Raw genomic sequence first — 56,889 nt, 5'->3', positions numbered from 1 at the left:
CTGCCTTCCCTCATTTTCTGGTCAAAAATATCCCGGGGTGAATTGATCCCGAAGGGATCAAGAGGGGCAGCGCCCCTCCTCATGCGGTTCTGAACGACGACGTCCACGAAATATTTCCGGCAACGCTTTGCAGATGGTCAGGCAAAAAGCCCCTTATAGGTCTCTCGCATCACATTCTTCTGCACCTTGCCCATCGTGTTGCGTGGCAGGGCCTCAACCAGCACAAACCGCTTGGGCTGCTTGAACTTGGCAAGCTTGCCTTCGACCCCCGCCCGCAGTTGATCCGTGTTCAGCGTGGCACCTTCCTGAGGCACCACAACCGCCACAACCGCCTCGCCGAAATCCTCATGCGGCACTGCAATCACCGCACTTTCCAGCACGCCCGGCAAGTCATCAATCACACCTTCCACTTCCTTCGGATACACATTGAACCCACCGGTAATGATCAGATCCTTGCCACGACCAACAATGGTCACATAGCCGTCTTCATCCACAAACCCGAGATCTCCGGTGATAAACCATCCATCCGCGCGCAGCTCTTCCGCCGTTTTTTCCGGCATCTGCCAATAGCCCGCAAACACGTTGTCGCCGCGCACTTCGAGCACTCCAATCTCGCCAGTGGGCAGGGCCTCTCCGCTCACCGGATCGCAGATCTTCAACTCGACCCCGGGCAAAGGTAACCCGACCGTGCCCGCACGGCGCGCACCCTCGTAAGGGTTTGACGTGTTCATATTGGTTTCGGTCATGCCGTAACGTTCCAAAATCGAATGCCCAGTCACTGCGCGCCAGCGATCATGGGTTTCGGCCAGAAGCGGCGCAGAGCCCGACACGAACAGTCGCATGTTCCTCGCCGCCGCCCCCAGGCGCGGATCCTTCAACAGCCGGGTATAGAAGGTCGGCACCCCCATCAGCGCCGTCGCCGTGGGCATCGCCTCAATAATCGCCTCGGCGTCAAAACCGCCCATGAAGATCGCCTGTGCCCCCGCCATCAGGGTGACATTCGTCGCGACAAACAGCCCGTGGGTGTGAAAGATCGGCAGCGCGTGGATCAACACATCCTTGTCCGTGAACTGCCAGTAATCACGCAGCACCTCGGAGTTCGAGGCCAGCGCCCGATGCGTGAGCATCGCCCCCTTTGAGCGCCCAGTCGTGCCCGAAGTATAGAGGATCGCCGCAAGGTCGAGAGCGTCGCGCGGCACCGCCTCAAATTTCGGCTCCTCAGCATCCCGCGCGGAGACAAGGCTCCCCGCTCCGCCCATGCCAAGGGTCAGCACATGGGCCACATCGCAGTCGGCTGCCACCGGGGTCATCTCATTCAATCGCTTGGGATCACAGACAAACACCCGCGGACTGGCGTCACCAAGGAAATAGCGCACTTCTTCGGCCGTATAGGCCGTGTTGAGTGGCAGGAACACAGCGCCCGCCAACACCGTGCCCACGTAAAGCTCCAGCATCGGCACCTCTTTGGGTGTCTGCACAGCAACCCGGTCGCCGGGGACCACCCCCAATCGCACCAACGCTGCCGCCATCCGCTCGGCATTGGCCCAGAACGCCCCGTAGGTGGTCTCAGCACCGCTGGCAAAATCGGTCAGGAACAGGGCATCATGGCGACCATCGGAAGCTTGGGAAATGGCGTGGGCGAGGTGGTTGGCGTCATACATGAAAGGCTCCGAAATCTGGCAATTTATCGCGGTTTGCACGAGGGTTAGCGGCTGGGCGTCACCGGGTCAATCGGACCATTTGGCCCGCCCAGCGCCTCTTCAATCCATTTCGCAATCGATAAGAGCTTCGCTTCTCCGCGCGGCGGGCCAATCAGCTGCAAGCCAACAGGCAGCCCATCGTTGGAAAACCCCACCGGGATCGACATGGCAGGCAGGCCGGCGGTGGTGGCAAGAAACGCAAAGCGCAGCCAGTCCATATATCCGCTCAGGCTCTGTCCGCCGACCTCCCGCACCCATTCTTCCGATTGCGCATGAGGCATATTGCCCACCACCGGGCAGGCAAGCACATCGTAGTGATCGAGAAACACCCGCATATTGTCATAAATCAGCGAGCGCCCCAATTGCGCCTCGGCGTAATCCTCGGCGCCCAGCGACAGCCCATAGGCAAGGTTGTCGCGCAGGGTGGGTTTGAAGTGACGTGTGAGGGATTTGGGCGCTTTGGCGAAATTCGCCGCCCACATGAAACCGCGTAGCTGGTGATAGGTGCGTTCCAGATTGGGCAGCGCGGGGCAGGCCTCTTCCACTTCGGCCCCGATCCGGTCCAGCGCAGCCATGGCGCGCGCCAGATGGTCCGCCATATCCGCATCCACAGGCGCAAAGCCCCCCAGATCCGGCGCCCAGCCAATCCGGGGGGCAAGCGGTGTCTGGATAGCGTCCTGATACGGGGCGTCGGGCGGAGGAAAGGACAAAGGCGCGTGCGGGTCGAACCCACACATGGCGTCCATGAACAGGGCACAATCCGTGACGGATCGGGCCATGGGACCCTCGACACCTTCCCCCACAAAACCCGTAAGGGACGATTTGGCCACCAGGCCGGGCGTGGTGCGCAATCCAACCACCCCGCAATAGGCGGCTGGGGTGCGCAGGCTGCCGCCGTGATCGGATCCATGGCTCAGCCAGAGCGCCCCTGTCGCCAATGACACCGCCGCCCCGCCGGATGACCCGCCCGCGTTGCGCCGCGTGTCATAAGGGTTGAGCGTTGCGCCGAACACCTCATTGAACGTGTTCCCACCCGCACCGAATTCCGGCGTGTTGGTCTTGCCCATCACCAGCGCGCCACGCCTCTCCAGCCGTGTGACAAGCGGGTCACTTTCGGCTGGAACATTCTCGGCCAACCCCTTGGTGCCGAAAGTGGACCTGACACCTGCGACCGGGGTAAGGTCTTTAATGCCAATTGGCAGACCCGCAAGATCCCCCGGGTGGTCGCTGGGCCTGAGCGACATGGCCTGCGCGCGGGCGCGCGTTGAGCAGCGCACCGGCACCGCATTCACGGCGGGCTCCACCTGATCCATCCGGGCCTCGGCGGCCGAGATCAGTTCGTCCGGGGAAAGCTTGCGCGCCTTCAGCAAGGTCACCACCTGATGCGCTTCCATCGCACACAGATCTGATCCGGTATATGCCATTCTGCCCTCCTGTTTTGCGCAGTGTAACGCCCCGATTTCAGCTTTCAATTGGTTCGATCAGCGCGGGGCCGGAGGCGCGATTGGAGTTCACCTCCTGCCCAACCGGGTGCATTTTCAAAAGCCCCGGTTCGGGGGGCACCATAAGCCGGGCCGCGCCATGACCTTCTTCGCCCAGCCATTTCCCCCAATGGTCACGCTCAATCACCACAGGGCATCGGTGGTGGATCTGGGACAGGGGGAGCGGAGCCGGGGTGGTGACAACAGCAAATGTGGGGCGCTGGTCCTGCCCCCAATCTTGCCAGATTCCGGCACACACCAAGGGGGTTCCATCTGCCCTTTTGACATAATAGGGGTGGCGGGCCCTGCCCTCGCGAAACCATTCGTAAAACCCGTCCATCGGGATCAGGCAGCGCCGGGCGCGACAGGCGGCACGAAACGCGGGTTTCTCCGCAATCGTTTCCGCGCGGGCATTGATCAGGAGCGGCCCATCACGCTCAGACTTATACCAAGATGGCAGAAACCCCCAACGCATCGCGGACAGGCGCCGCGCGCCCCCCATCAATGAAATCACCGACACCTGGCTGGTTGGGCAGACGTTGAAGTTTTCATGTGCAGGCAAGTCATTTGACGGGATCGCCTTGAACAGTCTGGCCATCGCATCCGGGGGCAAAGTTGTGGCAATACGCCCGCACATGGCCTGCTAGCGCACCGATTTGCGGGCGATGTCAATTCTCGCCTCCATCATGGACATCTCTTTCATGATATCGCGGCGGCGGGTCCGGTCGCCCGTTTCAGCCAGTTCATCGCGCAATTTCTGCAACAGGCGCGACAATGACACAAACTCCGGCACTGCGCCGTTTTCCCGGATCAATCGGTTGATCAGCGCAGCCTCAGGGTCCCCCTCCAGATCAAGCGGCTTGCCTGCCCCTTCGAGGTTGTCAAAGTCGCCAGCCTCTTCTGCGGCGCGGATTTTTTGATTGATGAGGTCGATGAGCGGGTGATCCATGACGGGAGTTTAACGCGCATTTTGATGATCGCAAAGACGCGGGCCCGTGCAGGGCGTAGAAAAGCTGGCATCTGATGGGCGAGAATACCAGAATACTAGTTTTCTAGTTTTCTAGTTTTCTAGTTTCTCAAAAAACATCGCCAACCAGGTCGTCCCCTCAATAAGAAAGGGCAGGATTTCTCCTGCCCTTCCTAACGTCATCGAAACAGGGTTTTCCGATGTTTATTTTTGGGTGATACGCCCATCCAGCATCGGTGTCACAGGTGCCATCCGAGCCATGTATTCAGCAGTCACATCAGCAAGGTCCGGACCAAAATCATAGGCATTCTGCGCATCGCGGAACATCTTGTATCCATCCCCCCCATTGCGCACGTAATTGTTGGAAACGACCCCATATAGCTTTGCAAGATCAATAGGTTGACCACCGACCATGACGTCTGACACCCGTTCTCCCGCCGGTTTTGACACATCAAAGGCAAAGCTCATCCCCGCCACTTGCGGGAAGCGCCCGGCGCCCTCCTCATGCTGGCTCACACCATTTTCAAGTGCGGCCACGATGGTTGCCCCATCCACCTGGAAGGTCGAGAGCGTATTTTGGAACGGAAGCACGGTCAGCACTTCCCCCATGGTCACATCCCCCGCATCAATCGAGGCACGAATACCGCCGCCGTTCTGGATCGCAATCTCGATGCCCTGATCCTTCACCCGGTCCAGCATGGCGTCAGCAATGATATTGCCCATGGCGCATTCCTTCGCCCGGCAGGCCCCCCGTTCGCCATCAATTGCCTCGGCAGAGCTGGCCACCACCTTGTTGCGGATCTCGTCCAACGGCTTGGCTGCTTCGGCAATCCGCGCCTTGGTCGCAGCGTCTTCGCTCACGGCGCCATCCATGATCAGTGGCTCACCCTTGGCCTCGATGATCTTGCCGGCATCGTCAAAGGTGACGTTCAATTCCCCCAAGAATTTGCCATAGGCATAGGCCGACACAATCGCCGTGTCGCCCACCATGGTCGGATAGGGCCCTTCTGCCTTGTCCGAGCTGTTCGACAGGTAGGTGTTGGTGTGTCCGCCAACGATCACATCCACGCCGGTGGTTTCCGCAGCCACCTTCTTGTCCACGCCATAGCCCGAGTGGCTGAGCACAATGATCTTGTTCACGCCCATCGCCGTCAGCTTGTCCACTTCGCCCTGCACCGCCTGAACCGGATCGGTGAAGATCACATTTGGCCCCGGTGAGGCCAGCTCATCCGTGTCCTGCGGGGTCAGGCCGATCAGGCCGATCTTTTCCCCTCCCCGCTCAATCACAACGGATTTCTGCAACTTGTCATGCAGGAGGGGTTCCCCCGAGACATCCGCATTTGACATCAGGACCGGGAAAGTCACCGCATCCATGAACCCACGCAGCACTTCCGGGCCGTCGTCAAACTCGTGGTTGCCCACGGTCATCCCGTCATAGCCCATCTTGTTCATCATCTCGGCGGCCAGTTTCCCCTTGTAATAGGTGTAAAACAGCGTGCCCTGGAACTGGTCACCACCGTCAACAAGAATGGAATTGTTGGACCGCGCCCGCGCCTCGGCCAGCGCCGAAACAAGACGGGCAGAGCCACCAAAACACTTGCCTTCGGCATTGCTCTCTTCCGAGCAGCCGCTGTCATATTTCGAAATCGGTTCAAACCGTGCGTGAAAATCATTGGTGTGCAGAACGGTCAAGGAATAGTCCGCAGCAGCGGCACCCGCGCCCAGCGCCAAAGCGGCAACGGTGGTCAGAAAATGTTTCATATCAGGTTCCCCCTGGAATTTTGATCTGCCGAAAGACTGGCCCGAGTCGGACACCTTGTCAAAGCCGAGGCATGGCTTCCGCGACGGCAAGCAGATCCCTTTCAGGCCCAAACCAGGCCGATGCGGGCAGAAAAATTTTGTTAACAATTTAGAAAATCCCCTTATCATCGGTAGGACATTCCCTTCTGGCTCACGCTGACTGCCCCACCTGACCGCCCCACCTGACCGCAAAGGATCCGACATATGAACCGCTACCCCCGCGACATGCGCGGACACGGACAGTTTCCACCCAACCCGCAATGGCCAAACGGGGCACGGATCGCGGTGCAATTCGTGCTGAATTACGAAGAGGGTGGCGAAAACTGCCTGCTGCATGGTGATGCGGCGTCCGAGGCCTTCCTGTCCGACATTCCCGGTGCCGCCGCCTGGTCAGGGCAACGTCACTGGAACATGGAATCGATCTACGAATATGGCGCACGTGCTGGTTTCTGGCGGCTGCACCGCCTGTTCACCGAAGCGGGAATACCACTGACCATCTATGGTGTGGCCACCGCACTTGCGCGCAGCCCGGAACAGGTGGCCGCGATGAAAGCCGCCGGATGGGAAATCGCCTCACACGGGTTGAAATGGGTCGAGCACAAGGACATGCCCGAGGCGGAAGAGCGGGCACAAATCGCCGAAGCCATTCGCCTGCATAGCGAAGTGGTCGGGGAACCGCCGCAAGGCTGGTATACCGGGCGCTGTTCGGCCAACACCGTGCGGCTGGTCGCCGAGGACGGCAGGATTGACTATATTTCAGACAGTTACGACGATGACCTGCCCTATTGGCGCAGCTTCGCAGAACGGGACCAATTGATCATCCCCTATACGCTGGAAGCCAATGACATGAGATTTGCCACCGCCCCCGGCTGGGTCACAGGGCGGGATTTTGAAGACTACCTGACCGACAGTTTCGATACGCTTTACGCCGAAGGCACCGCCGGGCGCCCCTCGATGATGTCTGTTGGCCTGCATTGCCGCCTTGTGGGCCGGCCCGGGAAAATTTCCGGGCTGAAGCGGTTTATCGACCACATTCAGTCACATACCGGGGTCTGGTGTCCGCGCCGGATCGAGATCGCCGAGCATTGGGCCAAAACCCATCCTCCCTCTCGTTTCGAACGCCCCAGCCAGATGAGCCGGGACCGGTTTGTCGAGTGTTTCGGGGGCATTTTTGAGCATTCCCCTTGGGTGGCAGAGCGTGCTCATGGGTTGGAACTTGGCCCGGCCCATGACAGCGCAACCGGTCTGCACAACGCCCTGTGCCGCAGCTTCCGCACCGCATCAGACCAGGACCGTCTGGGTGTTCTGAACGCACATCCCGATCTGGCGGGCAAACTCGCCGCTGCCGGGCGCCTTACGGCTGAGAGCACATCCGAACAAGCCTCCGCCGGACTGGATCTTCTGACCGATGCGGAGCGGGAAACCTTTACCCGGCTGAACCGGGACTATGTCGAAAAACATGGCTTCCCCTTTATCATTGCGGTGCGTGACCACAACAAATCCTCAATCCTTGCCGCATTCCGGCGCCGCCTTGAACAGGCAAGCCACGCAGAGTTTCAGGAAGCTTGCAGACAGGTGGAGCGCATTGCAGAATTTCGCCTGAAGGACCTCTTGGCATGAGCCCGCGCGAGGTCATTGCCCAGCCCTTGACGGCAGATCTGTTTTCCCCGTTTGGCGATGTGATCGAACGCGGAACAGCCCCGCTGCCGATCAATGCCGGAATGTGTGACCGGCATCATGATCTGGCCCGGCTGGATTTCGGAACCGGGCGCGCCGGGATCAGCCTGTTTGATGGTCAGGCCCGCAGGTTTCCCTATCGTCTGGATCTGGTCGAGCGGCACCCGGAAGGATCGCAGGCGTTCATCCCCCTCAATGGCGTGCCCCTTCTGATCACCGTCTGCCCGGATAAAGGCGGCCGCCCAGGCACGCCACGCGCCTTCGTGATGGCGCCGGAACAGGCAATCAATCTGCATCGCGGCACCTGGCACGGGGTTCTGGCCCCGATCGACGCGCAGGGGCTTTATGCGGTGGTGGATCATATTGGCCCGGCCCTGAACCTCGAAGAACATCTGTTCAAGATCCCCTGGATCATCTTGCCCCCGGCCCAAAGCGTTGCAAAAAAGGGCTCGGGGCGCTAGCAGGGGCGCAATTTCAAGGGAAAACACGACGGTTTGGCGGGGGTCACATGAAAATCAGCATCGAAGACAGGATCGAACAGCGTGTTCTCGAAGCGATTGCCGAACGCCGCCTGCCCCCGGGGGCCAAGCTGGGCGAGCAGTTGCTCAGTGATATTTTCACCTGCAACCGGGCCAATGTGCGCCGGGCGCTGGCCTCACTTGCGGCACAGAATGTGGTTGATCTGATCCCCAATCGCGGGGCCTTTGTCATTTCGCCCTCCCCCCGGGATGCCAAAGACGTCTTTCAGGCCCGCCGCGCAATCGAGCGAACCATCGTGACAGCCGCATGCGATCATGCAACAGACACGGATCTGTCCGCATTGGCGGAAATTATCGCCAACGAGGACGCCGCGCGGGACGCGGGTGATGAGACACAAATTCTGCGCCTGTCGTCAGAGTTTCACCTGCGCATCGCCGACGTTGCGGGAAACAGTGTTCTGACCCGCTTCCTTACCGACCTGACCATGCGCTCTGCCCTGATTATCGGGCTTTACGGCCATAACGGCCCGTCCCATTGCGACCGGGACGAACACCGCCGCATTCTGGCCGCACTGGCCGCTCGGGACAAAGCGCAACTGATCGCGGAAATGGAACGCCACCTGTCTCATCTTGAGGCCGATCTGGATTTCTCGCGCCTGTCGGAAAAGCAAGTGCCCCTGGAAGAGATCCTGCAACCCTGACCTGCCCCAGAACCACCTCAGACCTGCCGCAACCCCATATGGCGGTTGACATCTTTGTAAAGGAGATAGCGGAAGGGTCCCGGCCCCCCCGCGTAACAGGCTTGCGGGCAAAAGGCGCGCAACCACATGAAATCGCCAGCTTCGACCTCAACCCAATCCTGATTGAGCCGGTAAACAGCTTTCCCTTCAAGCACATATAGCCCATGCTCCATGACATGGGTTTCGGCAAAGGGGATCACGCCACCGGGCTGAAACGTGACAATATTCACATGCATGTCATGGCGCAGATCTTCGGGATCGACAAAACGCGTGGTGGCCCAGGCACCATCTGTATCGGGCATCGGTATCGGCGTGTGATCCTGTTCATTCGTCACAAAGGCTTCGGGCGGGGAAATCCCGTCAACACGCTGATAACTCTTGCGAATCCAATGAAAGCGCAGCGGGCTCGATCCACAGGCACGCACGCTCCAGACCGCATCCGGTGGAAGATAGGCATAACCACCTTCCGTGAGTTCATAGCTGTCGCCTGAAAGGGTGAGCCGCATGGTGCCTTCCACCACAAACAGCACCGCCTCTACATTTGCTTCGGTCTCGGGATGGTCTGACCCTCCTCCGGGAACCACCTCGGCAATATACTGCGAAAAGGTCTCGGCAAAGCCCGACATCGGGCGCGCCAGAACCCAAAACCGCGCCCCGTCCCAATGCGGCAGTTTCGAGGTCACGATATCCGAAAACGTTCCGCGCGGGATCACCGCATAGGCCTCGGTAAACATGGCGCGGTCTGTCAATAACTGGGTCTGCGGCGGCAACCCGCCTTTCGGAGAGTAATAGCTGGGTTTGGACATGGGCTTGGACCTCAAGAAACAGGGGCGATGCGCCCATTGTTAACAAAAAACCGGCCACCCGAAAGCCCATTCCTGCGCAAATGCCCCCTCAGACCAACACGGCTCGCTTGACGGGCGCGCTGCCACTTGGCATGTGGAGCGCATGTTGATCTACAAAATCCTTCGGGCCGAGGAATGGACCTCTTTTCAAACTGCCGGCCAGACCAGTGGTGCCCCTGTCGATCTTGCCGACGGGTTCATCCACTTTTCCACCGCCGCACAGGCACGGGAAACCGCCGCCAAGCATTTCAAAGGCGAAGACGGGCTGGTTCTGGTGGCGTTTGACGCAGAGGCCATGGGGGACGCTCTGAAATGGGAGCCGTCGCGGGGCGGCGATCTGTTTCCGCATCTCTACCGCGACCTCGCCCTGTCCGAAATCCAATGGCAAACCTCCCTCCCACTTGGCCCGAACGGCCATGAATTCCCGGAGAAAATGAAATGAACCTTGTCGAGAAACTGGCCCTCAAGGCGTTGCATCAGACCGACCCGGAACGCGCGCATTCGCTGTCACTGTTGGCCCTGCGCGCAGGTGTTGTGCCCCTTGCGGGCGATGTGACCAGCGACCGTCTCAAGACCAGTTTCTGTGGGATGGACCTCTTGAACCCGGTTGGCCTTGCCGCCGGATATGACAAGAACGCACAGGCGGTGTCACAGCTGACACAAGCGGGATTTGGCTTTGTCGAAGTCGGCGCCATCACCCCCCGCGCCCAGCCCGGCAACCCGAAACCACGGCTGTTTCGCCTGACCGAAGATCGGGCTGTTATCAATCGCTTCGGTTTCAACAATGAAGGTATGGACGCCGCAGCCACGCGCCTCGCCCGCCGGGATCGCCGCAGCCCAGTGCCCGTGGGGTTGAACCTTGGCGCCAATAAAGACAGCGAAGATCGCGCTGCTGATTTCGCCAAAGTGCTGGAATGCTGCGGGCCGCATCTCGATTTCGCAACCGTGAATGTCTCCTCTCCCAACACGGAAAAACTGCGTGACCTGCAAGGGGCCGACGCCCTGCGCGGGTTGCTCAGCGGTGTGCAGGAGGTGCGGGGTGGTCTCGACAAATACATCCCCGTCTTCCTGAAAATCGCCCCCGATCTGAGCGATGCGGAACTGGCCGAAATTGTCGAGGTGGCACTAGAGGTCAAGATCGACGCGGTGATCGCCACCAATACCACGCTTTCTCGTGATGGTCTGAAAAGTGCCCATAAGGGTGAAATGGGCGGCCTGTCCGGCGCGCCTTTGTTCGAAAAGTCCACTAGGGTGCTGGCCCGGCTTTCGAAACTGAGCGATGGGAAACTGCCGCTAATCGGCGTGGGCGGCATCTCCTCTGCCGAACAGGCCTATGCCAAGATCCGTGCAGGTGCCTCTGTGGTGCAGCTTTATTCCGCGCTCGCCTATCAGGGCCTCAGCCTGGTGGAAGAGGTGGCCCGCGGGCTCGATACCCTGCTGGCACGGGATGGTTTCACCAAGGTCAGCGAAGCGGTTGGCACCGGGCGGGAGGACTGGCTATGAGCGTTACAATCTGGCACAATCCCCGCTGCTCGAAATCACGCCAGACCCTGGCGCTGGTAGAAGAGCGCACCGCGGTGAACATTCGCAAATATCTCGACGATGCCCCCAGCGCAGACGAAATCCGAGCGGCCTGCGCAGCCCTTGGCCTGCGCCCGTTTGACCTGATGCGCAAGGGCGAGGGGATTTTCAAAGAACTGGACCTGTCTGCCGACACGTCAGACGACGACCTGATCGCCGCCATGGCCGCTCATCCGATCCTGATCGAACGTCCAATTGTGTTTGCAAATCAAGCCGCCCGCATCGGCCGCCCCCCGGAAAGCGTTCTCGATATCCTCTGAGCTGCCATTTTCTGGTCAGAAATATCCGCGCCGGAGGCATAAGACAGGCCGAGCGCAGCGAGGCCCCCGCCCGCCGCAGGCGGTGACCGTCAGGTCACATCCCACCCGCGCCCAAAAGCGGTTCGGAATAGACTTGAAACACATGTTCATTCCGAAACGCCCAGGGCAAATCTCTCTTACGGCGTTTCCAGCTTTCCCCACCTCAGGCTAAAGCCGAAACACTTTAAACCACCGGCCTGACCGATCGCTCCAACACCGGATAGCGCCACAGAAGCGTCGCCCCACGTGCAACAAAGCTGATCAGCAAGGCCAGCCAAAGCCCGTGATTGCCCAGCAAGGGAAACAAGATCGCAAGCGACAGTGCATAAATCACCACGGACAGCGCCATCATGTTGCGCATTTCCCTGCTGCGTGTGGCCCCAATGAAGATCCCGTCCAACATGAAGCTCGGCCAGCCAAGAAGCGGGGCAAACACCATGTAGATCAGATAGGTGCCAGCGGTGGCTTGCACATCGGGAGCCGTGGTCATGGTGGCGATGCCCCAGGGGCCTGCCAGCCAGAATATCATTGCCAGCACCAGCGAAACGCCCGCGGCCCACCAGCTGGTCATCACAGAGGCCCGACGTAGAAAATGCACCTGCCTGCGTCCCACCGCCTGCCCGACAAAGCTCTCTGCCGCCAGCGCAAACCCGTCCAGCGCATAAGCCGTGACATAGACAAACTGGATCAACACCTGGTTGGCGGCCAGTTCCACATCGGAAAGCTTTGCTCCAAAGAACATGAAGCTGATGAAAATGGCCTGCAGCAGAAGCGACCGGATCAGAATGTCGGAATTGACTGCGGCCATATGTTTCAGAACCACGGGATCAAGGATCCGGCGCGGGTCAGCCCATCCAGGGCGGGCAAACACCTCGCGACACAGAAACAGGCCAAGTGCAAAGCCGAGGAATTCAGCCATCAGCGTGGCCAGCGCCACCCCCTCGATCCCCCAGTCCATCCCCAGCACAAACCACAGATCCAGCAAGATATTGACCGTATTTGTCACAAGCTGCAGGGCAAGCACCGCGCGGGTGCGCTCCAGCGCAATCAACCAGCCTGTCATGGCGTAGATCCCAATCGCGACAGGCGCTCCGAAGATCCGTATCTGTAGATAGGATCGCGCCAGCCCCTCAACCTCGTCCGAGGCGGGCGCAATCTGGAAGGCAGCCCAGATCAGAGGCACTTGCAACACAATCAGGGCCGCCCCCGCAACAAGCGCCACCAGCAGGCCACGTGTCAGCATCGCCGCGACTTCCGCCATATTTCCTGCCCCATGGGCCTGGGCCGTCAGCCCGGTTGTCCCCATACGCAGAAAGCCAAAGACCCAAAACAGCGCAGACAGGATCGCGGCCCCAATGCCAACCGCACCGATTGGTGCGGCCTGCCCCAGCTGGCCAATCACACCCGTGTCCACCAGCCCCAGAAGCGGCACGGTCACATTGGACAGGGTGATCGGCAGGGCAAACTTCAGAACCCGGCGATGGGTCAGGGTTGCGGGTTTCAGGGCCACAGGATCATGTGCGGGCATGTCAGTTCGGAGAGGGCATCAGGAAATGTCCGGTGGCCTGGGCAAACAGCTTTTGTCGATTGTCCTGCCACGCCTCGACATGAACCGAGGCATAGCGCCGACCGGAGCGCACCACCCGCGCCCTTGCATAGGCATCACGCGGCAGGCCAGATCGCAGATAGTCGATTGAAAAGTCGATGGTCTTCGGAAGGTAGGCAAGGACATTCCCGGGCTGTTCTCCCGGATCCAGAAGCCCCGCCTCCATATCCGCCCAGATACTGACCCAGGTGAGTTCAATCACCGCCGCCGTTTCCAGAAAGGCCGCGGTCACACCACCATGGATGGCAGGCAGCATCGGGTTGCCGATCAGCTTTTCCGCGAAGGGCAGGATTGCGGTGAGTTCATCCCCGTGCCGTTCCACCTCAATCCCGAGGAACTTGATATAAGGCACACCGTTCACCAGCGCGGACAGGGTGCTGTCACGGCGGTGTTTGACAATTTCTACCGGTTCGGGGCGGGGGCGCTTGGAGGTGCTCATGAAACGGCCTCGGTCGATTTGCGTTTCGGATCGCCATCTGCGGTGAACGCCCCGGTGGCGGTTGCCACCGGACGCTCGGTATCTTCATCCAGTGCCACGGCCCGCACAAACGCAACGGATCGGGTAACGTGGTAGCAGGTGGCGCGTGCGGTGATTTTCTGACCCGGTGTCGCCGGTCGCATGTAATCAATGCGCAGATCAATGGTGGCGGTGATGTCAGGGGCGCGCGGATGGCTCATCACTGCGGCTCCACAACAGGTGTCCAGCACCGCAGATACGGCCCCCCCATGGATCACGCCACTGCGCGGATCTCCGACAAAGGCCTCATTGTAAGGCATCGAAATCACCGCCTCCCCATCGCCGATATCCTCCAGCACCATGCCCAGCGCCCGGCAATGGGGAATCGCTTCGGTGAATTGCCGCGCAATTTCCGCCTTCTTCTCCGGGGTCAGACCTTTGATCATGGGGCATTTCCCTTTCTTTGCTGTCCCCTGTTTATTGGCGCTTGCCTTTTGTGGAGCAAGCCCTTAGTTTTGCATTTGCGAATTATTCTCAATTGCAGGAGCGCCACATGGCCGCCACAACCACCCTAACCGCCCCATTTGGGGAATTGCGTCCAAAGCGCCTGTTTGTTCTGGCAGTGCTGCTTGTGCTGGCCATCGTGCCGGGGGAATTGGGCGAATTGACCCGTTCGCTGATGACGGATGCCTATGTGCAGGTCTCGGTTTTTGTGGCCACCACGTTGTTGCTGTTTTATGGCGCGGAACGTCTGTTCCGCTTCAACATCGGCGATGCGTTGTCCAATGCCCGGGCGGCTCAGGTGCCACTGGCGGCATTGCTCGGGGCAACTCCGGGATGCGGCGGCGCTGTTGTTGTGGTTGCGGCTTATTCCTCAGGTCACGTAGGGTTTGGCGCAGTTGTCGCCACGCTGACGGCCACGATGGGGGATGCGGCATTTCTGCTGCTGGCGACGCGACCGGATGCGGCCCTTGTTGTCCTGCCCCTGTCCTTTGTGGTCGGGATCCTGTCCGGCTGGATTGTGGATCGGTTCAACAAGATCGAATTTCGCAGCCCCGGTGCCGGCAGCTGTGAACTGGCACCGCGCATCGGCAAGATCCGCCCGCAGGACATGGCCTATCTCGTGATTGCGGCCCCCGGTCTGATTGTCGGTGTTGCCCAGCTGATGCAGGTTGAGGTCACCCACCCTCTGGGAATTCCGGTTCTGTGGATCGCCATGGCGGGCACCTTCCTGGGGCTGTTTATCTGGGCCACCTCCTCATTGCAGGCCATGACCAACGCCAAGGACAACCCGATCACACGGATGGCCGAAGAGACCAGTTTCATCTCGGTCTGGGTGATCGGGGCCTATCTCGCCTATGACTATCTTGCGCTTTATACGGGGGTGGATGTGGCCGTGATGTTCGAAACTGTCGCGCCTCTCCTGCCGCTGATGGCGATTGTGATCGGGTTTGTGCCCGGCTGCGGCCCCCAGGTTCTGGTGACGACGCTTTACCTGAATGGTGCCGTTCCGTTTGCGGCCCTGATGGGCAACGCGATTTCCAATGACGGAGACGCCCTGTTCCCGGCCATTGCGCTAAATCCCAAGGCGGCAGTGATTGCCACGGTCTACTCGGCCGTGCCTGCCCTGATCTTGGCTTATGCGTTCTATTTCCTCGCTCCGGGCTTCATGAACTGACCCTTCTGCGAGGCAGATCTTCCGGGGGATCCCATAACGGGGTCCCCTTTTTTGCAGATTTTGCTCAATATTTTGCGCATAGCGTAGTTCTACAGAATTGCGCTGCAGCGCAGAAAGCGTTACCAATGAGGACGAACCGCAACAGCAAGGATGTCCCATGTCTGACGAACGCCTCACCTTCAAAGAAATGTGTGCCAAGTTTGACGTGACTCCGCGGACGCTCAGATATTACGAATATATCGAGCTTCTGGCACCGGAAAAGGAAGGGCGGTCGCGGTTTTATACGCCACGCGAAGTGGCCCGCATGACCCTCATCCTGCGCGGGCGCCGGTTCGGTTTCTCTCTGGAAGAGCTGCGCCAATGGCTGTTGATCTATGATGAGAAAGGCACCGATGCGCAGAATCAGGCCTGGGTGGAGTTGGCGGATCGCCAGCTCAAGGCCCTGCGGGAGCAATATGCGCAATTGGCCGAGACCATTGATGATCTTCAGGATCTGCGGGACGATGTGGCAAAGCTGGTAACATAACCCTCACGCCGGGTCGTCTTCCTCCCTCAACACCTGCTCCAACCGATCTGCGCTGGCCTGGGCGGATTGAAATTTCCGCAGCAAGACAAGCCACATGATCATGATTGTGGCCAGAGAGACGAGGGCAACAATCCCTGCCGCCATCGGCAACCAGGGCCAAAGCCCCCAGATTGCGGGCACGGCAAATGCCACCGGCATCCCGATACCCCAGCGGATCGCCCACATGGCCAGTCGTTTCCTGAGAAACCCCTGCATCTGAGCCTGCATCACCTCAAGGGATGCCCGCTCTGCGTCCAGATGGTCCACACCATCTATATTGTCACCACTCACGACCACCCCTTCCGATCAGTGTTTTCCCTTGATCCGAAAAGACCATGTGCCCCTTGCGGCACGAGGTCAATGTTCCTTTTCTCCCGTAAAACGCGCGCGGCAGCGCGGAAATCACACGTCTAGGGGCGTAAATCTGGGAAATGACGTTCCGTAACGGAAAGAAAAGTTGACGCCACGCCATTGAAATGTTTGACGTCACGTTACATTTACGTCAACGTAAACTTATGCAGTAAACAGAACCGGTCAGATCAACTCAGATCAACACGGCGGGATCCCCGCCCCCCAACCGACCGGTGTCAAAAAGAGGATCGAATGTTCGACATGACCGACGACCTTATGACCATTCGTCAGATGTGTGACGCTTTTGATGTCACCGCTCGCACCCTGCGCTTTTATGAAGCGAAAGAGCTGCTTGCACCGGTACGCGAAGGCCAGAAACGCCTGTTCACAAAACGCGACCGTGCCCGGCTCAAGCTGATCCTGCGCGGCAAACGTTTTGGGTTTGCACTGGAGGAAATCCGCCAGCTGCTCGACCTGTATGACATGGGGGACCAGCAGCAGACCCAGCTGACCCGCACCTATGAGGTGGCCCAGAAACACCTGGCCGACCTAAGGCAGCAGCGCACCGAGCTGGACGAGGCCATTGCCGATCTGACGGAACAACTGAAATGGGCCGAAAACGCCATCGCCAGATTCAAAGCGGGCGAAGGGCAATAAGCGCCAGTTATCAACCACGAGGATTACCACATGCCGAGCTATACCGCCCCCACCAAGGACATGGGCTTTGTGCTGCACGAAGTGCTGAAAACCCATGAGGCTGCCACCCCCGGATATGCAGATCTGGAACCTGGCTTTACCTCTGCCGTTCTGGAAGAGGCGGGCAAACTGGCAGGAGAGGTGCTCGCGCCGCTCAATGTGGTTGGCGATCACGAGGGCTGCCGCCTGGAAAATGGCGTGGTTTACACACCTGCCGGGTTCAAGGATGCTTTTGAGCAGATGAAAGACGGTGGCTGGACCGGGCTTGACATGCCTGAGGAGTTCGGTGGCCAGAACATGCCAGTGGTGCTGGGCACCGCTGTGGGGGAGCTGTTTTCCGGCGCCAACCAGGCCTTTACCATGTATCAGGGCCTGACCCATGGGGCCGCCTCCGCCATCCTGGCCCATGGCACGGATGAACAGAAAGCCACCTATCTGCCCAAAATGGTCAGCTGCGAATGGACCGGCACCATGAACCTGACAGAGCCGCATTGCGGCACCGATCTGGGTCTGATGCGCACCAAGGCGGAACCGCAGGAGGATGGCAGCTACAAGATTTCCGGCCAGAAGATTTTCATCTCGGCAGGCGACCATGACATGTCGGAAAACGTGATCCACCTGGTGCTGGCGAAAATCCCCGGTGGACCAGAGGGCATCAAGGGCGTGTCGCTGTTCATCGTGCCGAAATTCATGGTGGCCGAAGACGGGTCTGCGGGCGCGCGCAATGGCGTGTCAGTGGGCAATCTTGAGAAAAAGATGGGCATCCACGGCAATGCCACCTGCGTGATGAATTATGACGAGGCGACCGGCTATCTGCTGGGAGACATGCACAAAGGCATGCGCGCCATGTTCACCATGATGAACGAAGCCCGCCTTGGCGTGGCGATGCAGGGTCTGGCGCAAGCCGAAGCCGCCTATCAGAACGCAGTGATTTATGCCAAGGATCGCCTGCAGGGGCGCGACGTCACCGGGGTCAAGAACCCGGATGGCCCGGCGGACCCGCTGATCGTTCATCCCGACATTCGCCGCGCGCTTATGGACCAGAAATCCTTCATCGAAGGGGCGCGTGCCTTTCTGCTTTGGGGGGCGACACTGATTGATCAGGCCCACCGCGCCGAGGACAAGGGTGCCGATGATCTGATCTCGCTGATGACCCCGGTCCTGAAAGGGTTCCTGACCGATCAGGGCTATGACATGACCGTCCTCGCCCAGCAGATCTATGGGGGCCACGGCTATATCGAAGAACATGGCATGAGCCAGTTCACACGCGACGCCCGCATCACCCAGATCTATGAAGGGGCAAACGGTGTTCAGGCGCTGGATCTCGTCGGCCGCAAACTGGCTGCCGGTGGTGGCAAGCCGATCATGGGTTTCTTCGACATGATCAAATCCTACTGCAAGGAACAAGGTGACGACGAAGCGATGGCGGAATTCATCGCGCCGCTCAAAGAAGCGTCCAAGCACCTGCAATCCTCGGCCATGTATTTCATGCAGTCGGGCATGAAGAACCCAAATGACGCGCTCGCGGGAAGCTATGATTTCATGCATCTTTTCGGCCATGTCTGCCTGGGCTTCATGTGGGCACGGTCTGCCCGCGCGGCCCTGGATGCGCTGGCTGGTGGCACCTCTGACGCCACGTTCTACGAGACCAAGCTGACCACGGCGCGCTACTATATGTCCCGACGCCTGCCCGCCACCGCGATGCATCTGGCACGGATCGAAAGCGGATCGGCCACGGTCATGGGGCTGGATGCGGACCAATTCTAACCAATTGAAAAGAGAACAGGAATGCCTAAACGCTTCAAACTCACCCGCCGCTTTCCCTGCGCCATGACCGAAGACGGCTATCGCCGCCTGAAACGATTTGCGCAGGAGGCGGGGCTGGATGAGGGCGAAGCGCTGTCCTTCCTGTTCGAACATTTCGACAGCGTGACGCACCAAGAAAACCTCACCGCGCGCCTGCGCCTGTTCAACGCGGAACTGGAGGCGCGCAAGCGATGAGTCTGGACAGTTGGCTTCTGTTGGAGGCCTCCGGCGGGAGTATTTGGAACAAGAAGAAGGGGCGCGCGTCTCAAAACGATAACGGCCTCGCCACCCCGGCCCTTTCGGGCGTTGATGGCGAGGCCGCCTTCTCCTTGGGCGGTCATCGGCTCTCCAGCCTGTACCGCGCCCCTAAGCTGGCCGTTCTTGGTTAAGAAAACGTGACTGGAAGAGCAATCAGGCTTTCTTCTTGGTCAAAATACTCAATCGGACCTGCCGGGGTTTTACCCCCAAGGGTCGAATTCGCAACTGGGAGGACGCGATGACCATCAAACTTTACTGCTTCGGCGAAAGTGGCAACGCCTACAAGGCCGCGCTTACGTTGGAATTGTCCGGCCTGGATTGGGAGCCGGTATACGTAGACTTCTTTGGCGGCGAGACCCGCACACCGGAATTTCGTGAGATCAACCCGATGGGGGAAGCCCCTGTGATGGTGGACGGTGATGTGACCCTGTCGCAATCGGGCGCCATTCAGGATTATGTCTCGTCGAAATCCGGCAAACTTGGGGGGCGCAGCGCGGCAGAGCGGCGCGAAATCCTGCGCTGGCAGTTTTGGGACAATCACAAAATGTCATCGGTGGCCGGCATGACCCGGTTTTTGATGAACTTTATCCCAGAAGACAAGCGCCCGGCCGAGGTGATTGCTTTCAATCAGGGCCGCCTCAAATCCGCATACAAGACTTTGGAAAGCGAGCTTTCCACCCGGGACTGGCTGGTGGGCGACGCCATCACCCTCGCAGACATCTCCTGCTGCGGTTACCTGTTCTACCCTGAACCCTTTGGCTTTGACCGCACCGAATGGCCCGCCATCGACGCTTGGCTGACCCGGATTGCCGAAACCCCCGGCTGGAAACACCCTTACGACCTTATGCCCGGCAGCCCGGCTGACCGCGCCTGACATTCTGGACCTAGACTCCTGAAAGGAAATAGAAAATGACCGATGCCTATATCTATGATGCCGTGCGCAGCCCGCGCGGCAAGGGCAAGAAAGACGGCACGCTGCATGAAGTGACAGCCGTACGTCTTTCTGCCGAGACCCTCAACGAACTGAAACGCCGCAACAACCTTGAGGGCCATGCCGTCGAGGATGTGATCTGGGGCAACGTGACCCAGGTGGGTGAGCAAGGCGCCTGCCTGGCCCGCTCCTCGGTGCTGTATTCCGATCTGGACGAGCGCATCCCCGGCGTGTCGATCAACCGCTTCTGCGCCTCGGGTCTGGAAGCTGTGAACATGGCGGCCAACCAGGTGCGTGGCGGGGCGGGTGACGCCTATATCGCCGGCGGCGTCGAGAGCATGTCACGGGTTCCGATGGGGTCCGACGGGGGCGCAATTGCGGCGGATCCGTTCCTTGCAGCCAAGACCTATTTTGTGCCGCAGGGGATTTCTGCGGACATTATCGCCACCGAATACGGGTTCTCACGCGACGAGTGTGACGCCTATGCGGTGGAAAGCCAGAAACGCGCCGCCGCTGCCCGGGCGGCGGGCCGGTTCGACAAATCCGTCTACACGCTGCGCGACCAGAACGGTCTGGAAATCATGTCGCAGGACGAGATGATCCGCGAGACCAACATGCAGACCCTGGGTGGTCTGAACCCCTCGTTTGCCATGATGGGCGAACAGATGCCCGGCTTTGACGCGGTCGCGCTTTTGAAATACCCGCATTTGGAAAAAATCAACCACGTGCACCACGCCGGCAACTCGTCCGGTATCGCCGATGGGTCTGCCGCTGTTCTGATCGGCAACAAGGAATTCGGCGAACGTCACGGGATCAAACCGCGCGCGCGCATCAAGGCCACCTCCAAGGTGGGCACCGACCCAACCATCATGCTGACCGGCCCGGTTCCGGCCACCGAACGCGTGCTGGCGGCCGCTGGCATGGGCATTGGTGACATTGATCTGTTTGAGGTGAACGAAGCTTTCGCCTCGGTCGTGCTGCGCTTCCTGCAGGCCTTCAACGCCGATCATGACAAGGTGAATGTGAACGGTGGGGCAATTGCCATGGGCCACCCGCTGGGGGCCACCGGGGCAATGATCCTTGGGGCGCTTCTGGATGAGATGGAGCGGGCGGACAAGGAAACTGGCCTTGCCACGCTGTGCATCGGATCTGGCATGGGTGCCGCAACCATCCTCGAACGCGTTTAAGAAGGGACGTTAAAAATGGCTGATTTCAACTACTCTGTTGACGCCGATGGCGTCGCCACCATTTCTTGGGATGTGCCGGGCAAGTCGATGAACGTGCTGTCATATGCCGCTCTGGAAGAGCTGAACGGGCATATCGACACCGTTCTGGCAGATGACGCTGTGAAAGGCGCGATCATCACCTCGGGCAAAAAGGACTTTGCCGGGGGCATGGACCTGAATGTCATTGCCCAGATGAAAGAAGACGCGGGCGACGACCCCGCGAAAGGCCTGTTTGACGGCATCATGCAGATGCATGGCGTGCTGCGCAAAATCGAACGCGCAGGCATGGATCCGAAAACCAACAAGGGCGGCAAACCGATTGTCGCGGCCCTGCCCGGCATCGCGCTTGGCATTGGCTTGGAAATCCCGCTGGCCTGTCACCGGATCATTGCCGCCGACAATCCCAAGGCCAAGATCGGCCTGCCGGAAATCCTTGTGGGGATCTTCCCTGGCGCAGGCGGCACCACCCGCCTTGTGCGCAAGATGGGTGCAATGGCGGCAGCGCCGTTCCTGCTTGAGGGCAGAACCGTGGCCCCGGCCAAGGCAAAATCCGCAGGCCTGATCGACGAGGTTGTCGCCCCGGAGGAGCTGCAGGCCCGCGCAAAGGAATGGGTTCTGAACGCCAAGGACGCAGACATCGTGAAACCGTGGGATGCCAAGGGGTATAAAATGCCCGGTGGCGCGCCTTATCACCCGGCCGGGTTCCAAACCTATATCGGCGCGGCGGCGATGATCCATGGCAAGACCGCAGGGGTTTATCCGGCGGCCAAAGCGCTGTTGTCGGCTGCTTACGAAGGGGCGATGGTTCCCTTTGATGACGCATTGCGGGTCGAGTGCCGCTGGTTTGTGAATGTTTTGATGAACCCGTCCTCCTCGGCCATGATCCGGTCCTTGTTCATCAACAAACAGGCGCTTGAAAAAGGGGCTGTGCGTCCGAAAGACGTTGAGGATCAGTCGGTCAAGAAGGTCGGCGTTCTGGGCGCAGGCATGATGGGGGCGGGCATTGCGCTGGTCTCTGCCATGGCGGGCATGGAAGTGGTGCTGATCGACCAGACCCAAGAGGCTGCTGATCGCGGCAAATCCTATTCCGAGACCTATCTGGACAAGGGCATCGCCCGCAAGAAAGCCACGCCGGAGAAAAAAGAGGCCGTGCTGGGCGCCATCACCGCGACCACCGATCTGGACGCTCTCAAAGGGGCGGACCTGATCATTGAAGCGGTGTTCGAAGATGTGGGTGTGAAGGCAGAGATGACCCGGAAGGTCGAGGCTGTTGTCGGCCCCGACTGCATCTATGCCACCAACACCTCGACCCTGCCGATTTCCGAGCTGGCAAAGGCATCGCAACGCCCGGATCAGTTCATCGGCATCCACTTCTTCTCACCGGTTGAGAAGATGATGCTGGTCGAGATCATCAAGGGCCGCGAAACCGGTGATCGGGCCACGGCCAAGGCGCTGGATTACGTGCGCCAGATCCGCAAGACACCGATTGTGGTCAATGACGCGCGCTTCTTCTATGCCAACCGCTGCATCATTCCCTATATCAACGAAGGCATCCGCATGGTGGGCGAAGGGGTCTCCCCTGCCCTTGTGGAAGGGACCGCGCGCCTGCTGGGCTTCCCGGTTGGTCCGTTGCAGCTGGTGGACGAGACCTCGGTCGAACTGGGTGTGAAGATTGCCAAAGCGACCAAGGCCGCGATGGGGGATGCCTATCCTGACAGCGCCGTGGATGACATCATCTTCTGGATGGCCGATGAAGGGCGTCTGGGCCGCAAGGCAAATGCGGGTTTTTATGACTATGACGACAAAGGCAAACGCGCCGGGTTGTGGACCGGGCTGGGTGAAAAATTCCCGCTCGCCGAGACACAGCCGGAGATCACCGAGGTCAAGCATCGCCTGATGATGGCACAGGTGCTGGAGGCGGTGCGAGCGCTGGAAGAAGGTGTGCTTGAGGACATCCGCGAAGGCGACGTGGGCGCGATCCTCGGCTGGGGCTTTGCGCCCTGGTCCGGCGGGCCCTTCAGCTGGCTCGACATGCTGGGTGCGCCCTATGCGGCCGAAGTCTGTGACCAGTTGACCGAAAAACACGGCGCGCGCTTCACCACCCCTGCGCTGCTGCGCGAGATGGCTGAGGAAGGCGAAACCTTCTATGAACGGTTCGACAAGACCGCAGCCGCCGCATAATTGCCGAAAGCGTTTCAACCATTCCCTATCTCTGGTTGATCTCGAACGCTTCAGACACACACAGGAGAGCCCGGACATATCCGGGCTCTTTTCTTTTGGCCCCCATTCTGGTGGTCCCGTCTCTTTTGGCGCTGCCCGCTTTGATGTCAGAGAAAACCAGAAAACTAGTTTTCTAGTTTTCTAGTTTTCACCAACCGCGGGACAGGTGCTTCTGAATACTGACAATGTGTTTTTATTCGAACACATACCCGAACCGCTCAATATCATCGCGACAACATTGCGCCACGATCTGGCGCAGTTCATCCGTGTAAAACTGGCGATACGCCTTGTGCCGGTCAGACCGGTTTTCATGCGGGAGCGGGCGCAAAGTGAACCCCAGATGGGCCTCAAGCGCGGGCAGATCCTCATCAAGATGTTCCAACCGGACAAACAGATCCGCATATTCGCACCCGTCCCGGTTTGTCACATAGCTGGCATAGGGGGCTGCCCGAAAACTGGCCTGCGTTGCAGGCGCGCGCAGGAAATCGGCAAACCCGGATGACCTGGCCAAACTCACTGCCGGATGATCAAAGGACTGAGCTTGCAACCAATGATAATAGCTTACAATCCGATCCCAGGGATTACGCACCAGCGTAAACACAAAATAGTCGCGCATCTGGTCTGGAGTGACCAGCCCGGCGATGTCGCACAAGGTTGAATGTTTCCACAACCGCCCGGCCGCCTGCACATCCTTCAGCCGCCTGCGTCGGCGCAACGCCTTGGGCGTATCGCCCAGCATCACGTCGTCTTTCATCGCGCGCGCCTCAAGCGCAAGGGCAAGGGATGTCCCCCCCGTTTTCGGAGCGTGCACAAAGATATAGCGGCGGCCATGCGAAATGATCATGGCGTCACCCTATCGCCTTTTCACCGGTTGCGCGAGCGCACAGAAATGACAATTCCCGACAGGATGATCAGCCCCATGCCGATTGCAGGCATCAGCCCCGTCGGTTCGGAAAACAGCACGTAACTCCACCCTGCGGCAAAAATCAGGAGGGAGTATTCGTAGATGGCCACCTGCCCTGCTTCCCCCAGTTGGTAGCCACGGAAAATCAAGCCAACAGCGATGATCGACCCCACGGCCTGGGTGATGGTCAACAGCACGGACACGCCCCCAATGGGGCCGATACCGCGCAGAATGAACCCCTCTGCCCCCGCAGGCACATCATGCGGCCAGAGCGTCATGCCAACCGTCCCCAGCAGGCCGAACACCCCCAGGGAAAGGAAGAAATAGAGCAGCATCGAAAAGGTGCTTTCACCCGCACAGAACTGGCGCGTGGCCAGCGCCCCCAGAGCATAGAAAAACCCCGCAACCATTGGCAGGATGGCCAAAGGTTCCAGCCCGGCCTCAAACGGACGCAACACCATCAGAACCCCTGCAAAACCAAGCACCGCGGCACTCAGCCGTGTGACTCCAATGGGGTGCCCCAAGAACAGGGCAGAGATGATCATTACCCAGATCGGGGCCGTGAACAGCCCTGCTGCCACCTGACCAAGCGGCAAAAAGGCCAGGCAACCAAAGTAAAATAGCATCGACAGGCCGGTCAGCCCACCACGCAGTGCAACCGCCCAGTGCCGCCGGGGGATGATACGAACCACGCCAGCTTTCGCCAGCCCCAAAATCAACAGACAGGCCAGCACCGAGCGTATAAAGTGAAACTGCCACAACCCTGTATCCCGCGCGATCACGGCAACAGAACTGTCGAGGATACCCAGCATGAACATCGCCAGCATGATCACCCCCGCCGCAGCCAAGGGACGCTCTTCTCCCGTGCTGACGACTGGGATATTCGGCGGTGATGCATCTGCGGACATGTTCATATCCTCTTTCATCTCGGCATTTCAGGCATTGACCATGCGGCATCTGTTCTGGTCTCCTCGAAAAACGACATTCTGGCAAAAAAGACCAGAACAGATTTTCGACATGGAACCACAGGGAGTAAGCGATGGGATGGATGTCAGATGAAACGGGGCTTGAGAAGAATGCTGCAAATTTCGTGCCGCTCACACCGCTGTCTCACTTGCGCCGGGCGGCAACGGTGTTTGCCGATCGTGAGGCGCTGGTCTATGGCAAGCTCCGGCTGACCTATCGCAACTATCACGAGCGGGTCACCCGTCTGGCCGGCGCCCTTGCGGCACGCGGCATTCGCCCCGGGGATGTCGTGGCAACACTCCTGCCCAACACGCTGCCCCATGTGGAAGCAAGCTTTGCCATCCCCGCCTGCGGGGCGGTGCTCAATACAATCAACATACGGTTGGATGTGGACACGGTGGCCTATATCTTTGGTCACGGAGAGGCGAAGATCGTTCTTGTCGACACCCAATTCCTGCCCCTGGCAGAAAAGGCGGTGGCCCAGATGAACGGGGCAGGACCGGAGATCATCGAAGTTGCGGATGCGCCGGCCGGTCACCCCGCCACCGGCCGCTATCCCGAATATGAAGAGGTGATAGCCTCGGGCGATCCGGATTTTTCCTGGATCATGCCACAGGATGAATGGGAAAGCCTCGCGCTCAACTATACTTCCGGCACCACTGGCCGCCCGAAAGGCGTGGTCTATCACCATCGCGGCGCCTATCTGATGACCATGGGCACACCGATCAGCTGGAATATGGGGCTTTATCCCCGCTACCTGACCATCGTGCCGCTGTTTCACTGCAACAACTGGAACCACAGCTGGATGATGCCGGCCCTGGGGGGCACAATCATCTGCTGCCGGGACATCACCGCAGCGGCGATCTATGACGCGATTGCAGATGAGGGCGTGACCCATTTTGGCGGCGCTCCGATTGTGCTGAACATGATCGTGAATGCCCCACAAGATACGCGCCGCTCCTTTGACCATGTGGTCGAGGTATTCACCGCAGGCGCCCCCCCGGCAGCCGCCACCCTGGCCGCGATTGAACCGCTTGGGTTCAACATCACACAGGTCTACGGACTGACCGAAACCTACGGGCATGTGACCGAATGCCTTTGGAACGGGCCGAAATGGGACCCGCTGCCGCAATCCGAGCGCGCAGCAATCAAGGCCCGCACCGGGGTCCTGTTTCCTCAGATGGAAGAGATTACCGTGATGGATGACGCCATGGTTCAGGTCCCGATGGATGGCGAGGCAACCGGAGAAATCATGATCCGTGGCAACTCGGTGATGAAAGGCTATCTGAAAAATCCCGGCGCCACCGCCGAAGCTTTTGCCGGTGGGTATTTCCACTCGGGCGACATCGCCCACCAGACCCCGGACGGCTATATCCAGATCACCGACCGCGCCAAGGACATCATCATTTCCGGTGGCGAAAATGTCAGCTCGGTTGAGGTCGAGGGCGTCCTGATGCACCATCCCGCGGTGATGCTCTGTGCGGTGGTGGCCAAACCGGACGAGACATGGGGCGAAGTGCCCTGCGCCTTTGTCGAGTTGAAAGAAGGGGCGGATATCAGCGCAGAGGAGCTGATACGCTTTGCGCGCGAACATCTGGCCGGGTTCAAGACCCCCAAACAGGTTGAGTTCTGCGAGCTGCCCAAAACATCCACCGGCAAGATCCAGAAATTCCAGCTCCGCCGCATGGTGAAGGAACAACAGGGGCAGGCATAACCTGCCCCCCCAACCCGGCCAGCCACTGGCCGGGTCCCACGGCGCCTCTTGGCCCCATATTTGCCATTCCCCCAATCGACAAACCGCAAAAGCCTAGCTATTGTTTTTCCAACAAGAAAGCATTGAGCCGCATTTAAGAGCAGCCTCGCCCAACCATGACAGCCCTCAAGAAATACGACCGGCTCGAAGCGCCGGGTGTCTGGAGTGCATCCCCCGATGCGCAGCGCGTGAATGTGATTGTGTCATTGGGCGAAGCGACCCTGACCATCACCAACATGTCCGACACCGCCCTGACCCATTGGTCCCTTGCGGCCGTTCGACGGATCAATCCCGGCGAACGCCCGGCGCGGTTTTCGCCATCGGATGAAGTGTTCGAAGAGCTGGAAGTCGATGACGACACGATGATCGACGGGATCGAACGGGTGCGCAAAGTGGTGGAACGGCGCCGCGACCGGCCTGGCAGGCTGCGCGGATGGATCACCGCCGGTGGGCTTGCTTTGCTGATCATCGGGGGCGTGATCTGGCTTCCCGGCGCATTACAAAGCTATACAACCGCCGTCGTGCCCGCCCCTACCCGCACAGCCATTGGCCAGCGCATCCTGACCAGAATTGGCCGCGTTGCAGGCCAGCAATGCGATGGCGTCCTGGCACGCTCCGCGCTTGAGGCGCTTGGCCGCCGGGTGCTGGGGGCCGACGCCCCCCGGTTGATTGTGCTGTCCAGCGGCGTGCAGGCTGCAACCCATCTGCCCGGCAATATCACCCTTCTGAACCGCGCCCTGATCGAGGATTTTGAAGAAGCTGATGTCGTGGCAGGCTTCATTCTGGCCGAAGACCAGCGCCGCCGCATGACCGACCCGGTTTTTGGTTTTCTGGACCATGCCGGGGCCGGAACAACGATACGCCTTCTGACCACTGGCGAAGTGACAAATGAAGCGATTGACGCCTATGCCGAATGGCTGCTGACCTCGGAACCCGCGCCCCTGACAGCCGCCGACCTTCTGCCCCGATTTGAAGAAGCCGGCATCCGCTCCACCCCTTACGCATACGCGCTGGACCTGACCGGCGAAAAAACCATCTCACTGATCGAATCCGACCCCGTGCCGCTGGCTGCGGCTTTGCCGCTTTTGTCAGACGGGGATTGGGTGCGACTACAAGGGATCTGCGGCGAATGAAGCGTTCGGGATAGGTTTGAAACACCTGCTTATTCCGAAACGCTTGAGACCCGCCCCAAAAGGAAAAGCCCCGCAAATTTGCGGAGCCTTTCACCTGCCAATTCCTATCCGTATCAGCGCAGAAACGCGTCTTTGAAACCTGCGTTTCGCAGTTTTGCAAGGGCCGTGCTCAGCTTTGCCTGTTGCTTGAACGGGCCCGCCAGAACGGTTTTTACGCCGCTTCCTGAGGTGCTGGACGATACTTTCAGCCCCATACGCTGCAATTTCAGGATCACTTTGCGCGCATTGGCCGCATCGCTGTAGCGCCCGACCTGCACAAATTTCTGCGGCAGCCGCCCCGCGCTGACAGAGCGCGTCTTGCTGATGGGGGTGGTTTTCGCCCGTGCTCTGGTCTTGCCATATGTCCTGTCAACCGGCGATGTATCTGCAACCTGCTTTTCGGCCAGCTGCACCCCTTTCAGGCGGCGTGGCACCGTGTCGGTCCAGATTTCCGCTGTCTGCAAGTCCCCCGCGATCGAGCGCACCCCCCGCAGGCGGTTCAGACGCCCATCGCTCCAGGCAGCAGTATAACCTTCAGGCACCGCAACCGGCATATTCGACGCCACATAGGTCTGCGGTGCAATCACCGTGCTGGGCGGAAGCGCGGATTTGTCCAGATCACGCCTGCGCACCACCTGATAGGGCTTGGGGGCATGGCCATTTCCCTGCGGCACCAGCACACGGGTTGTCGGAACAGACGCGACCGTCGCCCCTCCGGCTGTCCCACCGGAATGCCCGGCCAGAGCAGCCTGTGCTGCACGCAGGTTTGATCCATGCGGCAGGGTTGTGATCCGGGTAAGGTTGCCCGAGTTGTCCTCAACCAGATAGGTGACCGGCGCCACCTGCAACGCCCCGCAGCGCACCGGCAGCTTTGCACCGTTCAGGCGCACGAAAGACACTTTGCTGACATTTGCGGGGCAATTGACCCGCACGGCCTGAGCCGCCTGCCCATTGTCGGACACGATCCAGCCGTCATCCCCCTTGCCATGGGTAAAGCGATCAGTCCACGCGGGGGGCGCGGGGCTGCGCTGCGGCAGGGACGGATTGGTCTCGGACGGGCCAAAACCGATGCGCGGCGGAAGCTTGGGACCCGGAATTGTTGGTCGCTGCACGCGCACCTGAGGGCGGGCAACCGGAACCGGCTTCACCTGCGGCACAGAAGCAGACGGACGGGTGGTTGCCACCTGAGATGGGCGCTTTTCAGGAACGGTCACGGGTTGCGGCGCAGGCACGGGGGCTGGCTTGGTTGCGACAACCGATCCGCCATTTCCCCCAAGGCTGGGCGCGGCACCACACACCACCTGTCGGTTACGCGTCACACGCGGCACCCATGTCACATTTCCGCCAAACCCGGCGCGGATATACACACATCCACGGCTGTCGACATAGGTGTTTCCCTTGTAGCTCGCGGGCGGCGTTTCCGCCGGCTGCGCGCCTTTTTTCAAGCTCAGAGCGTCAGCGCCTGTCGCTGACATCCCTGCAATAACGGCCATTATAGCCACGGTTCTTTTTAACATGCTCTTGTGGCCCCACACAAAATATTGTGGACAAGCATGACGGATGACCGATTCGAAGTAAAGGGATAATCCACAGGGCCAGCTCAGCGCTGTGGACAATTCATCGAAAAACTTTGTTGAATCTGAGGGGATTACCCGAAACTGCCTAAAAATCAGTCAGCTGCGCGGCGGGGAAAGCCCGCGCACGCAGCCCCTTCACGGCGCTTACTTGGTGCCGAACATGCGGTCCCCCGCATCCCCCAACCCCGGCATGATATAGCCCTTTTCGTTCAGACGCTCATCGAGCGAGGCGGTGATGATCGGCACATCGGGATGCGCTTCTTTCATCCGTGCAACCCCTTCCGGAGAGGCCAGCAGGCAGAGGAACCGAATATTCTTGGCGCCCGCCTTTTTCAACATGTCAATCGCCGCGACCGAGCTGTTGCCGGTGGCCAGCATCGGGTCCACGGCAATCACCAGGCGTTCATCCATCTTCTCGGGCACCTTGAAATAATACTCGACCGGCTCCAACGTCTCTTCGTCGCGATACAACCCGACAAATCCAACCCGCGCCGAGGGGATCAGCTCCAGCACGCCATCCAGAAGGCCGTTTCCGGCGCGCAGGATCGACACCAGGGCAAGTTTGCGCCCGGCCAGTGTCGGTGCGTCCATCTGCTGCATCGGGGTCTGGATCGACTTCGTGGTCATCGGCAGTTCGCGGGTGATTTCATAGGCCAGAAGCTGGCTGATCTCGCGCAGTAGCTGGCGAAACACACTGGTGGGCGTGCCCTCTTCGCGCATCAAAGTCAGCTTATGTTGCACCAGCGGGTGATCAACGACGGTCAGGTGGTCATACATCTTTCGGCTCCAGCAGCTTGGCTATGCGCGCCTTGGTGTCCGCGTCACAGAACGCCCCGTCCAAAGCCACATGATTAAGATCGGCGAAATCCGCCTCGTCCCAGCCGAAGACCCGGTTCAGATCCTCATATTCCCGTGTCATCGTGGTGCGGAAAAAGGGCGGATCATCGGTGGACACGGTGACCTTTACCCCCCTCTCGCGCAGCTTGGCAATGGGGTGATTTTCCAACTGGTCAAAAACGCCGAGAAAGACATTTGATCCGGGACAGACCTCAAGTGTGGTGCCCTCCTCGGACAGCCGCTCAACAAGGTTCAGATCTTCGATTGCCCGCACGCCGTGGCCAATCCGGGTAACCTTCAGCGCATCCAGCGCCTCGCGTATCTCCTCCGGGCCGCGCCATTCCCCCGCATGGGTGGTCAGGTTCAACCCGGCTTCACGCGCCATGTCATAGGCGTATTTGAAATCGGACTGATGGCCGGCATTTTCATCGCCCCCCATGCCAAAGCCGACAATCCAGTCACCGGCGGTTTCCTGTGCGCAGCGCGCGGTTTCGCGCGCCACCTCACCGCCGAAATGACGAATGCAGGTAACAATGCCGCGCAGGGTGATGCCAAAGTTGCGCTCAGCCTCATCCGCCGCATCCCTGATCGCTGCCAGATAGTCTTTCCACGCAGCCACATCCCGTCCGCCACAGAAGTCTGGCGAGATGAAGCTTTCCGCATACACCACCCCATGACGCGCGCTTTCCTCAAGGATCGCCAAAGTCAGACGGCGGAAATCTTCGGGGCTTTGCAACACCGATGTGGCCGCCTCATACACCTCAAGGAAATGCAGAAAGTCGCGGTAGTCATACCCGCCATCCGGGGTGAAGATCCCGGAAATATCGACCTTCTTTTCTTTCGCCAGGCCACGGATGAACGCAGGTGGTGCGGCCCCTTCGTGGTGCATGTGAAGTTCGACTTTAGGAAGCAATTGGTAGCTCATAGAAAACTCTTTCCGGCGCCACGCTCCGCCAGCCCGAGATGGGCCGCAATCGACGCGCCAATATCAGAAAACGCACAGATACCGACCTCTTTCAGGCCGCGCCCCGCCCCCACGACAGGCACCCGTTCCCGAGTGTGATCCGTGCCCACCCAGGTCGGGTCATTGCCATGGTCTGCGGTAAAGATGATCAGGTCCCCGTCACGCATTTTTCCAAGGATACGGGGGATCTGGGCGTCAAACCACTCCAGCGCCGCCGCATAGCCGGACACGTCACGCCGGTGCCCATATTGCGAGTCGAACTCGACAAAATTGGCAAAGACCAGATCGCCGTCCCCCGCGGTGTCAAAACTGTCGAGCAGATGCTCCATCAGCGCCAGATCCCGACCCTTTTTCAGCGTATCAATGCCACGATGGGTAAAGATGTCACCGATCTTGCCAATCGCATGGGTCTTGCCGCCCGCGGCCCCAACCCAGTCACACAAGGTCGGGCTGGGCGGTGTAATGGCGAAATCGCGCCGGTTTGCCGTGCGCTCGAACACACCAGCCTGATCGCCCAAAAACGGCCGCGCAATCACCCGGCCCACATTCAACTTATGCACCATCGGCGCAAGATCCGCGCACAGCTTGACCAGACGGTCGAGACCGAACAGCTCCTCATGAGCAGCAATCTGCAAGACGCTGTCGACCGAGGTATAGACAATCGGCCAGCCGGTGCGCAGATGCTCTTCCCCCAGCTCATCCAACACCGCCGTGCCCGAGGCATGTTTGTTGCCCAGAACCTCGTCAACCCCGGCCAGACGACAGATCTCGTCGGTGATCTCTTGCGGGAAACAGGGTTGGGTGTCAGGGAAATACCCCCAGTCCCACGGCACCGGAACACCCGCAATTTCCCAATGTCCCGAGGGCGTATCCTTGCCCGGTGAGATTTCTTCAGCAGCCCCCCAAAGCCCGGCGGGAACAGCATCAAACCCCGGCATCTCCTCTCCTGATGCGAGCTTTACGGCAGCGGAAAGGCCCAACCCATCAAGGTGCGGCATTTTCAGCGGGCCACTGCGCCCCTCTTCCGCGCGCCCCTGCGCACAGGCCTGCGCGATATGGGCAAGCGTGTTGGATCCGGTATCCGGCACCGTTTTGTTATTAAAGAACTTGTCTGCATCCGGGGCGCCACCGCATCCCACAGAATCCAGCACAACAAGAAAAGCTCGGGTCATGTGTTTTCCATATGCTCGTTGGAGAAGGCACCGGGCAGCAGGTCCGCCATCGACATGGCCATGCTGTTCCCCTCGGTCGTGGTCATGGTGATCTGCACATCCCCTCGGGCGAACTCGGCCAGTTTCTGACGGCAGCCGCCGCAAGGTGTGACCGGCAAAGGCGCGTCTGCAATCACCAGAACTTCGGCAATCTCCCGCTCGCCCGCGGCGCACATGGCGGCAATGGCTCCGGCCTCCGCACAGGTTCCTTCGGGATAGGCCACGTTTTCCACATTGCATCCCGCGTAGATATTGCCGGATGTAGTGCGCAGCGCGGCGCCGACCTTGAAGTTGGAATAAGGTGCATAGGCGTTTTCGCGCACCTTGGTCGCAGCCTTGAGCAAGGACATCTGCCCCTCCTTTTTGATCAATTGAACAAATCTGTCCCAGCCGCTGGCCGGATGCAAGCGCAAAGCGCGTTTGCGCAAACATCACATGCGTCTTTTCGCCTGTCTCCGCCTGCCCGCGCCACCCTGATCGGTCAAACCGACATGCAGGACGCAAATTGCGACTTGATCGCTGCGCCATCCCCCCTATGATGCACGGGAAATCAAGGATGGTTTAAAGTTAAACAACCCTACTGCCACGACGGAGATCCTCATGACTGACAGCAAGTATTCCCGCAAGCGCGCGCTGGATTATCATGAGTTCCCGAAGCCGGGGAAACTCGAAATTCAGGCCACCAAGCCCATGGCCAACGGGCGTGACCTTTCTCTGGCCTATTCACCCGGTGTGGCTGAGGCCAGCATTGAAATCGCAAAAGATCCTTCCACAGCAAGCCGTTACACGGCACGCGGCAACCTTGTTGCGGTGGTCTCCAATGGCTCGGCCGTTCTGGGGCTTGGCAATATCGGTGCCCTGGCCTCAAAACCCGTCATGGAAGGTAAGGCGGTGTTGTTCAAGAAGTTCGCCAATATCGACTGCTTTGATCTTGAACTGGATGAGAGCGACCCTGAGAAGCTGGCAGAGATCATTTGCGCCATGGAACCCAGCTTCGGCGCAATCAACCTGGAAGACATCAAGGCGCCCGATTGTTTTATCGTTGAACAAATCTGCCGTGAGCGGATGAACATCCCGGTTTTCCACGACGACCAACACGGCACCGCAATTGTTGTCGGTGCGGCGGCCACCAATGCGCTCAAGGTCGTGGGCAAGGATTTTTCACAAATCAAGGTCGTTTCAACCGGCGGCGGAGCCGCGGGCATCGCCTGCCTGAACATGTTGCTGAAGCTTGGTGTGAAACGCGAAAATGTCTGGCTTTGTGATATTGAGGGGCTGGTCTACGAAGGGCGCGAGAAAGAGATGACCCCGCAAAAGGCCGCCTATGCGCAGGGCAATACCCCCGCCTCGCTGGGCGATGTGATTGCCGGGGCCGACCTGTTCCTTGGCCTGTCCGGGCCGGGCGTTCTGAAACCTGACATGGTTGGTAAAATGGCGGACAAACCGGTGATTTTCGCGCTCGCCAACCCGACCCCGGAAATCATGCCGGACGAGGTGCGCGAGGTCGCACCGGACGCGATCATTGCAACCGGACGCAGCGATTTTCCCAACCAGGTCAACAACGTACTGTGTTTCCCCTTCATCTTCCGTGGAGCGCTTGATGTCGGCGCAACTGAGATCAATGACGCGATGCAACTGGGCTGCATTGAAGGGATTGCGGCCCTTGCCCGCGCCACCACCTCTGCCGAAGCTGCGGCGGCCTATAAGGGTGAACAGCTCAGCTTTGGCGCCGATTACCTGATCCCGAAACCCTTTGATCCCCGCTTGATGGGGGTTGTCGCCAGCGCGGTCGCCAAAGCGGCGATGGAAAGCGGTGTGGCGACGCGGCCCGTCGAAGACCTGGAGGCATACAAGGCTAAGCTTGATGAGAGTGTGTTCCGCTCGGCCTTGATCATGCGTCCGGTCTTCGAGGCCGCAAGCAAAGCCAATCGCCGGATTGTCTTTGCCGAGGGCGAGGACGAACGCGTGCTGCGCGCGGCCCAGGCGATGATCGAGGAAACCACCGATCTGCCCGTGCTGATTGGCCGCCCCGACGTGATTGCACGACGCGCCGAGCGCGCGGGCCTGTCGATCAAACCGGGTCGGGATTTTGACATCGTGAACCCGGAGCGTGACGAGCGTTATCGCGACTACTGGGGCAGCTATCACCAGATCATGGCCCGTCAGGGCGTCACCCCCGACCTCGCCAAGGCGATCCTGCGCACCAACACCACCGCGATTGGCGCAATCATGGTGCAACGCGAAGAAGCGGACAGCCTGATCTGCGGCACGTTTGGCCAGTATCTGTGGCATCTCAATTACATCCAGCAGATCCTCGGCACGCCGGATCTGCACCCCGTGGGCGCGCTCAGCCTGATGATCCTTCAGGATGGGCCACTGTTCATTGCCGACACCCATGTGCACCCTACCCCCACCGGTGCGCAGATTGCGGAAACAGTGATTGGTGCAGCCCGCCATGTGCGCCGCTTTGGGGTCGAGCCGAAGATCTCGGTCTGCTCCTATTCCCAATTTGGCAACCATGGCAGCGACAGCGGCGTGCGCGCGCGTGAAGCCCTGGCAATTCTGGACAGCGCCCCGCGCGACTTTGCCTATGAAGGGGAAATGCATGTGGATGCCGCCTTGGATGACGAGGTGCGCCGCCATATTTTCCCGGGTGCCCGCTTTGACGGCCCCGCAAATGTGCTGGTCTTTACCAATGCAGATGCGGCCAGCGCGGTGCGCAACACGCTGAAGGTGAAAGGCGGCGGGCTGGAGGTCGGCCCGGTCCTGATGGGCATGGGCAACCGGGCCCATATCGTAACACCGTCAATCACCGCGCGCGGCCTGCTGAACATGTCAGCGATTGCAGGCACACCTGTGGCCCATTACGGCTGACACCTGACCGGCAACGTCGCGTCACAGGCGGCTGAATATAACGAAAGGGGGTTTCGGCCCCCTTTTCTTTTGTGCTTTCTGGCGTTCGCTCCTCTTGCGAATCTGCACCGCAAAACTTTGCAGCCAAAACTTTGCAATTTTGCAAACTTTCTGGATTTTTCAGAACCGCCGCATATTTTCGAGGGGTTTGCAAAATTTGCAGGCGGATTTTCACCAAACTGCAAACCCTGCGTGAAATTTGGCCGCAGCAAGGTTCAAGCCTCTTGCCCAACAGCCCACAGGTTGCCTAACTCTTGCGCAAGCATTTAGGAGGATGTGCAACATGGCATATAAAGACGTCTACGCCGCCTGGCAGGCCAACCCGGAAGCGTTCTGGATGGAGGCCGCGGAAGCAATTGACTGGGACAAAGCCCCGTCAAAGGCGCTTTTCGACGAGAAGGCTCCGCTTTACGAATGGTTCTCGGACGGGATGGTCAACACCTGCTGGAACGCGGTTGACCGGCATGTCGCAGGCGGTCGCGCCGATCAGGTGGCGATCATCTATGACAGCCCGATCACCGGACGCAAATCGACCCTGACCTATGCCGAGTTGAAAGAGCGCGTGTCCAAGGTCGCGGGTGGTCTGGCCGCCAAGGGTGTGACCAAAGGCGACCGGGTCATCATCTATATGCCGATGGTGGCAGAGGCGCTGATCGCCATGCTGGCCGTCACCCGTATTGGTGCGGTGCATTCGGTGGTGTTCGGCGGCTTTGCCTCGAACGAGCTGGCCGTGCGTATTGACGACGCCAAACCGAAAGCCATCATCGCCGCATCCTGCGGGTTGGAGCCGAACCGGGTTGTGGCCTATAAACCGCTTCTGGATGGTGCCATTGAGCTGTCCGAGCACAAGCCTGACTTCACCGTTATTCTGCAGCGCGAGGAACACCCTGCTGAGCTGATCGACGGACGGGATTTCGATTGGGCCGAGATGGAAGCCAATGCCGCCCCGGCCGATTGTGTGCCGGTCGAAGGCAACCACCCCGCCTATATCCTTTACACCTCTGGCACCACCGGCCAGCCGAAGGGCGTGATCCGTCACACGGGCGGCCATCTGGTGGCGCTGAACTGGACCATGAAGAACCTCTATAATGTCGATCCCGGCGACGTGTTCTGGGCCGCGTCTGACGTGGGTTGGGTTGTTGGTCACTCCTACATCACCTATGGCCCGCTGGTGCATGGCAACACCACAATCGTGTTTGAAGGCAAGCCGGTCGGCACCCCCGATGCGGGCACCTTCTGGCGGGTGATTTCCGAGCATAACGTGAAAAGCTTCTTCACCGCGCCGACCGCTTTCCGTGCGGTGAAACGTGAAGACCCGAAGGGCGAATACGTCAAGAAATACGACCTCAGCTGCCTGAAACAGGTCTACCTGGCGGGTGAACGTGCCGACCCCGACACCATTGTCTGGGCACAGGAGCAGCTGAACGTGCCGGTGATTGACCACTGGTGGCAGACCGAAACCGGCTATGCCATCGCAGCCAACCCGCTGGGCATTGAAGAACTGCCAATCAAACTTGGCTCGCCTTCAGTGCCGATGCCGGGCTTTGACGTGCAGATCCTTGATGAAGGCGGCCACCCGATGGCCGCGGGCGAGTTGGGCGCAATTGCGATCAAACTGCCCCTGCCCCCCGGAACACTGCCAACCCTGTGGAATGCAGAAGAGCGGTTCAAGAAATCCTACCTGACCACCTTCCCCGGCTATTACGAAACCGGAGATGCGGGATACAAGGACGAAGACGGCTATGTCTACATCATGGCGCGCACCGATGACGTGATCAACGTGGCAGGCCACCGCCTTTCCACCGGCGCGATGGAAGAGGTTCTGGCCAGCCACCCGGACGTGGCAGAATGTGCCGTGATTGGCGTGACCGATCAGCTCAAGGGGCAACTGCCGCTGGGCATGGTCTGCCTGAACGCCGGTTCCGACCGCGACAATGCCGACGTCACCGCCGAATGCGTAAAGCTGGTGCGGGAGAAAATCGGTCCGGTGGCCGCGTTCAAACTCTGTATCGTCGTGGACCGTCTGCCAAAAACCCGGTCAGGCAAGATCCTGCGCGCCACGATGGTGTCGATTGCTGATGGCAAGGATTTCAAGATGCCGGCGACCATTGACGATCCGGCGATTCTGGACGAGATCCGTGATGCGCTGGCGGACATCGGTTATACGAAAGTATAGAAATTCGTTACAATTCTAAATAAAAACACCCCCAATCGCAATTTGGGGGTGTTTTTTCGTTCAACAATCAGAAGTATATAATTCTAATCAACTTTTACGTGAAGCTGAATTCCAGCCCACTCAGGTCAATTGTAGTGTCGTGACGAACAAAGAAGAGCTTAGCAGTCTGTCCGGGACCAACCCCCCGATGACCGATCCCCCCGCGTTGGCGGATGCCCTTGTCATACTGGGCGAGGCGATGACTCAATGGCTTCCTGCCGACCATTTTTCCCACCTCAATTGCACCCCTAGATATGCACAAACGATCCAGGAAGCCGAGATACAGTTGGCGGTCTCGGTTCCCGATATTGTCTTCATGCCGCTTCATCTTGGGGACAAGCCAACCGAAGCCCTGTTGAAGTCCTGTCACAGCCTCTCACCCGCGCCCCCTGTTGTGGTTGTGGCCAGCAACGATCAGATCAACGATGCCGCAGAAGCCATGCGCCTTGGGGCGTTTGACTGCCTGTTCCATCCTTTTGGAGCCAAGCGGCTGGAGCAGGCCCTCCACAGTGCCCTTGGCCCTCGGATCAGCATCACCCAACCCGACAAGCAACACCAAGCCGCAGATAATAAAGGGAAAACCCAAGATCCCTCACTTCTACCAGCCGCCTTGGAAACAGCGCGACAGCTACCGGCCCGCAGCAGCTTGGAGCCCCCAGCAGCCCCTTCCGCTGCGCCTGCCCGCCCGAAAGCAAGACCTCAGCTGAACGGCACCCATTTGTTGGGTGACCACCCCTCGATCCGCACCGTCCTTCAAATGCTGGAAGATGTGGCCCATTCTACGGCCCCGGTGTTTTTGCAAGGGGAAACCGGCACGGAAAAAGAGCACTACGCCCGCAGCATTCACGATCTGTCCGGTCGCGCGCCTGATCTGTTTGTTGCGATCAACTGCGCCACGCTGCACCCGGAGACGATGGCATCCGAAATGTTTGGGCATCTGGCCGGAGCGTTTCCGGCGGCCCGGAAAGACAAAATCGGCGCCGCCCTCGCAGCCGATGGCGGGACGCTGTTCCTCGATGAGGTTGCCAATCTGGACCTACGCACCCAGAGCCAGCTGGTGCGGTTTTTGCGATCGGGCACGGTGCAGCGGCTGGGTTCAGAACAGCCGGAACATGTGGATGTGCGGGTTATCAGCACCACTTCCCATGACCCGAACACATTGATCAAAAAAGGAAAACTCCTATCTGATCTGTTTTACCACCTTTACGTGGCCCCCATACATCTCCCGCCGTTGCGCGAACGCGAAAGCGACATTGCGCTTTTGGCGAAACATTTCCTGCATGATTATTCGAGGTCTGAAAACCGGGGGTTCACCCAGCTCTCTCCGGATGCCATCGCTGTGTTGCAGCGTCATAGCTGGCCGGGCAATATCCATGAGTTGAAAAACGCGATCTGGAATGCGGTTCTGCACCATGACGGGCAGGTGTTGACCTCGGTGATGCTGCCTGCACATTTGCGCTCTGACCCCAACCACCCGGCGGCCGCCAGCCCCCCATCTGATCGCGCGGGGTCACTGGTCGGGCTGAGCCTGGCAGACATTGAGCAGATCGTGATCGAAGACACGATCCGCGCCTATGGCGGCTCAATTCCGCGTGCGGCTCGGGTGCTGGGGGTTTCCCCCTCCACCATTTACCGCAAGCGCGAAGCCTGGGCTGCGAAACCGGCGAAGAAGAAGTAAGCGCCTGTAAACGCTAGATTTTCCTGAACTTCACCGATCCGATTGCAATCCCTGTCAACACAATCATGGCTGCAAGCACAGTATGTGCTGCTATGTGTTCCCCCAAAAAGAGTGCCCCCATCCCCAAAGCCAGAACAGGAACAGAAAGCTGTGCCAAGGCGCCGGGGGCGGCCCCGAGTTTCGGCAACACCGCATACCAGAGCGCATAGCCCAATCCAGAGGTGATCGCACCGGATATCAGGGCAAGACCAAGGGGCATCCCCACAGGGATCACCACCGGGGACGCCCCCCAGTAAAACAGTGCAACCATCGGAAACGAATACAGAAAATTCCATGCGGTTGCCTCGAGCGGATCTTGCACATTGCGTCCGATCAGCGAATAGATCCCCCAGCCGACGGCTGCCAGCGACATCAGGGCAAAGCCCGAACCTGACAGCTCCACCGTCTCACGGGGCCACAGCAGGAACGCCAGCCCAGCAAGTGCGGCGAGCGCGCCGATCCAGCGCCGGAGCGGGAGGTTTTCTCCGGCCCGCAGCGCCCCGGCAAACATGGTGATCTGCACCCCGGCAAACAGGATCAGAGCGCCGACGCCCGCATCCATTGACATGTAAGCATAAGAAAACCCTAATAAATACGCAACAAGACCCAAGACAGCCAAAGGCTGTGGGCGGCGTATTTCAACCGGGGCACGCAGGCGTAGCAACACCATCAGCATCACCGCCCCGGCGGCCACGCGGATCAGGGCAAAGCTGGCCGGATCCATCCCCTCGCCCAAAAGTGCTGCGCGGTTCAGCAGGGAATTGGCGGCAAAAGCCAGCATGGTGAGGGTTGTGAGAGCAAAAAGGCGCATGATGGCTCCGGTTGTTTCCCCCGTCATGACGGCAGAGGCGCCGATGGCCAAGGTTGAATTCCACCGCTCACGGCAAAGTGTGCGCAGGGTCAGGGTTGGTGGCGGGGGCCCGGGAAAGTTTAAACTTGTGAACGCCTGACGTAGGCGAAGTTTAAACTTTCCAAGGGGCAAAATCCGAAAGTTTAAACTTTTTGCCCGTATTGTTTCTGGGTTCTTGTCTGTGGTTCGGCCAGTGGTTTGGTCAATGGTTTGTCCGGGCCCAGTCGATTTACAGATCCCTACTGTGCGGACGCGTCGCAGGATCAGACGAACTGTTCGCGGATCAATCGCTCTTCCAACCCGTGACCGGGGTCAAACAGAATACGATGCCGGATGTGGTCGGCGGATCGGATTTCCACGGACAGCACATTTTCCACCTGACGCGAATCCGCATCGGCCATGACCGGCCGTTTTTCCGGCTGCAGCACATCAAACCGCACGGTGGCCTGTTTCGGCAACAGCGCGCCGCGCCAGCGGCGGGGACGGAACGCGGCCATTGCGGTCAGCGCAAGCACATCCGAGCCAATCGGCAGGATCGGACCATGGGCGGAATAATTATAGGCGGTGGACCCTGCCGGGGTGCTGAGCAGCGCCCCGTCGCAGACCAGCTCATCCAACCGCACCCGGCCATCCACCGAGATCTGCAGCTTCGCCGCCTGCGGACCTGCACGCAGCAGGCTGACCTCGTTGATCGCCAATGCCTCATGGGTGTTACCCTGCACATCCACCGCGGTCATTGCCAGCGGGTTGATCACCGCTTCCTCGGCCGCAATCAACCGGTCAACCAGCGCATCGGCACTATACTCATTCATCAAAAAGCCGACGGTGCCGCAATTCATGCCGTAAACCGGCGCGGCCAGATCGCGTGTGTCATGCAGGGTCTGCAACATGAACCCATCGCCGCCAAGGGCCACGATGATGTCAGCCTGTTCCGGGGGCACATTGCGATAGCGCGCCACCAATTCGTCAAACGCGGCCTGGGCCACGGGCGCCTCGCTGGCGAGGAAAGCGATTCTCTGGCTCATCGGGGTTTCCCTTCCTGTCCCTCGTTTCCGAAAGAACCACAAGTTTCGTGAAAGTGCCAGTCATGGCGCGTCTTTCGGGTACAAGGTCGCATTCTGCCCCTTGTGCCCCGATTTGTTTCCGATAGGAAATACGCAACACAAGTTAATCACCCAAGTCTTGCATCGGAGGATGAACGCGCATGACTGATACCCGTGACACCGGCTTTTTCACTGAGGCCCTCGCTACCCGTGACCCGGAACTCTGGGGCGCCATTACCAATGAGCTCGGGCGCCAGCGCGACGAGATCGAACTGATCGCATCGGAAAACATCGTCTCCGCCGCTGTGATGGAGGCGCAGGGCTCGGTTCTGACCAACAAATATGCCGAGGGTTATCCGGGGCGCCGCTACTATGGTGGCTGCCAATATGTGGACGTGGCCGAGAACCTGGCGATTGACCGCGCCAAGGAACTGTTTGGCTGTGAGTTTGCCAATGTTCAGCCGAACTCTGGCTCGCAGGCCAACCAGGGTGTATTTCAGGCACTGATCAAGCCAGGCGACACCATTTTGGGTATGGACCTGTCGGCCGGTGGTCACCTGACCCATGGCGCACGTCCGAACCAATCGGGCAAGTGGTTCAACGCGGTGCATTACGGTGTGAAGCGCGAAGACAGCCTGATCGACTATGACCAGATCCAGGAACTGGCAACCGAGCACAAACCCGCGCTGATCATCGCCGGTGGTTCGGCCATCCCGCGTCAGATTGATTTTGCCCGCTTCCGCGAGATTGCAGATTCGGTTGGCGCCTACCTGATGGTCGACATGGCCCATATCGCTGGCCTGATTGCGGCGGGCGAGCACCCCTCGCCCTTCCCGCACGCCCATGTGGCCACCACCACCACCCACAAGACCCTGCGCGGTCCGCGCGGTGGCATGATCGTGACCAATGACGCAGAGATCGCCAAGAAAGTGAACTCGGCCATTTTCCCGGGCATTCAGGGTGGTCCGCTGATGCATGTGATCGCCGGTAAGGCCGCAGCCTTTGGCGAGGCGCTGAAGCCGGAGTTCAAAGCCTATCAGAAACAGGTGCGCGCGAACGCCGTGGCGCTGGCCGATCAGCTTGTCAAAGGCGGCCTCGACATCGTATCGGGCGGCACCGACACCCACCTGATGCTGGTCGATCTGCGCCCGAAAGGCGTGACCGGCAACATCGTGGACGCAGCCCTGGGGCGCGCCCATATCACCACCAACAAGAACGGCATCCCGTTTGACCCGGAAAAGCCGATGGTCACCTCGGGCATCCGTCTGGGCACGCCTGCTGGCACCACCCGCGGCTTTGGCGAAGCAGAATTCCGCGAGATCGCGGATCTGATCATCGAAGTGGTCGACGGTCTGGCCGCCAATGGCGCGGATGGCAATGAGGCTGTGGAAGAGGCCGTGCGCGGCAAAGTCGCCGCCCTCTGCGCCCGCTTCCCGCTCTACCCGAACCTGTAAGCCCTTTTCTTCGAAGAAAAGGGATCGGAGTTTTGCAAAACTTCGCCCGCGCAAAACCGAAAAGCCCCGCCAAATGGTGGGGCTTTTTTGTTGAGAAAACAAACGCGTTGGCGTTGAATGGTGAGAAAACCTATGAATTCAGCATAGTCATTAAATACGAGATTTCAGATGCACTTTCTCCCTCCGGAAGCCCCGATTACGCTCTACGAAACAGGATTTGAAGAAGACCTGCTGGGACGGGAAAAGACCGGCAAAACTCTTTCTGAAGTGCTGGACCGTATCGAAGACCCCCTTGTCGTTGCCTTGGATGGGCGTTGGGGCACTGGGAAATCTTACTTCCTGCAACGCTGGGTTGGAGCACATGAGCACCAAAACGAAGGCAAGGCCCTGACCGTCTATTTCGACGCCTTCGCAAACGACTATCAAAGCGATCCGCTGGTCTCGCTCATCAGCACATTGGCAAATAGGCTGCCCGGCGCTCAGAAGTCAAAGTTGCAACAGCTGCAGAAAGTCGCCAAGACATTCATCCGTCCGGCAACCCGCCTTGGACTTAATCTCGCATCGCTCGGCGCAATGGAAGTCCTAAATGACCTTGGGGATGCAGCCGTCGACGCCGTAAAAGGTGAGGCTGATAAAACACTTAGCGCATTTTGGGAACGCGAACAGGGGCGACAGGCTGCAATGGAAGAGTTCCATGCCGCGATTGAAGCACTGACCAAATCTGAAGGAACCGATGAAGCAACTCCGCTTGTCATCGTCATTGACGAACTTGATCGCTGTCGCCCCGATTATGCGCTGGATGTGCTGGAGGTGATCAAACACTTCTTTGCGGTGCCGCATGTTCATTTTGTTCTGGGGGTGAATTTGAAGGCGCTGGAGAACAGTGTAAAGGCGCGCTACGGGGCAGAAATTGATGCCACGGCGTATTTGCAAAAGTTCCTCAGCTTTACGCTGGAGTTGCCGGATCATGTGGAAAACGGCCACACACGAACACCGAATATTTTGGCCTATGCGCGCCAAATTGGTGAAGAGATGGGAATTCCCAACACTATCTTGCCGGAAATCAATGAGCAGCTGAAAGTTCTCTCACGCACCAATCACATCTCTATCAGAGAGGTTGGGAAAATCATGTCTACCGCAGCGCTTTTACCTGAGAGCGCAACAGCAGAATGTCGCCTTCAAGGGCGAAGAAAGCTCATGGTGACACTAATGATTATCAAGATAATCCAGCCGAAGCTTTTCTCAAAATTCTTGAATGCATCAGTTTCGAGGGATGAACTCGCCAAAGTGTTCAGTGCTACCAAGAGATACACGAGCCTAGAACTAGATAATGGCGAATACAATCAGGAGTATGAGCACGAAGTTCTCATTCTTTTTGAAACTTGGAACTTTATCTGTGATCCAACCCGTGTAGAAGACAAAAACCTCTCCGGCCACATTGCTAGCTCATTTTATGATTTTGGTAGAGTGTGGGATGCGAATGACATTCTACGTAAAGTAAATGAAAACTGGCTTTCCACCTTCAATTTAGGCTGACACCATGACCACCCGCCAAACAGAACACGCCCTCGGCCAATGGATGCGCGCCCGCCTGCCCTACGGCGTGGCGGAGTTTGTGATGTTTGTTCTGAAACAGGGCTGGGCGGCGCTGTTTGGGGGCTTGATGCTGATCGGGATCATGCTCTCCAAGGCGATCTGGCAGCCGGACTGGCCGCTCGCGCGCTATGACGCTTTGGTCATCTACGCCGTGGCGTTGCAGGCAGGCTTCCTCTGGCTGAAACTGGAAAGCTGGGCCGAGGCGCGGGTGATCCTGCTCTTCCACCTCACCGGCACGATCATGGAGATTTTCAAGATCCAAATGGGCAGCTGGGCCTACCCGGAACCCGGCCTGCTCAAACTCATGGGCGTGCCGCTCTTTTCCGGTTTCATGTATGCCAGCGTCGGCAGTTTCATGGCGCGGGTCATTCGCATTTTTGACATGCGGTTCACGCCTTTTCCGCCGCTCTGGGCGCATTTTGCGCTGGCGGGGGCGATTTACCTGAACTTCTTCACCCATCACTGGATCTGGGACATGCGCTGGGTCCTGATGGGCCTGACCGTGGTCTTGTTCTGGCGCACCCGGATCTGGTTTCGGATCGGCAGGTTTTACTGGATGCCGCTGCCGCTCGCCGCGTTTTTCTCCAGCTTTTTCCTGTGGATCGCGGAGAATGTCGGCACGCGATCCGGCACTTGGGTTTATGCCGGCACCAAGGCCATCGACTGGGCGTCGCTTGCGAAAATGGGCAGCTGGTATCTGCTGTTATACGTAAGCTTTGCCACCGTCACCCTGGTCTATCGTCGCGCCCTGGGCGGTCCCGTGCCCGAAACGCTTCAAAAACCCCGAAACAGGTAAAGCAGCCCCAACACCGCCCCCACCAGAAGCAACAGGCTGAAGGCCAGCCCCGACGCCCAACTGATAAATATCCCAAAGCGCCGCTCCCACGGGTCCACCCCGCGCAGATAGTGGTCAATCTCGTGGACCGCGCGGGTCAGGTCATCCGGTGCAAGCTGGCGGGCCAGCCGGGGATGCTCCGACAGGGTCTGGGCCTCCATCAACCGTGCCGCCGCCGCCCGCACATGGCGTGGCAACAGACGCCCGGCGCGGCGCACCTTGGTGGGGAAATCCGCCCCGGAGACATCCAGCCGCTCCTCCATCAGCCGCGCCAACCGCGCGGTTTCACTTTGCAGGTCCATGCGCTCCCCCTTCCGGGCCATATAACTTGCCCACTGGTCTAAACCGTTTCGACCTTAACCGGAAACCGGGAAAAGTCGAAATGCTGCAAGAGGTATCAATGCCGTGGACCTATCGGAACAGGCACGTGTTACTGGTTCACCCCGAAACGCTTGGGGCCGCCTCTTTTACCTTCCCCCACCCCGCCCAGCGCGGTATGACAGGCCCATGTTAGAGTTCCAGACATTCGGGGTGGATGACACCCTCCCGCCCATCCTGATCGCGCATGGCCTGTTCGGGTCCGGTCGCAATTGGGGTGTGATCGCCAAGCGGCTGTCCAATGCGCGTCGCGTGATTGCCGTGGATATGCGCAACCATGGCAACAGCCCCTGGTCGGACAGTCACAGCTACGCAGATCTGGCCGGGGATCTGGCCGAGGTGATCACCGCCATCGGTGGCACAGCGGATCTGATCGGGCATTCGATGGGGGGCAAGGCGGCAATGGTGCTGGCCCTGTCCCACCCCACGCTGCTGCGCCGCCTCCTTGTCGCGGATATCGCCCCGGTGGGCTACGGGCACAGCCAGACACCGCTGATCGACGCAATGCGCCGGATTGACCTGTCGCAGATCGAAAAACGATCTGACGCGGACCGGCTGCTGGCCACCGATGTCGAGGACGCCTCCATCCGCGCCTTCCTCCTGCAATCTCTGGACGTGGCGGCAAAACGCTGGCGGCTCAATCTGGATGCGCTGGAACGGAATATGGCGGGAATTGTCGGGTTCCCCGACGTGACCGGCCAGTTTGCCAGCCCAACCCTGTTCCTGTCCGGGGCCAATTCCGACTATGTGCTGCGCGACCACCGCCCGCAGATCAAATCGCTGTTTCCCAACGCCCACCAGGCCAAGATCCCCGATGCGGGCCACTGGCTGCACGCGGAAAAACCACGCGCATTCGAAGCCGCCGTGCGCGCCTTCCTGATCGACAACTGATCCGAACGCCCCTTTCTTCTTGGCAAAAATGCTCCGGAGCGCGAGGCAGAGCCTCGCACCCGCCCATGCCACACGCGCTGTGTCGCAAATAAAAACGCTCCCCGAACCGGAGAGCGCCTCAAATCTCACATGGGATCGAACAGACCCTTGATGGGGCAGATCAATGCGTCCACGGTCCGCGACGGTTGGTGGCGAAGTTCTCACCATAGCCGCCCTGACGCAGATTGGCGGCCCGCTTATGCGGCTCATGCACCACGGCCTCGATGCCTTTCGACTTGGCAAACTCCAGCGCGGCCTCTTTGGTGTCAAATTTCAGCTTCACCTGGCTTTGGGTGTCCGCCGAGCCGGTCCAGCCCATCAGCGGATCAATTTCACGCGGCGCATCCGGCGCATATTCCAGAACCCAGACCTTGGTTTTGCCAAGACCGGAGGACATGGCGTTGCGAGCAGGTTGATAAATACGGGCGCGCATGGCGGATCTCCTGAAGCTGTGCGCTTTCTTATCCCCAAATGGGGGCGGTATTTCAAGCTGAAATACAACAAGAGCCACCGCAGGGATCATGTCACCACGGATCCTGCATGTGGCCCGGTTTTTCTCAATCTGCGTTCGGGGGGGAGAGAGAGAGGCTGCCGACAACAACGAGGGAGCGAGGGGTGGGGTGGGTATTCGTTGTCGCCGGCAGACCATTCTGCTGCTTGCACAATCAGACTAACCCGAGTTTTATCGCCACTGCAAGAGTTAAAAACACTTTTAGTTGTGTTTCTTGGAAATTATTTCGCCTTTAGCGTTAGTGATTTGTTTAGATTTATCAGGAGATTAACAATGGGTTAATGCGACTGGCAGAAAACCGCCAGCCGCAGGCTTCGCAATCTCAGAAAACTACCTGAAGTTGATCAATGCCAACTCAGAAAGTCAACCATGTGTTAACTCTGCCCGCCGCGCGGCGTCACCGGCAACTCACCATTTTAGGGGAGTCACAAACCGTGGGGGTATCCGCCGGGCCTTTTCCTGCGCCCCCTGCCCGACCACCCGCAATTGCACCAATCCACGCCTGCCCCCTTGAACAGGAACAAAAAGGGGTCATGTTTGGGATCGGAGGATTCGCCGATGACAGAAACAGCCCACAGCCCGCTGACCAATCCGACCCAGGCCCCAACCGCCCGGCCAAAGCTGGAAGGCGGCAAACGGTTTGTGATGCAGTCCCCCTTTCAGCCCGCAGGCGACCAGCCCGCGGCAATTGCTGAGCTGAAAAGCGGCATTGAGGCGGGCGAACGGGATCAGGTGCTGCTGGGGGCCACCGGCACCGGCAAGACCTTCACCATGGCCAAGATCATCGAGGAAACCCAGCGCCCGGCCATCATCCTTGCCCCGAACAAGACCCTCGCCGCCCAGCTTTACGGCGAGATGAAGGGGTTTTTTCCCGATAATGCGGTCGAATATTTCGTCAGCTACTATGATTATTACCAGCCCGAAGCCTATGTGCCACGCTCGGATACGTTCATTGAAAAGGAAAGCCAGATCAACGAACAGATCGACCGGATGCGCCATTCGGCCACGCGGGCCCTGTTGGAGCGTGACGACGTGATCATCGTCGCCTCGGTCAGTTGCATCTACGGCATCGGCTCGCCTGAAACCTACACCGCGATGACGCAGGATATCGTGGTGGGGCAGGACTATGACCAGCGCGCAGTCATGCGCGATCTGGTGGCACAGCAATACAAGCGCAATGACAACGCCTTTCATCGCGGATCTTTCCGGGTGCGCGGCGACAGCCTTGAGATCTGGCCCTCACATCTGGAAGACCGCGGCTGGCGCCTGTCCTTTTTCGGTGAGGAACTGGAAAGCATCACCGAGTTTGACACGCTCACCGGGGCAAAGACCGACACGCTGGAAAAGGTGCGCGTCTATGCCAATTCGCATTACGTGACCCCCACGCCGACGCTGAAACAGGCGGTGCAGAACATCAGGCAGGAGCTGGCTTTGCGGCTGGCGGAGTTCGAGGCGGAGGGGAAGCTTCTGGAAGCGCAACGGTTGGAACAGCGCACCAAATTCGACATTGAAATGCTGGAAGCCTCGGGGTTTTGTTCCGGGATCGAGAATTATTCGCGCTACCTGACCGGTCGCGCACCGGGAGAGCCGCCCCCCACGCTGTTCGAATATATCCCCGACAACGCAATTGTCTTTGCCGATGAAAGCCATGTGTCGGTGCCGCAGATCGGTGGCATGTTCCGGGGCGATTATCGACGCAAGTTCACGCTGGCCGAACATGGCTTCCGCCTGCCCTCCTGCATGGACAACCGCCCGCTGAAATTCGAGGAATGGGACGCAATGCGCCCGCAATCGGTGTTTGTGTCGGCCACGCCTTCGAACTGGGAACTGGAACAGACCGGCGGCGTGTTTGCTGAACAGATCATCCGCCCGACCGGGCTTCTGGACCCACAGGTTGAAATCCGCCCGGTCGAGATGCAGGTCGATGACCTTCTGGACGAGGTGCGCCGGGTTTCGGCCGATGGCTATCGCACGCTGGTGACAACCCTGACCAAGCGCATGGCCGAGGACCTGACCGAATATCTGCACGAACAGGGGGTGCGCGTGCGCTATATGCACTCGGATATCGACACGCTGGAGCGCATTGAAATCCTGCGGGACCTGCGGCTGGGCGCCTTTGACGTTCTGGTCGGGATCAACCTGTTGCGCGAAGGGCTGGACATTCCGGAATGTGGGCTGGTGGCCATTCTGGATGCGGATAAAGAGGGGTTCCTGCGCTCGGAAACCTCGCTCATTCAGACCATCGGTCGCGCCGCGAGGAACGCCGAGGGACGGGTGATCATGTATGCCGACAAGATCACCGGCTCGATGGATCGCGCGCTGAAGGAAACCGAGCGGCGGCGCGAAAAGCAGATGGCTTACAATGCGTTGCACGGGATCACACCGGAAACGGTGAAGAAAAACGTCGATGATGTTCTGGCCGGGCTTTACCAGGGCGACACCGACATGTCCCGCGTCACCGCCACCGTGGACAAACCGCTGATGGGCGACAATCTGTCCGCCCATCTGGAGGCGTTGAAGGCCGACATGCGCAAGGCCGCCGAAAACCTGGAATTCGAAGAAGCCGCCCGGCTGCGCGACGAAATCCACAGGCTGGAAGCGGTGGAGCTGGCCGTGGCCGACGACCCGCTGGCGCGGCAATCCGCGATCGAGGCCGCGTCGGAACAGAAAGGGCGTTCAACGGCGGGCAAGCCCGGTCAACGCGCCGGACGGGGGAGAAAAGCACGATGAAACTTCTGCGTTACGGGCCGAGCGGGGCGGAAAAGCCGGGGCTGTGCGACAAGGACGGGCAAATCCGCGACCTGTCGGGGCATGTGAAAGATATCACCGGAGCGGCCCTGTCCGACACCGGGCTCGCGATCCTTGCGGATATCGACCCGGCCACGCTGCCGATTGTGACCGACACGCGGATCGGCGCACCGGTGGCCCATGTGGGCAAGATCATCTGCATCGGCCTCAACTATGCCGACCACGCGGCGGAAGCGGGGATGGAGGTGCCACCGGAACCGGTGGTCTTCTCCAAGGCGACCTCAGCAATCTGTGGCCCCAACGATCAGGTGGAACTGCCGCGCGGGTCAAGCAAGGTGGATTGGGAGGTCGAACTGGGCGTGGTGATCGGCACCCGCGCGAAATATGTCGCCGAGGATCAGGCCCTGTCCCATGTGGCCGGTTTCTGCGTGGTCAATGACATTTCGGAACGCGGGTTTCAGATGGAGCGGGCGGGCCAGTGGATCAAGGGCAAATCCCATGACACATTCGCCCCGATCGGCCCTTGGCTTGTCACCCGGGACGAGGTGGCGGACCCGCAGGCATTGTCGATGTTTCTGGACCTGAACGGGGTTAGGATGCAGACAGGCAGCACCGCAACCATGGTCTATGGCGTGGCCCATCTGGTGTCTTACCTGTCGCAATTCATGACGCTGGAACCCGGTGACATCATCGCCACCGGCACCCCGCCCGGTGTGGGGATGGGACAGAGGCCACCCACCTATCTGCGCGAAGGTGATAAGATGGTTCTGGGGGTTGAGGGGCTGGGCGCGCAGCACCTCTCGGTCGGGTGCGCTTAAAGCGTTTCGGTTTTGCCCTATGTCAGGTTAAAACCGAAACGCTTTAGGGTCAGGACCCACTCATATTTCACCAGCCACCTGCGCCTTCAACCAGCTGCGAAAGCGGATCAGCGGCAGGTGGGTGGACTGCGCCTCGGGCCAGACCAGCGCGTAATCGCCCAGCGACACGGGGGCTGCTTCCAGCGCGGGGACCAGCCGCCCCAGACGGATCTCTTCCATCGCCAGAAAGCTGGGCAACAGCGCAAGCCCCAGCCCGTGCACGGCAGCCTGTGTCATGGTGGAACTTTGGTCAAACAACATCCCCTCAAGCCCCGTGGCCGCAACCCCATGGCGGGCAAACCAGACCTCCCAGCTGTCGGGATGGGTTTCCAGATGCAACAGCGGCAGGTGCAGCAGCGCGTCGGGCTGCCCGACCGGAGCCGCCATCAGGTCCGGCGCACAGACCGGCATCACGAATTTCGGCATCAACGGCAATTGCTCGACCCCCGGCCAGTCGTCCAGATGCCCATCTGCCTGCCGATCCGCCCGGTAATGGATCGCCGCCTGGGCCGGGTTGTTGGCGAAATCAAACGGGCGGTTATGGGTGTGCAGGTTGACGCTGATATCCGGGTGGGCCGCAACAAAGCTTTTCAGCCGCGGCGCCAGCCAGTTCAGCCCAAACGCAGGCAGGATCGACAGGTCAAGTGAGCCCCCGGCGGGATTGGCACGCAGCCGGATCGAGGCATGGCCCAGCTTCTCCAGCACCTGACGCGCCTCGCGGGCAAATTCCCGCCCGGCCGGGGTCAGCCCCAGCCGCAACTGGTCGCGCTGGATCAGATCAACCCCCATCTGCGCCTCAAGCTGTTTGAGCTGCCGCGAAATGGCGCTTTGTGTCAGCGACAGATCCTGTGCGGCGGATTGGGCAGAGCCAAGACGGTCCACTGCTTCGATGGCAAGCAGTGAGGGGATGGAGGGCAGGAAACGGCGCGAGATTATCATATGAGCAATCCTCATACTATAACGATTTACTTTCAATAGTTTTCGGCCGTCACCCATGAGAAACTGAATTGACTGAACTTTTTCTCATGGGATGGAAGAGACCTCAATGACCAACTCCGCAACAACCACCCCCCGGTTTTCTGAAATCCTGGCCGCTAGCGGGTTTACCCCGGAGGAGCTGACCGGGGGCAACCTGTCGGTCAGAACCCCGGTGGATGGCAGTGAGATTGCCCGGATCCACCAAGACGGACCGGACGCCGGCCTGGCCACAATCGCCCGCGCCAAAGCGGCGTTCAACCACTGGCGCATGGTGCCCGCGCCACGCCGCGGTGAACTGGTGCGTCAGCTGGGCAATGCGCTGCGCCGGGAAAAGGAAACCCTCGGCCGGCTGGTCACGCTGGAATGCGGCAAGATCTCTGCCGAGGGGCTGGGCGAAGTGCAGGAAATGATCGATATCTGCGACTTTGCGGTGGGGCTGTCTCGCCAGCTTTATGGCCTGACCATCGCGTCCGAACGTCCAGGCCACGCGATGCGCGAGAGCTGGCACCCGCTGGGCATCTGCGGCGTGATCACCGCGTTCAACTTTCCGGTGGCACCCTGGTGCTGGAACGCCGCCCTTGCGCTGGTCTGTGGCGACCCGGTGATCTGGAAACCGTCGGAAAAGACACCGCTGACTGCGCTGGCCGTGCAAAAGATCTGCGACCGGGTTTGCGCAGAATTTGGTGAGGACGCTCCTGAGGGGCTGATCCAGACGCTGATCGGCGGGCGCGATCTGGGCGAGGTGCTGACCGCGTCAAAAGACGTGGCGCTGATTTCAGCCACCGGATCGGTGCCGATGGGCAAGGCGGTGGCGGCCGATTTGGCAAACCGTCTGGGCCGCAGCATTCTGGAACTCGGCGGCAACAACGCGATGATCGTCGCCCCCTCGGCGGATCTGGACATGGCGCTGCGGGCCATCGTGTTTTCGGCGGTGGGCACGGCCGGGCAACGCTGCACCACGCTGCGCCGCCTGATTGTGCATGAAGATGTGAAGGACGCGCTGACCCAGCGCCTGATCGAAACCTATCGCAGCCTGCCAATTGGGGACCCGCTGGATCCATCCACGCTGGTCGGGCCGCTGATCGACCAGGACGCCCTTGTGGCAATGGGCCGCGCGCTGGATCAGGCGGCAAGCGAAGGCGGGCGGGTGCATGGCGGCGGTCAGGCGCTGATGTCCAGCCACCCGGCGGCGGCCTATGTGCGCCCGGCCCTTGTGGAAATGCCTGCACAGACGGCGGTCATGCATCACGAAACCTTTGCGCCGATCCTGTATATCGTGACCTATCGCCATCTGGACGAGGCGATCGCGCTGCAAAACGCCGTGCCTCAGGGCCTGTCCTCCAGCATCTTCTCAACCGATATGCGCGAGACCGAGTATTTCCTCTCGGCGGGGGGATCGGACTGTGGTATCGCCAATGTGAATATCGGCCCGTCCGGGGCGGAAATTGGCGGTGCTTTCGGCGGCGAAAAGGACACGGGCGGCGGACGTGAAAGCGGGTCGGATGCGTGGAAAGCCTATATGCGGCGCCAGACCAACACCGTCAATTACTCGCGCGAGCTGCCCCTGGCGCAGGGGATCACATTTGGAGATTGAGCCTTGAGCACAAAGCGGGGCGCGCCTTTGGGGGCGGACATCACTGAAAGCCTTTGGCACAAAACCTGCGCCGAGCATCCCGGCGCCGCCGCCCTGAGCGGGGAGGTTACAGCTGATCTGGTGGTGGTGGGCGGTGGCTATACCGGCTTGTCGGCGGCGCTGAGCGCGGCACGAGCCGGGCTTGACGTTCGCCTGATTGAAGCGGGCCGGTTTGGGCAGGGCGGCTCTGGCCGGAATGTGGGGCTGGTCAATGCGGGGCTGTGGCTGCCACCGGAGGAGATCGCCAAGCGGATCGGCAAGGAGGCAGGCGACAATCTGTCCGCAGCCCTTGCCGGGGCGCCGGATCTTGTCTTTGAGTTGATCCGGGAATTTGACATCAAATGTGAACCGGTGCGCGCAGGCACTTTGCATTGCGCCCATGCCGGATCCGGGATGCGCGATCTTGCCAACCGGCACCGGCAGCTCTCCTCCATCGGCGCGCCGGTCACCTTGTTGTCGCGAGAGGAGGCAGTGGCACGGGTGGGATCGACGCAGGTGCATGGCGCGCTGTTTGATCCCCGCGCGGGCACGATCCAGCCTTTGGGGTACGCCAGGGGGCTGGCGCGGGCCGCGATGGAGTGCGGGGCGCATCTGCATGAAAACAGCCCTGCCACCGAGATTTTGCAAACCCGCACCGGCTGGCAGCTGCGCACCCCTGAGGGCGGGATCTCGGCCCGGAAGATGATCATTGCAACCAATGCTTATCACCTGCCTGTCCAGGGCACCCCTGCCCCGAAGGTGGTGCCGGTCCATTACTTTCAGGCGGCCACCGATCCGCTGCCGGCCGATCAGCTCGCGCAGATCCTGCCGGGGGGCGAGGGATGTTGGGACACGGCGATGGTCATGTCGTCCTGGCGGCTTGATCAGGCCGGGCGGCTGGTGATTGGCGGCATGGGGGCGATTGACCACTTTGCCAGCGGGGCCCATCTTGCCTGGCTTGATCGCAAACTGGCCCGGATGTTTCCGGCCCTTGCCGGGCTGCGCCTGAACACCCCCTGGCACGGGCGCATTGCCATGACCGAGGAATATCTGCCGAAAATCCTGCCGATGGGGAATAACGCCCTGATCGCCTTTGGCTTTTCCGGGCGTGGCATTGGGCCGGGCACCCTGTTTGGCAAGGCCATGGCGGAGGCTCTTATCAAGGATGACCGGGCGCTTCTGCCCCGCCCGCCGGTGGATCAGCACGGGATTGCGATGGCCTCCACCCGACAGGTCTATTACGAAACCGGCGCCACCCTGACCCATCTACTGAAAGATCGGTTCTGACGGAAAATTTGACCTTCCCTGACGGTTTTCAATGATCTGGTGACGCAACCCGGACTATGCCCGGGGCTTGTCTGGCTGTATCAAATATCGCAGATATGAGAACCCCTTGCGCCCATTTCGGGTCCAGACCCAGACTTGACACCCGACGGAACACGCCCTGATGCCAGACGAGATTTCACAAGCCACCGACAAGGGCGCAGACCCAACCGCCCCCGTATGCGGGATCGAGATCTTTGTGCAGCCCGGGTTCTGGCAGGTTGAGCTCGCCTCGATCCTGTCGGCGCTGAACACGGCCAATGACGTCTGCGGATATGAGCGGTTCCCGTGGCAGATCACCTCGGATCATCCGGGCATCGTGCACAGCAACGGGGATATGATGGTGCGGGCGGGCCCCTCGATCGGAGAGCAATATCTCCGGCAGGTGTTGGTGGTGATTGGCGGCACCGGCAGCCATGGCGGCGGCTGGATGGCGCGGCTGAGAGCGATGCAGAAAATCAAACGGCGGGTGGTGCTTCTGTCCGGGGCGGCCACCGAATATATCAAGGCCACCAACCCGCGCAGCCATCCGGTGACAACAAACTGGGGCGATGTGAACGTGCTGTCGGAAGGGGGCGATTACCCCACGCTGACCACCCATCTGGCCGAAGATGCCGGCGGGATCATGACCTGCGCGGGGGGCGGGCATACGCTGGAGCTGATGGTCGCAATCCTGTCCGAACAGCTCGCCCCGCAGGCGGCGGCGGAACTGGCGGCACAGCTGATGCTGGAACATGTGCGCGGCCCCAACCGGGACCAGCCCAAAGGGATGAGCCACTCGTCCAACTTTCTGGAAAAGCGCCTGCAAAGCGCCATTCGCCTGATGGAAGAAACGGTGGAACATCCGCTGAAAGTGTCGGAGCTGGCGCAGAAAGTGGGGGTCTCGACGCGGCAGCTTGAACGTCTGTTCCTGATCAATCTTGATGAAACACCTGCGAAATTTTACAAGAAAATCAGGCTGAAACGGGCGCAGGCGCTGATCACCGACACGCGCATGCCGCTGATTGACGTGGCACTTGCCTGCGGGTTTTCCGACAGCTCCTCGCTGGCGCGGGCCTATCGGCTGGAATATGCCAAGACGCCAAATCAGCTGCGTGGGGAAAAGGGGAAAGCGCGGGGGTGAGGCGCTCAGGACCTCATTTGATTGCTTTTATCAATTAACCAATCCTTAAAAGCAATCAATCCAGGATAGTCCGCGCCGTTTTCCGGCCAGACAAGGTAATAGCTGCCGACACTGACCGGCACCGACCCCGGCAATTGCTCAAGACTGCCCTCTTCAAGGGCCCGTTCCACCAGAAAATCCGGCATGAGCGCAATGCCAAGCCCGGCCTGCGCCGCCCGCAGCATGGTGGCGAACTGGTCCACCACCATGGCGGGGCGGCCCCCGGGCGCGCGGGTGTGTGCCCGCTCCCACGCCGCCCAGGCGTCAGGCCGGGTTTCCAGGGCAAGACGCGGCGCCTCGGCCCCGTCCATCTGCGCCAGCAAACCGGGTGCGCCCACCGCCAGCGCCTGCTCCTCCCACAGTTTCACCGCCCCCGCCCCGTCCCAGTCATCACGCCCGAAATGAATCGCGCCATGGAAGGCCTCACCGGCAAAGGCAAATGGTGCGGTGCGGGTGGACAGGGTCAGCGTGATGCCGGGATGTTCTGCCATGAATTCCGGCAGGCGCGGAGCCAGCCAATGGGTGCCGAAACTGGGCAGGATCGCAAGATTGAACACCCCGCCTTCCGGGTTGGTCTGCAGGGCAATCGTTGCATTGGTGATCTGCGCCAGCGCCACGCGGATCTCCTCGGCATAGCGCGCGCCCGGTTCGGTCAGGACCAACCGCTTGCGATCACGCAGGAACAGCCCCTGCCCCACCTGCGCCTCCAGTTTCTGCACCTGACGGCTGACCGCGCTTTGTGTCAGGTCCAATTCCTGTGCAGCATCAGACACCGATCCAAGCCGCGCCACCGCTTCAAACGCGGCAAGGCAAGAGGTGGACGGGGAAAATCGACGGGCCATGGGCAGAGCCTTTATTCCATTTGGGAATGTTCTTATGCGGTAATATCGTTTTTTTCCGGTGAATCCATCCGCTAATATATACCAAAGACACAAGTCTTTGCTGAATAGGACAGACCCGGGCCCAAGGGCAGGAGGATGCGATGGATCGCGCGGATATCGTTGATCAGGCCTTTCGCAA

General features: G+C 59.8%; 52 protein-coding genes (1 of these 52 cut by a window edge). 29 read left to right on the top strand and 23 right to left on the bottom strand.

The window, feature by feature from the left end:
- Positions 1-137: 137 nt before the first annotated feature.
- The 5 genes from K3J57_RS03825 to K3J57_RS03805 all read right to left on the bottom strand — a co-directional run bounded on the left by K3J57_RS03825 (position 138) and on the right by K3J57_RS03805 (position 5,909).
- The gene (locus K3J57_RS03825; protein ID WP_259797189.1) at positions 138-1,661 is read right to left on the bottom strand and encodes a malonate--CoA ligase; all 1,524 of its coding nucleotides are present in this window, start codon (positions 1,659-1,661) and stop codon (positions 138-140) included.
- 44 nt (positions 1,662-1,705) lie between these two features.
- Positions 1,706-3,124 (bottom strand): amidase, encoded by a 1,419-nt coding sequence (locus K3J57_RS03820; protein ID WP_259797188.1) that lies wholly within the window; start codon positions 3,122-3,124, stop codon positions 1,706-1,708.
- Between the two features lie 37 nt (positions 3,125-3,161).
- Positions 3,162-3,818, bottom strand: coding sequence for an SOS response-associated peptidase (locus K3J57_RS03815; protein ID WP_259786395.1), 657 nt, complete (start codon positions 3,816-3,818; stop codon positions 3,162-3,164).
- Between the two features lie 6 nt (positions 3,819-3,824).
- Positions 3,825-4,130 carry a DnaJ family domain-containing protein gene (locus K3J57_RS03810; RefSeq protein ID WP_259786394.1) on the bottom strand — a complete coding sequence of 102 codons (306 nt, stop codon included), beginning with the start codon at positions 4,128-4,130 and terminating at the stop codon, positions 3,825-3,827.
- Positions 4,131-4,352: 222 nt separating this feature from the next.
- Positions 4,353-5,909, bottom strand: a complete 1,557-nt coding sequence (locus tag K3J57_RS03805) for a bifunctional metallophosphatase/5'-nucleotidase (RefSeq protein WP_259797187.1) — start codon at positions 5,907-5,909, stop codon at positions 4,353-4,355.
- Positions 5,910-6,152: 243 nt separating this feature from the next.
- Between K3J57_RS03805 and puuE the strand changes: the two genes are divergently transcribed.
- Genes puuE through K3J57_RS03790 form a run of 3 tightly spaced genes read left to right on the top strand, consistent with a single transcriptional unit; the run spans position 6,153 to position 8,805 of the window.
- Positions 6,153-7,568: an allantoinase PuuE gene (gene puuE, locus K3J57_RS03800; protein ID WP_259797185.1), complete on the top strand. Its 1,416-nt coding sequence runs from the start codon at positions 6,153-6,155 to the stop codon at positions 7,566-7,568.
- Complete coding sequence (locus K3J57_RS03795) at positions 7,565-8,086, top strand: ureidoglycolate lyase (protein WP_259797183.1); 522 nt, start codon at positions 7,565-7,567, stop codon at positions 8,084-8,086. The genes puuE and K3J57_RS03795 overlap by 4 nt, the downstream gene beginning before the upstream one ends.
- 47 nt (positions 8,087-8,133) lie before the next feature.
- Positions 8,134-8,805 (top strand): GntR family transcriptional regulator, encoded by a 672-nt coding sequence (locus K3J57_RS03790; protein WP_259797181.1) that lies wholly within the window; start codon positions 8,134-8,136, stop codon positions 8,803-8,805.
- 17 nt (positions 8,806-8,822) lie between these two features.
- On the opposite strand, the gene K3J57_RS03785 is transcribed toward K3J57_RS03790, so the two are convergent.
- A complete protein-coding gene (locus tag K3J57_RS03785) occupies positions 8,823-9,650 on the bottom strand; it encodes a bifunctional allantoicase/(S)-ureidoglycine aminohydrolase (RefSeq protein ID WP_259794097.1) in 828 nt (275 codons plus the stop codon).
- A 142-nt stretch (positions 9,651-9,792) separates the two neighbouring features.
- Here K3J57_RS03785 and K3J57_RS03780 point away from each other — a divergent pair, with 142 nt between their 5' ends.
- From K3J57_RS03780 to arsC, 3 genes are read left to right on the top strand one after another with little or no spacing between them, the layout of a single operon-like run.
- Positions 9,793-10,131, top strand: a complete 339-nt coding sequence (locus tag K3J57_RS03780; RefSeq protein WP_259794096.1) for a DUF952 domain-containing protein — start codon at positions 9,793-9,795, stop codon at positions 10,129-10,131.
- The gene (locus tag K3J57_RS03775) at positions 10,128-11,192 is read left to right on the top strand and encodes a quinone-dependent dihydroorotate dehydrogenase (RefSeq protein ID WP_259794095.1); all 1,065 of its coding nucleotides are present in this window, start codon (positions 10,128-10,130) and stop codon (positions 11,190-11,192) included. Before K3J57_RS03780 ends, K3J57_RS03775 begins: the two co-directional genes overlap by 4 nt.
- Positions 11,189-11,530, top strand: a complete 342-nt coding sequence (arsC, locus tag K3J57_RS03770; protein ID WP_259797179.1) for an arsenate reductase (glutaredoxin) — start codon at positions 11,189-11,191, stop codon at positions 11,528-11,530. Before K3J57_RS03775 ends, arsC begins: the two co-directional genes overlap by 4 nt.
- 223 nt (positions 11,531-11,753) lie before the next feature.
- On the opposite strand, the gene K3J57_RS03765 is transcribed toward arsC, so the two are convergent.
- The 3 genes from K3J57_RS03765 to K3J57_RS03755 are packed head-to-tail and all read right to left on the bottom strand — an operon-like array spanning position 11,754 to position 14,078.
- Positions 11,754-13,097 carry an MATE family efflux transporter gene (locus K3J57_RS03765; protein WP_259794094.1) on the bottom strand — a complete coding sequence of 448 codons (1,344 nt, stop codon included), beginning with the start codon at positions 13,095-13,097 and terminating at the stop codon, positions 11,754-11,756.
- A gap of 1 nt (position 13,098) precedes the next feature.
- Positions 13,099-13,614, bottom strand: a complete 516-nt coding sequence (locus K3J57_RS03760) for a PaaI family thioesterase (RefSeq protein ID WP_259776844.1) — start codon at positions 13,612-13,614, stop codon at positions 13,099-13,101.
- Positions 13,611-14,078 carry a PaaI family thioesterase gene (locus tag K3J57_RS03755; protein ID WP_173485476.1) on the bottom strand — a complete coding sequence of 156 codons (468 nt, stop codon included), beginning with the start codon at positions 14,076-14,078 and terminating at the stop codon, positions 13,611-13,613. Before K3J57_RS03755 ends, K3J57_RS03760 begins: the two co-directional genes overlap by 4 nt.
- 107 nt (positions 14,079-14,185) lie before the next feature.
- On the opposite strand from K3J57_RS03755, the gene K3J57_RS03750 reads away from it, so the two are divergent.
- Together K3J57_RS03750 and K3J57_RS03745 are read left to right on the top strand one after the other, a co-directional pair.
- Positions 14,186-15,310 (top strand): putative manganese transporter, encoded by a 1,125-nt coding sequence (locus tag K3J57_RS03750; RefSeq protein ID WP_259794093.1) that lies wholly within the window; start codon positions 14,186-14,188, stop codon positions 15,308-15,310.
- 157 nt (positions 15,311-15,467) lie between these two features.
- Positions 15,468-15,836 (top strand): MerR family transcriptional regulator, encoded by a 369-nt coding sequence (locus tag K3J57_RS03745; protein ID WP_055188858.1) that lies wholly within the window; start codon positions 15,468-15,470, stop codon positions 15,834-15,836.
- A 3-nt stretch (positions 15,837-15,839) separates the two neighbouring features.
- On the opposite strand, the gene K3J57_RS03740 is transcribed toward K3J57_RS03745, so the two are convergent.
- Entirely contained in the window at positions 15,840-16,166 is a 327-nt protein-coding gene (locus K3J57_RS03740) for a hypothetical protein (protein ID WP_259772720.1), read from the bottom strand.
- Between the two features lie 321 nt (positions 16,167-16,487).
- Between K3J57_RS03740 and K3J57_RS03735 the strand changes: the two genes are divergently transcribed.
- The 6 genes from K3J57_RS03735 to K3J57_RS03710 all read left to right on the top strand — a co-directional run bounded on the left by K3J57_RS03735 (position 16,488) and on the right by K3J57_RS03710 (position 23,324).
- Entirely contained in the window at positions 16,488-16,883 is a 396-nt protein-coding gene (locus K3J57_RS03735) for a MerR family transcriptional regulator (protein WP_259794092.1), read from the top strand.
- Between the two features lie 30 nt (positions 16,884-16,913).
- The gene (locus K3J57_RS03730) at positions 16,914-18,689 is read left to right on the top strand and encodes an acyl-CoA dehydrogenase C-terminal domain-containing protein (RefSeq protein WP_259794091.1); all 1,776 of its coding nucleotides are present in this window, start codon (positions 16,914-16,916) and stop codon (positions 18,687-18,689) included.
- A 21-nt stretch (positions 18,690-18,710) separates the two neighbouring features.
- Complete coding sequence (locus tag K3J57_RS03725; protein WP_055188849.1) at positions 18,711-18,923, top strand: hypothetical protein; 213 nt, start codon at positions 18,711-18,713, stop codon at positions 18,921-18,923.
- Positions 18,924-19,224: 301 nt separating this feature from the next.
- A complete protein-coding gene (locus K3J57_RS03720) occupies positions 19,225-19,860 on the top strand; it encodes a glutathione S-transferase family protein (protein WP_259794090.1) in 636 nt (211 codons plus the stop codon).
- Between the two features lie 35 nt (positions 19,861-19,895).
- Positions 19,896-21,104, top strand: a complete 1,209-nt coding sequence (locus tag K3J57_RS03715; protein ID WP_259786382.1) for an acetyl-CoA C-acetyltransferase — start codon at positions 19,896-19,898, stop codon at positions 21,102-21,104.
- Positions 21,105-21,119: 15 nt separating this feature from the next.
- On the top strand, positions 21,120-23,324 hold the full coding sequence (locus tag K3J57_RS03710) for a 3-hydroxyacyl-CoA dehydrogenase NAD-binding domain-containing protein (protein WP_259797176.1): 2,205 nt from the start codon (positions 21,120-21,122) through the stop codon (positions 23,322-23,324).
- 232 nt (positions 23,325-23,556) lie between these two features.
- Here K3J57_RS03710 and K3J57_RS03705 read toward each other — a convergent pair whose 3' ends face one another.
- Together K3J57_RS03705 and K3J57_RS03700 are read right to left on the bottom strand one after the other, a co-directional pair.
- The gene (locus K3J57_RS03705) at positions 23,557-24,207 is read right to left on the bottom strand and encodes a sulfotransferase family 2 domain-containing protein (RefSeq protein ID WP_259797173.1); all 651 of its coding nucleotides are present in this window, start codon (positions 24,205-24,207) and stop codon (positions 23,557-23,559) included.
- 20 nt (positions 24,208-24,227) lie between these two features.
- Positions 24,228-25,175 (bottom strand): DMT family transporter, encoded by a 948-nt coding sequence (locus tag K3J57_RS03700; protein WP_259797170.1) that lies wholly within the window; start codon positions 25,173-25,175, stop codon positions 24,228-24,230.
- Between the two features lie 131 nt (positions 25,176-25,306).
- On the opposite strand from K3J57_RS03700, the gene K3J57_RS03695 reads away from it, so the two are divergent.
- Both K3J57_RS03695 and K3J57_RS03690 read left to right on the top strand, forming a co-directional pair.
- Entirely contained in the window at positions 25,307-26,947 is a 1,641-nt protein-coding gene (locus tag K3J57_RS03695; protein WP_259797169.1) for a long-chain-fatty-acid--CoA ligase, read from the top strand.
- 155 nt (positions 26,948-27,102) lie between these two features.
- Positions 27,103-28,119, top strand: a complete 1,017-nt coding sequence (locus K3J57_RS03690; RefSeq protein WP_259797166.1) for a hypothetical protein — start codon at positions 27,103-27,105, stop codon at positions 28,117-28,119.
- A gap of 113 nt (positions 28,120-28,232) precedes the next feature.
- On the opposite strand, the gene K3J57_RS03685 is transcribed toward K3J57_RS03690, so the two are convergent.
- The 5 genes from K3J57_RS03685 to cdd all read right to left on the bottom strand — a co-directional run bounded on the left by K3J57_RS03685 (position 28,233) and on the right by cdd (position 33,097).
- Positions 28,233-29,651 (bottom strand): SPOR domain-containing protein, encoded by a 1,419-nt coding sequence (locus K3J57_RS03685; RefSeq protein ID WP_259797164.1) that lies wholly within the window; start codon positions 29,649-29,651, stop codon positions 28,233-28,235.
- A 228-nt stretch (positions 29,652-29,879) separates the two neighbouring features.
- Entirely contained in the window at positions 29,880-30,512 is a 633-nt protein-coding gene (gene upp, locus K3J57_RS03680) for a uracil phosphoribosyltransferase (RefSeq protein WP_055188826.1), read from the bottom strand.
- On the bottom strand, positions 30,505-31,497 hold the full coding sequence (locus tag K3J57_RS03675) for an adenosine deaminase (RefSeq protein WP_259794079.1): 993 nt from the start codon (positions 31,495-31,497) through the stop codon (positions 30,505-30,507). Before K3J57_RS03675 ends, upp begins: the two co-directional genes overlap by 8 nt.
- The gene (locus K3J57_RS03670) at positions 31,494-32,708 is read right to left on the bottom strand and encodes a phosphopentomutase (protein ID WP_259797162.1); all 1,215 of its coding nucleotides are present in this window, start codon (positions 32,706-32,708) and stop codon (positions 31,494-31,496) included. The genes K3J57_RS03675 and K3J57_RS03670 overlap by 4 nt, the downstream gene beginning before the upstream one ends.
- Positions 32,705-33,097: a cytidine deaminase gene (cdd, locus tag K3J57_RS03665; protein ID WP_259794077.1), complete on the bottom strand. Its 393-nt coding sequence runs from the start codon at positions 33,095-33,097 to the stop codon at positions 32,705-32,707. Before cdd ends, K3J57_RS03670 begins: the two co-directional genes overlap by 4 nt.
- A 250-nt stretch (positions 33,098-33,347) precedes the next feature.
- Between cdd and K3J57_RS03660 the strand changes: the two genes are divergently transcribed.
- From K3J57_RS03660 to K3J57_RS03650, 3 genes are all read left to right on the top strand, one after another.
- On the top strand, positions 33,348-35,621 hold the full coding sequence (locus K3J57_RS03660) for an NADP-dependent malic enzyme (protein ID WP_173485459.1): 2,274 nt from the start codon (positions 33,348-33,350) through the stop codon (positions 35,619-35,621).
- A 322-nt stretch (positions 35,622-35,943) separates the two neighbouring features.
- Positions 35,944-37,836, top strand: coding sequence for a propionyl-CoA synthetase (locus tag K3J57_RS03655; protein ID WP_173485458.1), 1,893 nt, complete (start codon positions 35,944-35,946; stop codon positions 37,834-37,836).
- Between the two features lie 139 nt (positions 37,837-37,975).
- A complete protein-coding gene (locus K3J57_RS03650) occupies positions 37,976-39,553 on the top strand; it encodes a sigma-54-dependent transcriptional regulator (protein WP_259797160.1) in 1,578 nt (525 codons plus the stop codon).
- A gap of 13 nt (positions 39,554-39,566) precedes the next feature.
- Here the strand turns inward: K3J57_RS03650 and K3J57_RS03645 are convergent, their stop codons facing one another.
- Together K3J57_RS03645 and K3J57_RS03640 are read right to left on the bottom strand one after the other, a co-directional pair.
- Positions 39,567-40,403 (bottom strand): DMT family transporter, encoded by an 837-nt coding sequence (locus K3J57_RS03645; RefSeq protein WP_259797158.1) that lies wholly within the window; start codon positions 40,401-40,403, stop codon positions 39,567-39,569.
- Positions 40,404-40,705: 302 nt separating this feature from the next.
- On the bottom strand, positions 40,706-41,467 hold the full coding sequence (locus tag K3J57_RS03640) for an NAD kinase (RefSeq protein WP_259797157.1): 762 nt from the start codon (positions 41,465-41,467) through the stop codon (positions 40,706-40,708).
- Between the two features lie 179 nt (positions 41,468-41,646).
- Here K3J57_RS03640 and glyA point away from each other — a divergent pair, with 179 nt between their 5' ends.
- The 3 genes from glyA (at position 41,647) to K3J57_RS03625 (ending at position 45,331) form a co-directional block, all read left to right on the top strand.
- Complete coding sequence (gene glyA, locus K3J57_RS03635; RefSeq protein WP_259794072.1) at positions 41,647-42,939, top strand: serine hydroxymethyltransferase; 1,293 nt, start codon at positions 41,647-41,649, stop codon at positions 42,937-42,939.
- 168 nt (positions 42,940-43,107) lie between these two features.
- Complete coding sequence (locus K3J57_RS03630) at positions 43,108-44,475, top strand: KAP family P-loop NTPase fold protein (protein WP_259794070.1); 1,368 nt, start codon at positions 43,108-43,110, stop codon at positions 44,473-44,475.
- Positions 44,476-44,479: 4 nt separating this feature from the next.
- Entirely contained in the window at positions 44,480-45,331 is an 852-nt protein-coding gene (locus K3J57_RS03625) for a DUF817 domain-containing protein (protein ID WP_259797155.1), read from the top strand.
- Here K3J57_RS03625 and K3J57_RS03620 read toward each other — a convergent pair.
- Complete coding sequence (locus tag K3J57_RS03620) at positions 45,310-45,672, bottom strand: hypothetical protein (RefSeq protein WP_259797154.1); 363 nt, start codon at positions 45,670-45,672, stop codon at positions 45,310-45,312. The genes K3J57_RS03625 and K3J57_RS03620 overlap by 22 nt on opposite strands.
- A 205-nt stretch (positions 45,673-45,877) precedes the next feature.
- On the opposite strand from K3J57_RS03620, the gene K3J57_RS03615 reads away from it, so the two are divergent.
- Entirely contained in the window at positions 45,878-46,639 is a 762-nt protein-coding gene (locus K3J57_RS03615; protein WP_259797151.1) for an alpha/beta fold hydrolase, read from the top strand.
- Between the two features lie 160 nt (positions 46,640-46,799).
- On the opposite strand, the gene K3J57_RS03610 is transcribed toward K3J57_RS03615, so the two are convergent.
- On the bottom strand, positions 46,800-47,111 hold the full coding sequence (locus tag K3J57_RS03610; protein ID WP_055189076.1) for an ETC complex I subunit: 312 nt from the start codon (positions 47,109-47,111) through the stop codon (positions 46,800-46,802).
- A 636-nt stretch (positions 47,112-47,747) separates the two neighbouring features.
- Between K3J57_RS03610 and uvrB the strand changes: the two genes are divergently transcribed.
- On the top strand, positions 47,748-49,919 hold the full coding sequence (gene uvrB, locus K3J57_RS03605) for an excinuclease ABC subunit UvrB (RefSeq protein ID WP_311196495.1): 2,172 nt from the start codon (positions 47,748-47,750) through the stop codon (positions 49,917-49,919).
- The gene (locus tag K3J57_RS03600; RefSeq protein WP_259797148.1) at positions 49,916-50,755 is read left to right on the top strand and encodes a fumarylacetoacetate hydrolase family protein; all 840 of its coding nucleotides are present in this window, start codon (positions 49,916-49,918) and stop codon (positions 50,753-50,755) included. Before uvrB ends, K3J57_RS03600 begins: the two co-directional genes overlap by 4 nt.
- Before the next feature lie 60 nt (positions 50,756-50,815).
- Here K3J57_RS03600 and K3J57_RS03595 read toward each other — a convergent pair whose 3' ends face one another.
- The gene (locus K3J57_RS03595; RefSeq protein ID WP_259794063.1) at positions 50,816-51,733 is read right to left on the bottom strand and encodes a LysR substrate-binding domain-containing protein; all 918 of its coding nucleotides are present in this window, start codon (positions 51,731-51,733) and stop codon (positions 50,816-50,818) included.
- 106 nt (positions 51,734-51,839) lie between these two features.
- Between K3J57_RS03595 and amaB the strand changes: the two genes are divergently transcribed.
- From amaB to K3J57_RS03580, 3 genes are all read left to right on the top strand, one after another.
- Positions 51,840-53,366 carry an L-piperidine-6-carboxylate dehydrogenase gene (amaB, locus tag K3J57_RS03590; RefSeq protein ID WP_259797145.1) on the top strand — a complete coding sequence of 509 codons (1,527 nt, stop codon included), beginning with the start codon at positions 51,840-51,842 and terminating at the stop codon, positions 53,364-53,366.
- Positions 53,367-53,393: 27 nt separating this feature from the next.
- Positions 53,394-54,671 carry an NAD(P)/FAD-dependent oxidoreductase gene (locus K3J57_RS03585; protein ID WP_375542832.1) on the top strand — a complete coding sequence of 426 codons (1,278 nt, stop codon included), beginning with the start codon at positions 53,394-53,396 and terminating at the stop codon, positions 54,669-54,671.
- 160 nt (positions 54,672-54,831) lie between these two features.
- Entirely contained in the window at positions 54,832-55,830 is a 999-nt protein-coding gene (locus K3J57_RS03580; RefSeq protein ID WP_259797141.1) for a GlxA family transcriptional regulator, read from the top strand.
- 5 nt (positions 55,831-55,835) lie between these two features.
- On the opposite strand, the gene K3J57_RS03575 is transcribed toward K3J57_RS03580, so the two are convergent.
- Complete coding sequence (locus K3J57_RS03575; protein WP_259797138.1) at positions 55,836-56,711, bottom strand: LysR family transcriptional regulator; 876 nt, start codon at positions 56,709-56,711, stop codon at positions 55,836-55,838.
- A gap of 140 nt (positions 56,712-56,851) precedes the next feature.
- On the opposite strand from K3J57_RS03575, the gene K3J57_RS03570 reads away from it, so the two are divergent.
- Positions 56,852-56,889: the start of a thiamine pyrophosphate-dependent enzyme gene (locus tag K3J57_RS03570; protein WP_259797135.1), read on the top strand. It continues 2,146 nt past the right edge of the window; only the first 38 of its 2,184 coding nucleotides appear in the window; its start codon is at positions 56,852-56,854; its stop codon lies beyond the right edge, outside the window.

It is taken from the genome of Aliiroseovarius crassostreae, assembly GCF_025137635.1.
In the GTDB taxonomy this organism is placed as follows: domain Bacteria; phylum Pseudomonadota; class Alphaproteobacteria; order Rhodobacterales; family Rhodobacteraceae; genus Aliiroseovarius; species Aliiroseovarius crassostreae.
Note: the sequence above shows the minus strand (reverse complement) of the source record. Positions and strands in the feature narration are given on the sequence as shown.

Excerpts from the sequence above, each read along its gene's own strand:
- K3J57_RS03825 (WP_259797189.1), bottom strand. The coding sequence starts at position 1,661 with ATGTATGACGCCAACCACCTCGCCCACGCCATTTCCCAAGCTTCCGAT.
- K3J57_RS03820 (WP_259797188.1), bottom strand. The coding sequence starts at position 3,124 with ATGGCATATACCGGATCAGATCTGTGTGCGATGGAAGCGCATCAGGTG.
- K3J57_RS03815 (WP_259786395.1), bottom strand. The coding sequence starts at position 3,818 with ATGTGCGGGCGTATTGCCACAACTTTGCCCCCGGATGCGATGGCCAGA.
- K3J57_RS03810 (WP_259786394.1), bottom strand. The coding sequence starts at position 4,130 with ATGGATCACCCGCTCATCGACCTCATCAATCAAAAAATCCGCGCCGCA.
- K3J57_RS03805 (WP_259797187.1), bottom strand. The coding sequence starts at position 5,909 with ATGAAACATTTTCTGACCACCGTTGCCGCTTTGGCGCTGGGCGCGGGT.
- puuE (WP_259797185.1), top strand. The coding sequence starts at position 6,153 with ATGAACCGCTACCCCCGCGACATGCGCGGACACGGACAGTTTCCACCC.
- K3J57_RS03795 (WP_259797183.1), top strand. The coding sequence starts at position 7,565 with ATGAGCCCGCGCGAGGTCATTGCCCAGCCCTTGACGGCAGATCTGTTT.
- K3J57_RS03790 (WP_259797181.1), top strand. The coding sequence starts at position 8,134 with ATGAAAATCAGCATCGAAGACAGGATCGAACAGCGTGTTCTCGAAGCG.
- K3J57_RS03785 (WP_259794097.1), bottom strand. The coding sequence starts at position 9,650 with ATGTCCAAACCCAGCTATTACTCTCCGAAAGGCGGGTTGCCGCCGCAG.
- K3J57_RS03780 (WP_259794096.1), top strand. The coding sequence starts at position 9,793 with ATGTTGATCTACAAAATCCTTCGGGCCGAGGAATGGACCTCTTTTCAA.
- K3J57_RS03775 (WP_259794095.1), top strand. The coding sequence starts at position 10,128 with ATGAACCTTGTCGAGAAACTGGCCCTCAAGGCGTTGCATCAGACCGAC.
- arsC (WP_259797179.1), top strand. The coding sequence starts at position 11,189 with ATGAGCGTTACAATCTGGCACAATCCCCGCTGCTCGAAATCACGCCAG.
- K3J57_RS03765 (WP_259794094.1), bottom strand. The coding sequence starts at position 13,097 with ATGCCCGCACATGATCCTGTGGCCCTGAAACCCGCAACCCTGACCCAT.
- K3J57_RS03760 (WP_259776844.1), bottom strand. The coding sequence starts at position 13,614 with ATGAGCACCTCCAAGCGCCCCCGCCCCGAACCGGTAGAAATTGTCAAA.
- K3J57_RS03755 (WP_173485476.1), bottom strand. The coding sequence starts at position 14,078 with ATGATCAAAGGTCTGACCCCGGAGAAGAAGGCGGAAATTGCGCGGCAA.
- K3J57_RS03750 (WP_259794093.1), top strand. The coding sequence starts at position 14,186 with ATGGCCGCCACAACCACCCTAACCGCCCCATTTGGGGAATTGCGTCCA.
- K3J57_RS03745 (WP_055188858.1), top strand. The coding sequence starts at position 15,468 with ATGTCTGACGAACGCCTCACCTTCAAAGAAATGTGTGCCAAGTTTGAC.
- K3J57_RS03735 (WP_259794092.1), top strand. The coding sequence starts at position 16,488 with ATGACCGACGACCTTATGACCATTCGTCAGATGTGTGACGCTTTTGAT.
- K3J57_RS03730 (WP_259794091.1), top strand. The coding sequence starts at position 16,914 with ATGCCGAGCTATACCGCCCCCACCAAGGACATGGGCTTTGTGCTGCAC.
- K3J57_RS03725 (WP_055188849.1), top strand. The coding sequence starts at position 18,711 with ATGCCTAAACGCTTCAAACTCACCCGCCGCTTTCCCTGCGCCATGACC.
- K3J57_RS03720 (WP_259794090.1), top strand. The coding sequence starts at position 19,225 with ATGACCATCAAACTTTACTGCTTCGGCGAAAGTGGCAACGCCTACAAG.
- K3J57_RS03715 (WP_259786382.1), top strand. The coding sequence starts at position 19,896 with ATGACCGATGCCTATATCTATGATGCCGTGCGCAGCCCGCGCGGCAAG.
- K3J57_RS03710 (WP_259797176.1), top strand. The coding sequence starts at position 21,120 with ATGGCTGATTTCAACTACTCTGTTGACGCCGATGGCGTCGCCACCATT.
- K3J57_RS03705 (WP_259797173.1), bottom strand. The coding sequence starts at position 24,207 with ATGATCATTTCGCATGGCCGCCGCTATATCTTTGTGCACGCTCCGAAA.
- K3J57_RS03700 (WP_259797170.1), bottom strand. The coding sequence starts at position 25,175 with ATGTCCGCAGATGCATCACCGCCGAATATCCCAGTCGTCAGCACGGGA.
- K3J57_RS03695 (WP_259797169.1), top strand. The coding sequence starts at position 25,307 with ATGGGATGGATGTCAGATGAAACGGGGCTTGAGAAGAATGCTGCAAAT.
- K3J57_RS03690 (WP_259797166.1), top strand. The coding sequence starts at position 27,103 with ATGACAGCCCTCAAGAAATACGACCGGCTCGAAGCGCCGGGTGTCTGG.
- K3J57_RS03685 (WP_259797164.1), bottom strand. The coding sequence starts at position 29,651 with ATGGCCGTTATTGCAGGGATGTCAGCGACAGGCGCTGACGCTCTGAGC.
- upp (WP_055188826.1), bottom strand. The coding sequence starts at position 30,512 with ATGTATGACCACCTGACCGTCGTTGATCACCCGCTGGTGCAACATAAG.
- K3J57_RS03675 (WP_259794079.1), bottom strand. The coding sequence starts at position 31,497 with ATGAGCTACCAATTGCTTCCTAAAGTCGAACTTCACATGCACCACGAA.
- K3J57_RS03670 (WP_259797162.1), bottom strand. The coding sequence starts at position 32,708 with ATGACCCGAGCTTTTCTTGTTGTGCTGGATTCTGTGGGATGCGGTGGC.
- cdd (WP_259794077.1), bottom strand. The coding sequence starts at position 33,097 with ATGTCCTTGCTCAAGGCTGCGACCAAGGTGCGCGAAAACGCCTATGCA.
- K3J57_RS03660 (WP_173485459.1), top strand. The coding sequence starts at position 33,348 with ATGACTGACAGCAAGTATTCCCGCAAGCGCGCGCTGGATTATCATGAG.
- K3J57_RS03655 (WP_173485458.1), top strand. The coding sequence starts at position 35,944 with ATGGCATATAAAGACGTCTACGCCGCCTGGCAGGCCAACCCGGAAGCG.
- K3J57_RS03645 (WP_259797158.1), bottom strand. The coding sequence starts at position 40,403 with ATGCGCCTTTTTGCTCTCACAACCCTCACCATGCTGGCTTTTGCCGCC.
- K3J57_RS03640 (WP_259797157.1), bottom strand. The coding sequence starts at position 41,467 with ATGAGCCAGAGAATCGCTTTCCTCGCCAGCGAGGCGCCCGTGGCCCAG.
- glyA (WP_259794072.1), top strand. The coding sequence starts at position 41,647 with ATGACTGATACCCGTGACACCGGCTTTTTCACTGAGGCCCTCGCTACC.
- K3J57_RS03630 (WP_259794070.1), top strand. The coding sequence starts at position 43,108 with ATGCACTTTCTCCCTCCGGAAGCCCCGATTACGCTCTACGAAACAGGA.
- K3J57_RS03625 (WP_259797155.1), top strand. The coding sequence starts at position 44,480 with ATGACCACCCGCCAAACAGAACACGCCCTCGGCCAATGGATGCGCGCC.
- K3J57_RS03620 (WP_259797154.1), bottom strand. The coding sequence starts at position 45,672 with ATGGACCTGCAAAGTGAAACCGCGCGGTTGGCGCGGCTGATGGAGGAG.
- K3J57_RS03615 (WP_259797151.1), top strand. The coding sequence starts at position 45,878 with ATGTTAGAGTTCCAGACATTCGGGGTGGATGACACCCTCCCGCCCATC.
- K3J57_RS03610 (WP_055189076.1), bottom strand. The coding sequence starts at position 47,111 with ATGCGCGCCCGTATTTATCAACCTGCTCGCAACGCCATGTCCTCCGGT.
- uvrB (WP_311196495.1), top strand. The coding sequence starts at position 47,748 with ATGACAGAAACAGCCCACAGCCCGCTGACCAATCCGACCCAGGCCCCA.
- K3J57_RS03600 (WP_259797148.1), top strand. The coding sequence starts at position 49,916 with ATGAAACTTCTGCGTTACGGGCCGAGCGGGGCGGAAAAGCCGGGGCTG.
- K3J57_RS03595 (WP_259794063.1), bottom strand. The coding sequence starts at position 51,733 with ATGATAATCTCGCGCCGTTTCCTGCCCTCCATCCCCTCACTGCTTGCC.
- amaB (WP_259797145.1), top strand. The coding sequence starts at position 51,840 with ATGACCAACTCCGCAACAACCACCCCCCGGTTTTCTGAAATCCTGGCC.
- K3J57_RS03580 (WP_259797141.1), top strand. The coding sequence starts at position 54,832 with ATGCCAGACGAGATTTCACAAGCCACCGACAAGGGCGCAGACCCAACC.
- K3J57_RS03575 (WP_259797138.1), bottom strand. The coding sequence starts at position 56,711 with ATGGCCCGTCGATTTTCCCCGTCCACCTCTTGCCTTGCCGCGTTTGAA.